Annotated in this window: 46 protein-coding genes and 1 pseudogene (1 of these 47 only partly in view); 13 read left to right on the top strand and 34 right to left on the bottom strand. The window is 73.7% G+C overall.

Translation table 11 applies throughout. The features are described 5' to 3' along the window. From GA0115242_RS03705 to GA0115242_RS03790, 18 genes are all read right to left on the bottom strand, one after another. On the bottom strand, nucleotides 1–132 hold the 5' end (the start) of the coding sequence (locus GA0115242_RS03705; RefSeq protein WP_093824446.1) for a VVA0879 family protein. 264 nt of this gene lie to the left of the window's left edge; 132 of the gene's 396 nt are visible here — the first part of the coding sequence; it begins with the start codon at nucleotides 130–132; the stop codon falls past the left edge of the window. Continuing rightward, on the bottom strand, nucleotides 129–515 hold the full coding sequence (locus GA0115242_RS40570) for a hypothetical protein (protein WP_093824449.1): 387 nt from the start codon (nucleotides 513–515) through the stop codon (nucleotides 129–131). Before GA0115242_RS40570 ends, GA0115242_RS03705 begins: the two co-directional genes overlap by 4 nt. Before the next feature lie 215 nt (nucleotides 516–730). Next, a complete protein-coding gene (locus tag GA0115242_RS40575) occupies nucleotides 731–1,027 on the bottom strand; it encodes a hypothetical protein (RefSeq protein WP_093824451.1) in 297 nt (98 codons plus the stop codon). 27 nt (nucleotides 1,028–1,054) lie between these two features. Beyond that, nucleotides 1,055–1,342 (bottom strand): hypothetical protein, encoded by a 288-nt coding sequence (locus GA0115242_RS03720; RefSeq protein WP_093824453.1) that lies wholly within the window; start codon nucleotides 1,340–1,342, stop codon nucleotides 1,055–1,057. Beyond that, nucleotides 1,339–1,803 (bottom strand): hypothetical protein, encoded by a 465-nt coding sequence (locus GA0115242_RS03725; RefSeq protein ID WP_093824455.1) that lies wholly within the window; start codon nucleotides 1,801–1,803, stop codon nucleotides 1,339–1,341. The genes GA0115242_RS03720 and GA0115242_RS03725 overlap by 4 nt, the downstream gene beginning before the upstream one ends. After that, complete coding sequence (locus GA0115242_RS03730) at nucleotides 1,800–2,039, bottom strand: hypothetical protein (protein ID WP_093824457.1); 240 nt, start codon at nucleotides 2,037–2,039, stop codon at nucleotides 1,800–1,802. Before GA0115242_RS03730 ends, GA0115242_RS03725 begins: the two co-directional genes overlap by 4 nt. Nucleotides 2,040–2,050: 11 nt before the next feature. Then, nucleotides 2,051–2,395 carry a hypothetical protein gene (locus GA0115242_RS03735; protein WP_237548758.1) on the bottom strand — a complete coding sequence of 115 codons (345 nt, stop codon included), beginning with the start codon at nucleotides 2,393–2,395 and terminating at the stop codon, nucleotides 2,051–2,053. Further along, nucleotides 2,392–2,697, bottom strand: coding sequence for a zinc finger domain-containing protein (locus GA0115242_RS40235; protein ID WP_141721490.1), 306 nt, complete (start codon nucleotides 2,695–2,697; stop codon nucleotides 2,392–2,394). Before GA0115242_RS40235 ends, GA0115242_RS03735 begins: the two co-directional genes overlap by 4 nt. Nucleotides 2,698–2,709: 12 nt before the next feature. Further along, nucleotides 2,710–3,723, bottom strand: coding sequence for a zinc finger domain-containing protein (locus GA0115242_RS03740; protein WP_093824459.1), 1,014 nt, complete (start codon nucleotides 3,721–3,723; stop codon nucleotides 2,710–2,712). Between the two features lie 76 nt (nucleotides 3,724–3,799). Continuing rightward, nucleotides 3,800–4,120: a hypothetical protein gene (locus GA0115242_RS40580; RefSeq protein WP_176729735.1), complete on the bottom strand. Its 321-nt coding sequence runs from the start codon at nucleotides 4,118–4,120 to the stop codon at nucleotides 3,800–3,802. Beyond that, nucleotides 4,117–4,425 carry a WhiB family transcriptional regulator gene (locus tag GA0115242_RS03750; RefSeq protein WP_093824461.1) on the bottom strand — a complete coding sequence of 103 codons (309 nt, stop codon included), beginning with the start codon at nucleotides 4,423–4,425 and terminating at the stop codon, nucleotides 4,117–4,119. The genes GA0115242_RS40580 and GA0115242_RS03750 overlap by 4 nt, the downstream gene beginning before the upstream one ends. After that, nucleotides 4,425–4,934 carry a hypothetical protein gene (locus tag GA0115242_RS03755; RefSeq protein WP_093824463.1) on the bottom strand — a complete coding sequence of 170 codons (510 nt, stop codon included), beginning with the start codon at nucleotides 4,932–4,934 and terminating at the stop codon, nucleotides 4,425–4,427. Before GA0115242_RS03755 ends, GA0115242_RS03750 begins: the two co-directional genes overlap by 1 nt. Nucleotides 4,935–4,939: 5 nt before the next feature. Then, on the bottom strand, nucleotides 4,940–5,176 hold the full coding sequence (locus tag GA0115242_RS03760; RefSeq protein WP_093824465.1) for a hypothetical protein: 237 nt from the start codon (nucleotides 5,174–5,176) through the stop codon (nucleotides 4,940–4,942). Nucleotides 5,177–5,809: 633 nt separating this feature from the next. Then, entirely contained in the window at nucleotides 5,810–6,196 is a 387-nt protein-coding gene (locus GA0115242_RS03770; protein WP_093824469.1) for a hypothetical protein, read from the bottom strand. Further along, complete coding sequence (locus tag GA0115242_RS03775) at nucleotides 6,193–6,798, bottom strand: hypothetical protein (protein WP_093824471.1); 606 nt, start codon at nucleotides 6,796–6,798, stop codon at nucleotides 6,193–6,195. Before GA0115242_RS03775 ends, GA0115242_RS03770 begins: the two co-directional genes overlap by 4 nt. Then, nucleotides 6,795–7,784 carry a BN159_2729 family protein gene (locus GA0115242_RS03780; RefSeq protein WP_093824473.1) on the bottom strand — a complete coding sequence of 330 codons (990 nt, stop codon included), beginning with the start codon at nucleotides 7,782–7,784 and terminating at the stop codon, nucleotides 6,795–6,797. Before GA0115242_RS03780 ends, GA0115242_RS03775 begins: the two co-directional genes overlap by 4 nt. Further along, the gene (locus GA0115242_RS03785; protein WP_093824475.1) at nucleotides 7,781–8,389 is read right to left on the bottom strand and encodes an RNA polymerase sigma factor; all 609 of its coding nucleotides are present in this window, start codon (nucleotides 8,387–8,389) and stop codon (nucleotides 7,781–7,783) included. The genes GA0115242_RS03780 and GA0115242_RS03785 overlap by 4 nt, the downstream gene beginning before the upstream one ends. A 93-nt stretch (nucleotides 8,390–8,482) precedes the next feature. Next, complete coding sequence (locus GA0115242_RS03790) at nucleotides 8,483–8,752, bottom strand: helix-turn-helix transcriptional regulator (protein ID WP_176729736.1); 270 nt, start codon at nucleotides 8,750–8,752, stop codon at nucleotides 8,483–8,485. A 254-nt stretch (nucleotides 8,753–9,006) separates the two neighbouring features. Here GA0115242_RS03790 and GA0115242_RS03795 point away from each other — a divergent pair, with 254 nt between their 5' ends. The 5 genes from GA0115242_RS03795 (at nucleotide 9,007) to GA0115242_RS03815 (ending at nucleotide 13,652) form a co-directional block, all read left to right on the top strand. Then, complete coding sequence (locus GA0115242_RS03795) at nucleotides 9,007–9,507, top strand: transcriptional regulator (RefSeq protein ID WP_093824479.1); 501 nt, start codon at nucleotides 9,007–9,009, stop codon at nucleotides 9,505–9,507. A 5-nt stretch (nucleotides 9,508–9,512) separates the two neighbouring features. Further along, a complete protein-coding gene (locus GA0115242_RS03800; protein WP_141721492.1) occupies nucleotides 9,513–10,109 on the top strand; it encodes a hypothetical protein in 597 nt (198 codons plus the stop codon). Nucleotides 10,110–10,302: 193 nt separating this feature from the next. After that, entirely contained in the window at nucleotides 10,303–11,745 is a 1,443-nt protein-coding gene (gene purB, locus GA0115242_RS03805) for an adenylosuccinate lyase (RefSeq protein WP_093824483.1), read from the top strand. Continuing rightward, complete coding sequence (gene mug, locus GA0115242_RS03810; protein ID WP_093824545.1) at nucleotides 11,742–12,281, top strand: G/U mismatch-specific DNA glycosylase; 540 nt, start codon at nucleotides 11,742–11,744, stop codon at nucleotides 12,279–12,281. The genes purB and mug overlap by 4 nt, the downstream gene beginning before the upstream one ends. A gap of 213 nt (nucleotides 12,282–12,494) precedes the next feature. Then, nucleotides 12,495–13,652, top strand: coding sequence for an ROK family transcriptional regulator (locus GA0115242_RS03815; RefSeq protein WP_093824485.1), 1,158 nt, complete (start codon nucleotides 12,495–12,497; stop codon nucleotides 13,650–13,652). A 53-nt stretch (nucleotides 13,653–13,705) separates the two neighbouring features. Here GA0115242_RS03815 and GA0115242_RS03820 read toward each other — a convergent pair whose 3' ends face one another. Further along, nucleotides 13,706–14,467 carry a GntR family transcriptional regulator gene (locus GA0115242_RS03820; RefSeq protein ID WP_093824487.1) on the bottom strand — a complete coding sequence of 254 codons (762 nt, stop codon included), beginning with the start codon at nucleotides 14,465–14,467 and terminating at the stop codon, nucleotides 13,706–13,708. Nucleotides 14,468–14,933: 466 nt separating this feature from the next. On the opposite strand from GA0115242_RS03820, the gene GA0115242_RS03825 reads away from it, so the two are divergent. After that, the gene (locus GA0115242_RS03825) at nucleotides 14,934–15,764 is read left to right on the top strand and encodes an alpha/beta fold hydrolase (protein WP_093824488.1); all 831 of its coding nucleotides are present in this window, start codon (nucleotides 14,934–14,936) and stop codon (nucleotides 15,762–15,764) included. 519 nt (nucleotides 15,765–16,283) lie between these two features. Here GA0115242_RS03825 and GA0115242_RS41455 read toward each other — a convergent pair. Further along, a pseudogene (locus tag GA0115242_RS41455) lies at nucleotides 16,284–16,694 on the bottom strand (hypothetical protein); the annotation flags it as partial. On the opposite strand from GA0115242_RS41455, the gene GA0115242_RS03835 reads away from it, so the two are divergent. Then, nucleotides 16,685–18,181, top strand: coding sequence for a MocR-like pyridoxine biosynthesis transcription factor PdxR (locus GA0115242_RS03835; RefSeq protein ID WP_093824492.1), 1,497 nt, complete (start codon nucleotides 16,685–16,687; stop codon nucleotides 18,179–18,181). The pseudogene GA0115242_RS41455 and the gene GA0115242_RS03835 overlap by 10 nt on opposite strands. 171 nt (nucleotides 18,182–18,352) lie before the next feature. On the opposite strand, the gene GA0115242_RS03840 is transcribed toward GA0115242_RS03835, so the two are convergent. Further along, nucleotides 18,353–18,730, bottom strand: a complete 378-nt coding sequence (locus GA0115242_RS03840; RefSeq protein WP_093824493.1) for a hypothetical protein — start codon at nucleotides 18,728–18,730, stop codon at nucleotides 18,353–18,355. Nucleotides 18,731–18,998: 268 nt separating this feature from the next. Here GA0115242_RS03840 and GA0115242_RS03845 point away from each other — a divergent pair, with 268 nt between their 5' ends. The 4 genes from GA0115242_RS03845 (at nucleotide 18,999) to GA0115242_RS03860 (ending at nucleotide 26,383) form a co-directional block, all read left to right on the top strand. Then, nucleotides 18,999–20,582 (top strand): alkaline phosphatase D family protein, encoded by a 1,584-nt coding sequence (locus GA0115242_RS03845; protein ID WP_093824495.1) that lies wholly within the window; start codon nucleotides 18,999–19,001, stop codon nucleotides 20,580–20,582. Between the two features lie 141 nt (nucleotides 20,583–20,723). Beyond that, entirely contained in the window at nucleotides 20,724–22,211 is a 1,488-nt protein-coding gene (locus GA0115242_RS03850; protein WP_093824497.1) for an SWIM zinc finger family protein, read from the top strand. Continuing rightward, a complete protein-coding gene (locus GA0115242_RS03855; RefSeq protein ID WP_093824499.1) occupies nucleotides 22,211–24,868 on the top strand; it encodes a DUF7824 domain-containing protein in 2,658 nt (885 codons plus the stop codon). Before GA0115242_RS03850 ends, GA0115242_RS03855 begins: the two co-directional genes overlap by 1 nt. Nucleotides 24,869–24,961: 93 nt before the next feature. Further along, a complete protein-coding gene (locus tag GA0115242_RS03860; RefSeq protein WP_176729737.1) occupies nucleotides 24,962–26,383 on the top strand; it encodes a GNAT family N-acetyltransferase in 1,422 nt (473 codons plus the stop codon). A 315-nt stretch (nucleotides 26,384–26,698) separates the two neighbouring features. Here the strand turns inward: GA0115242_RS03860 and GA0115242_RS03865 are convergent, their stop codons facing one another. After that, entirely contained in the window at nucleotides 26,699–27,889 is a 1,191-nt protein-coding gene (locus GA0115242_RS03865) for a trans-sulfuration enzyme family protein (RefSeq protein WP_093824547.1), read from the bottom strand. Nucleotides 27,890–27,949: 60 nt separating this feature from the next. Here GA0115242_RS03865 and GA0115242_RS03870 point away from each other — a divergent pair, with 60 nt between their 5' ends. Further along, on the top strand, nucleotides 27,950–28,441 hold the full coding sequence (locus tag GA0115242_RS03870; protein WP_093824503.1) for an Lrp/AsnC family transcriptional regulator: 492 nt from the start codon (nucleotides 27,950–27,952) through the stop codon (nucleotides 28,439–28,441). Nucleotides 28,442–28,473: 32 nt separating this feature from the next. Next, nucleotides 28,474–30,165 carry a DUF885 domain-containing protein gene (locus tag GA0115242_RS03875; protein ID WP_093824505.1) on the top strand — a complete coding sequence of 564 codons (1,692 nt, stop codon included), beginning with the start codon at nucleotides 28,474–28,476 and terminating at the stop codon, nucleotides 30,163–30,165. Between the two features lie 46 nt (nucleotides 30,166–30,211). Here the strand turns inward: GA0115242_RS03875 and GA0115242_RS03880 are convergent, their stop codons facing one another. The 12 genes from GA0115242_RS03880 to GA0115242_RS03935 all read right to left on the bottom strand — a co-directional run bounded on the left by GA0115242_RS03880 (nucleotide 30,212) and on the right by GA0115242_RS03935 (nucleotide 45,089). After that, a complete protein-coding gene (locus GA0115242_RS03880; protein WP_093824507.1) occupies nucleotides 30,212–30,736 on the bottom strand; it encodes an immunity 21 family protein in 525 nt (174 codons plus the stop codon). A 177-nt stretch (nucleotides 30,737–30,913) separates the two neighbouring features. Continuing rightward, nucleotides 30,914–33,907, bottom strand: a complete 2,994-nt coding sequence (locus GA0115242_RS03885; RefSeq protein WP_093824509.1) for an AAA family ATPase — start codon at nucleotides 33,905–33,907, stop codon at nucleotides 30,914–30,916. Continuing rightward, nucleotides 33,904–35,067: an exonuclease SbcCD subunit D gene (locus tag GA0115242_RS03890; protein ID WP_093824510.1), complete on the bottom strand. Its 1,164-nt coding sequence runs from the start codon at nucleotides 35,065–35,067 to the stop codon at nucleotides 33,904–33,906. Before GA0115242_RS03890 ends, GA0115242_RS03885 begins: the two co-directional genes overlap by 4 nt. A 165-nt stretch (nucleotides 35,068–35,232) precedes the next feature. After that, nucleotides 35,233–36,696, bottom strand: a complete 1,464-nt coding sequence (locus GA0115242_RS03895) for an NAD-dependent succinate-semialdehyde dehydrogenase (RefSeq protein WP_093824513.1) — start codon at nucleotides 36,694–36,696, stop codon at nucleotides 35,233–35,235. Between the two features lie 52 nt (nucleotides 36,697–36,748). Further along, nucleotides 36,749–37,990, bottom strand: coding sequence for a M24 family metallopeptidase (locus GA0115242_RS03900; RefSeq protein WP_093824515.1), 1,242 nt, complete (start codon nucleotides 37,988–37,990; stop codon nucleotides 36,749–36,751). 58 nt (nucleotides 37,991–38,048) lie between these two features. Further along, nucleotides 38,049–39,020 (bottom strand): sugar ABC transporter substrate-binding protein, encoded by a 972-nt coding sequence (locus GA0115242_RS03905; RefSeq protein WP_093824517.1) that lies wholly within the window; start codon nucleotides 39,018–39,020, stop codon nucleotides 38,049–38,051. Between the two features lie 128 nt (nucleotides 39,021–39,148). After that, nucleotides 39,149–40,159, bottom strand: a complete 1,011-nt coding sequence (locus tag GA0115242_RS03910) for an ABC transporter permease (RefSeq protein WP_093824519.1) — start codon at nucleotides 40,157–40,159, stop codon at nucleotides 39,149–39,151. After that, nucleotides 40,156–41,157, bottom strand: coding sequence for an ABC transporter permease (locus GA0115242_RS03915; RefSeq protein WP_093824521.1), 1,002 nt, complete (start codon nucleotides 41,155–41,157; stop codon nucleotides 40,156–40,158). The genes GA0115242_RS03910 and GA0115242_RS03915 overlap by 4 nt, the downstream gene beginning before the upstream one ends. Continuing rightward, the gene (locus tag GA0115242_RS03920; protein WP_093824523.1) at nucleotides 41,154–42,674 is read right to left on the bottom strand and encodes a sugar ABC transporter ATP-binding protein; all 1,521 of its coding nucleotides are present in this window, start codon (nucleotides 42,672–42,674) and stop codon (nucleotides 41,154–41,156) included. Before GA0115242_RS03920 ends, GA0115242_RS03915 begins: the two co-directional genes overlap by 4 nt. Nucleotides 42,675–42,688: 14 nt before the next feature. Continuing rightward, the gene (locus GA0115242_RS03925) at nucleotides 42,689–43,468 is read right to left on the bottom strand and encodes an SDR family NAD(P)-dependent oxidoreductase (RefSeq protein ID WP_093824525.1); all 780 of its coding nucleotides are present in this window, start codon (nucleotides 43,466–43,468) and stop codon (nucleotides 42,689–42,691) included. 166 nt (nucleotides 43,469–43,634) lie between these two features. Continuing rightward, nucleotides 43,635–44,318: a helix-turn-helix domain-containing protein gene (locus tag GA0115242_RS03930; protein WP_202554889.1), complete on the bottom strand. Its 684-nt coding sequence runs from the start codon at nucleotides 44,316–44,318 to the stop codon at nucleotides 43,635–43,637. Between the two features lie 90 nt (nucleotides 44,319–44,408). Next, nucleotides 44,409–45,089: a dihydrolipoamide acetyltransferase family protein gene (locus GA0115242_RS03935; protein WP_256089363.1), complete on the bottom strand. Its 681-nt coding sequence runs from the start codon at nucleotides 45,087–45,089 to the stop codon at nucleotides 44,409–44,411. Between the last annotated feature and the right edge of the window lie 85 nt (nucleotides 45,090–45,174).

Raw genomic sequence — 45,174 nt, forward strand, 5'->3', positions numbered from 1 at the left:
GAAGTCCGCGCCGGTGGCGACGTCGCCGCACGAGGGGCAGACGAACGCCCATGCGAGCGGGTCGGTGCCGAACCGCTCGGTGGCCTCGGCGACGAGCGCGGCCTGGCTGAGGGTGCGGTGCGCGGTGCTCATCGCTGCGCCGCCTCGTCGTGGAAGCGGACGGCGCGGTACCGGGCGGCCTCGAGGAGGCGCTGGATGGTCTTGGGGTCGCCGTCGAGGAGGCGCCGGATCGTCTTCTGCACGAGGGCGTAGCCGATCTCGTAGTCGGGTTCGCCGAGCGAGGTGGTGGGGCCGCGCTGGAGCCACACGCGGAGGGCGCGGTCCATGGAGGTGACGACGTCGACGGGGCGGTGGTCGTCCTGGTGGCAGTCGCTCATCAGGTTGCGGGCGACGGTGCGGGCTTCCCCGCCTCCGTCGGAGCGCACCTGGTTGCGGTGGGCCGGCTTGTCGGGGTAGCGGGTGGCCTCGTCCAGGGCGGCCAGGATGAGGTGCGGCTGGGTGATGCGGTCGGGCATGGGGTCGTCTTTCAGAAGAGGAGGAGGTCGTCGGGCTGCACTGCGGGTGCTTCGGTCTGCGGGGCGGGCGCGGGAGCCGGTGCGCTGGGAGCTGCGGGCGCTGAGGGCCTGGGAGGGGACTTCTTCGCGGGCGGGGGCCCGGCAGCGGGGGCCGAGCCCGTCGGGGCTCGGCCTCAGCAGGCGGTGCTTGCAGTCCGCGCACCGGAGGTCTGCAGTCACGCTGAGGTCGGTTCCGTGTGCAGGGTGTCGAGGTGCTCCAGGAACGCGACGATGGCGGCGCCGGCGGCGACGGTCTCCTCGCGGACGTTCGCGAGGCACGCGACCGGGTTGTCGGTGTCGCGGCCGGCGGTGAGCACGGCGGTCGCGATTCCGCCGGTGTGCTCGGTGAGAGCGAGCGCCCACTCCTCGAGGTTGTGGTGCTCGGCGCCGAGGCGGCCCTTCTGCGCCTCGCGCTCGGTGTGGAGGTCGAGGTAGGGGCCGGTGAGGCGCGGGGCGTCGTAGTCGGGGTACACGGTGGCTCCGTTCGTCGCGGGGGCGGGTTAGTGGAGGTGGGCGATGGTGCGGAGGGTGGAAATTCCGGTGGGGCTGGTGCGGGCGAGCTGCACGGCGGCGACCAGGCCCGGGTAACCGGTGGCGAGGGCCATCCGGTTGGCGTGATCGGCCTCGGCGACGAGAGCGGTCAACCGGCCCCGGAACGTCGCGCGCCGGTCGGGCCCGGGGGTGGAGTGTCCGAAGTGCTGGAGCACGTGGACGGCGTCGGCGGCGGTGATGCGCGCCCCGGCGGCCGGGACCGGGTGCGGTGGGACGGCACAGGAGGCGGTGCTCACGGGGTGTCTCCGTACAGGGCGGTGAGGGCGACCGCGAGGACGTCGCGGGCGTGACGGTCGAGGAGGTGCTCGCGGTCGACACACAGGCCGAGCCCGCACCACGGCAGGACGGGCCCGTGGGGCGCCCGGCCGTGCGCGAGGCGGTAGGCGGTCAGCCGGGCGGACCGCAGGTGCTTGCCGACCTGGACGTAGGGGTGGCCGTCGGCGGTGACATCGCCGACCCAGAGGAGGTGTCCGTCGGGCAGGTGCCTCACCGATCCCCAGAAGGCCTCCTCGAGCGAGCGGGGCCGGAATCCGCGGGCGAGCCGGTGGCCCACGCCGCTCTGACGGCGGACGTCCCGGATCGTGGCGGTGGTGACGCGGAGAAGCCGGCGGATGTCGTCGTCCAGGCGGCCTGCCCGGATGTGCGCGGCGACGTCGGCGCGCACCAGGACCGCCATGCGGGCGCGGGTGTCGGTCACCGGGCCCTCCGCACGGGCAGGAGGGGCTGCAGGGAGCGCAGGGCGGTCTGTGCCTGGGTGCGCTCGCGGGCGGCGCCAGCGAGCAGGTGCAGGGCGTGTGCGAGGCCTCGGTGGAGTTGACGTTCGCGCCGGTGTGACGCCTGAAGGCGGACGCGGTCGAACTCCGCTGCTACGTAGGCGCGTTGAAGTAGAGCCTCGGTGGCGCGGAGGCGCTTGGTGGTGGTGAGGCCGAGCATGGGGTTCTCCATCAGGTGCGGCGCTGGCGGTAGTCGGAGAGGCGGATCACGCCTTCGGGCAGCGGCTTCTGCCTGGGGGTAGGGCTGGCCTTGCTTGTGTCGAGGGGCAGTTGGGGCTGCTGGGCCTCGCACGTAGCCGCGTGGGGCATGTGGAGGCGCTCGTAGCCCATGAGGGGCTGCTGCTCGGTCACCCGGCGGGACACGACCGCCCCGGTCCCGTCTCGGCGCACCCCGGTGTTGCCAGCCGGGTCCGGGTCCGGGTTGACCGCGAGGCGCTTCCCGCCGGCGGTGGTCTTGCCCGGCAGGGTCCGGGTCACCAGCACGGGGAGCCCGCAGTCGGGGCAGCGGCTGGTCATCGCACGTCCCGAGAGGCTGCCTCGATGGCCTGCGCGTACGCGGCCTCGGCAGCGCGTGCCCGCCCGGTGCAGACGCCCTGGGCGACCGGGGCGCCGTTCGCCGTGCAGTAGTGCGCGGCGGGGGCGGTGCAGTCCGGGCAGGTGAAGTGCGCCCGGATCCAGGCGTCCTTGCGGCCGGGGTGCGGTCTCGGGCGTACGTCGCCGCGGCGGTTGGTGCACGGGCTGCCGGGTGCAGCGCGGCAGGGTTCCCAGTCGCACGTCTGCTCGGTCTCGGGGTGCCGTCGTTCGGCTCGTGAAGCCATCTCCGTGTCCTGTCAGGTTCCTGTGCTGGTGTGGTCGGTGGCGGTGCGCGTTCGGGCGCCGAGGGCGGCTCGCTGAGGGTGGATGCCGTGGCGCCGGGTGCCGCCCGGGCCGGTGCAGGGGTCGCCGGGCCGGGCCGGGCAACTCGGGCAGGGGACGGTGGCGGTGTCCCATACCTCGAGCCGGGCTTCGTGCACGGCGCCACGGCGACCGGCGCCGCTGACGCACGGGGCGTCGACGGAGGCCTGGCACTCGGGGCACGGCACCGCCCACTCGGCCGGGGCCGGGCCGGCTGTCGGGGGAATGGTGGCGAGGCTGTCGGCGAGCGCCTGGAGAACGGGGCCGCGTCCGTAGAGCCGCATCGCCGCGGGTACGCCCTGGGTCTCGAGCGCCTGGCGGAGGTCGGCGTCCGTCGCCGCTTGCTGTCCCGGTACGGAGAGCAGCAGGGGCGGCTGGGTCGGAGCGGACACCCTGCTCGCGCGGTCGGGGCGGCGGACCGCGGGCACGAGGGTGAGTGCCGCTCCCTCCTCCTGCTCGGACGCGGTAGGCGCGGGGCCCGCGCCGGGATCCGCGGGGGCCGGAACGGCCGGCTCGGATCCCGGCGCGGTGGCCGCTCTCGGTTCTTCGTCCAGGGCGGCCACTGCCGCCGCGATCGACTTCTCCTTGGCCGCCTTCTTCCGCCGCTCCTGCCTGGTGTCCACGTACAGGTGAAGGTGCTCCTCCCACTCCAGCCTGTCGGCGACGTCGGCGAGCACGTACACGGAGGGGAGGTTGGGGCGGCGCCGCTCCGTCAGCGCCCCGACGGCCTTCAGGACCTTCTTGGCCCGGGTGACGGTCTCGGGGTCGCTGCCGACGATCGCGGCGATCGTCGGCAGCGGGCACTCGGCGGTGCCATCAGGCCCGATGTAGGACGCGATGGCCCACCCGACGTGAACGATCTTCGAGACGTCGGGGCGGCGCATCCGCAGGGCTTCGTCCCGCATGCGGTTCATCCACGCCGTCATGGGGGCCTGCTCGCCGGTGTTCACGAGAGGACGCTCCTGGTGGCTGCGTGGGGCACGGTGGCTCCGATCTAGCGGCGGCGGGACAAGGGGGTTGGGCCGGTCACTCGCGCTGGGGGCGTTGGGCGTCGAGGGCGGCCCGGTAGACGTGCGGGCTCGAGCGGCGCTTCCCGGACCGGATAGCGGCCTCGTCGAACACCGCGGACGCGGACTGCGGCGACGGCGTCGTCCAGGCGCCGGCCGGGAGACCGGCGCCGGGCACGGGCTCGGGCGCGTTCGCCAGCTTGGCCGGGGTATGCCGGGGGCAGCGCAGGCCGCTCAGGTACTCGCGCAGATCCTGGCGGGCTAGGCAGTGGCGGCGCTCGGCGCCTATCCAGTGCCCGCACACCGGCGGCCGTGGATGCTGACTGTCCGGAGCGGTCACTCCTCTTCCTCCAGCTCCGCCTCGGCGGCCTTGCGGCGTTGTGCGGCGAGCTGCCTGCGGGCTCTCGCGCTCATCCCGCCGCGCACCCCGAACCGCTCGCGGTGGCTCTCCTCCATCCGCATGGCGTCCTCGAGGCACTCCTCCTGCACGGGACAGCGGGAGGTGCAGTACCGCTTCACCGCGGCGATGTCCGCGAGCCCCCTGGCGAAGAACGCGTCGTGCGGGACGCTGCTGCCCCGGCCGCAGGCGGCGTCGGCCGCCCATGCCTGTCCCCCGATGGTGGTCAGGACGTCCATGACCGGCATCAGCACGCCTCCAGCCGGAGGAACGCCTCGTCCAGTTGCCGTGCCGTATCCAGCGTCGGTACCTCGTCGGGCACGTCCGCTTCCTTTTCCTTCTTAGCGCGCAGGGCCTGCCGGTCCTCGGCGTCGGCCTGGCACTCGGGCGCGACGCACCACGGGTAGGCGCAGGCGGACTTGACGTTGCCGACCGGGGGGCGCCCGTTCTCCATGGCGTAGGCGATGGGCCGGACCGACAGCTTCTGCCCCCGGTAGGTGATGACCGGCGCGCAGTCCTGCGTGCGCTCGCCGGTCCACACCATGTGGCCGCCGGGCAAGAGCACGGTGTCGCGGGTGAACTTCTCCTGCGGGGTGAGGCGCGGGCGCGCGGGCGGGTACGCGTGCTCCGCGCGGATCCGGGCCGCGGTCGCCGTTCCGACGTGGAGCTGCCGCGCGATCTCCTCGTTGGTGCGCCCGTCACTGAGGGCGTGCAGGATCTGGGGTTCCTTGGGGTGGGGGCGTCGGTGCGACGTCATGGCGGTCACCTCTCGCGTCGTGGACCGGGCAGGAACACCCGCGTGCGGGGGCGGGAGGCGGGGTGGCGGTGCACGGCGGCCTCCACCTCGGCGTCGCGGTCCGCGGCCGCTCCCGGCTCGTAGCCCCGGGCGCTCTCCTCGCCGCGCATGCCGCCTGCAGCGTCGCGGGCCAGAGCGTGCAGGGCCCTGCCAACACCGACAGCGAGGGCGGCCGAGGCGAGCGCTACGTAGAGCCAGGTCACCGACCACCACCGCCCTGGGGAACGGAGACGTGCCGATACCGGCGGCACCCGGCGCCGGAGTCGTCAGGCGCCAGACGCCCCGCGCACTGAAGGTCGGCCAGGTCGTTTCGGACCGTCCTCTCGGAGAGCCCCTTCCATCCCCAGCAGAGGTAGATCCGACGGACGCCGGAGAGGCTGACGGGGCGTCCGATCTTCGCGATCCAGGTGATGAGCCGGGCCTGTCGCTCTGCCGCGGAAGGCGTCCCCGGGCTGAGCCGCTCGGCGGCGGGTGCCTTTCGGGGGGCAGCGACCGTCCCGCTCAGTCTCAGTACGGCGAGGTCGGGAAAAATCTTGGCCATCAGCGTGGTCCCTTCCCGCGCACGGGGATTGCGCGGAGTTCGGCACGGGCGTGCCCGATCGCCGCGCAGCGCCCGTCGCAGTACCAGTGAGTTCGTGCGCCGTCCCTGCTGCCCGTGACGCGGACCATGCCTTCGGCCGGGGCAGCGCCGATTGCGGGTGTCGCGCACAGCGGGTTCGCGCAGGGGGCAATGACGGTGGTGTGGGCGTCAGGGCGGCCCGGGCCGACGAGCCCCTGGGTGAAAGCCCGGTGGGCCGCCTGCTGGCCCGGGCTGCCCTCGCCGAGGCTCGGGCGGCTCACGCGGCCTCACCCTTCTCGGCGAGCAGGCGCCCGAGCGTGACCATGCCGTCCACTGGGTCAACCTGGGTGCGCGCGCACTTCGCGCAGGCCCTCACCAGCTCGAAGTAGACGCAGCCGCCCTGGCTGTGGTCGACGCGGTACTGGAGGCGGTCGTCGTCCTCGAGGAGGGCGGTCGCCTGCTCCACGGACTCCGGGAGCCGGGAGCTCGGCGTGTAGCTCCAGGTGAGCGTCGCGGCGGGCGCGCCAAGTACGTCTTCGGCGTGCTCGGCGGCGGCCTGGACGAACTCGTCGCGGGTACGGGCGAACTCGGCGGCGTCCCAGTCGGGTGTCCGGGCCTCGTGGGCGTACCAGGCAGCGCGCGCGGCCTCGACGATCCCGGTCATACCTTCACCTCGACCCTCTGGGGCTTGTACTGGGCGTCGACCCAGGAAGCGGCCTGGTCGAGCGAGGCCATGAGGTTGCGGGCCCGGGCCCAGCGCATCTCTCCGTCGAGGTGCTGGCCCTTCGGGTCCGCGACGGCGCGCGCCTGCCAGGGGCTCGTCTGCAGGGGGTCCCAGTGCCGTGTGATGGTCCCGGCGACGTCCTCCACGCAGACGGGCGGCGTGGGCGTCCGCGTGACGAACCACTCCCGCGGCTCGGACCGCATCCCCGGCAGCGTGAGCTCGCCGGGCCACAGCCACACGTCGAGGTGTCGCCGGGCCGGGTGGCCGTAGCCGTACTGAGCGGTGGTGGTGGTCTGGGTCCCGACGTTCTCGCTGGTGAAAACGTGGACGGCGCCGCATCCCCGGCACACGAACCGGATGGTGGTGCGCGGGAAGCGGGTCGCGTGGGTGCACTCCTCGCTCTCGCACCCGTGGGGCGCGTCGGAGAGGCGGCCGCGGCGCCCGAGGTCGAACCGCAGGCCCTCCTCCCACAGCCGTTCCTCGCAGGGCTCGTTGTGGGCGAGTCGTGTCCACCCCAGGTAGAGGTCCCGGACGATGTTCATTCCTCACCGCCAGCGGGCGCGGCCGGCTGCTCGGCGGCCGGTGCCGTCCGGGCCGCGTCGACGGGGGTCAGGTGGCCGTGCGCCACCACGATCGAGGTCAGGGGGTACAGCGCGCTGGCGCCGCCGCGCACCGTGAGGAGGGGCATGCCGTTCTCCTGGCGCTGGCCGAGGTAGAGCCAGGTGATGCCGCGGCTGTCGAGCTGTCCTCGGGAGAGGTCGTACATCCGGCCCCAGAGGAAGTACGGTTCGCCAGCGGCCAGTTCGGCGTCCCGCAGCAGGCGTGGGACGTCGTGCGCGACGAGCCGGGTCTCCACGCCGTCGATCGAGCCGAGAGCCATCTGGGCGTACCCGGCGGTCCAGGTCCGCAGTTCGAGCGGTGCCCCGATCGCCGTCAGCCAGTACGTCCAGTCGTCCAGCGAGGCGGCCCTGATGGCGACTCCGACGCGCTCGCGGTCCGGACTGATCTCCGTTACTCCGGCCTGCTCGCCGTGCTGCTCTCGGAGGCGGCTGGCCAGGGTGACCGCGCGCGCCTGCGCGGCCGTCCAGGCGGCGGGCCGGTCCACCGGCGTCGCTGCGACCGGGGTGATCGGGACGGCGGTGAAGGGCGGGCGGGGGCGGCCGATCTGGACGACCCGTGCGCCGCGGACCGGCGATGTGTCCGGCGAGGGGCTGGGGAACGCGTGCTGCGACTCGGGCTCGCCGTCGTCGCAGAGCAGCCTCTTGCGCTGTAGCGCGGTGACGACTCGGACGGCCGCATCGCGGGGGTAGCCGCAGTCGTCGATGATCGTGTCGACTGCGAGCTGGAACGTCGGGGGCAGGTTCTTCCGTGCCTCGACGTGGGTGCGCAGTTGCTCGAGGGCGATGGCGCCGCCGGGGCCGACGATTCGGCCCTGGGCCTCAAGGTCGGCGACGAAAGCGGCGGCCAAGGCGCCCAGGCGCTCGCGGAGTTCCTGCTCGATCAGGGCAGAGGAGGGAATGTTCGTCACGCCGCCTCCAAGTACGCGTTGCGGAGCTGGTGGTTGTGCTGGAGGGTGCGCAGCGCCCGGTACACGCAGGTCTTCACGGCACCCGGGGTCATCCCCAGCAGGGATGCGGTCTCACCGACCGACATCTCGTTGAGGTAGCGGCAGATGAGCACCTGCCGCTGGGTCTGCGTGAGGTGGGTCAGCGCAGTCCGCAAGGCCGTCGACGTCTCGGCGGCCATGAGCCCGTGGTCGAGCGGCGGGGTGTCGGCCCAGAGCGAATCCAGGTCCCGCATGTCGGCGACGAACCGGAGCTTCTGGGTGGGCCAGGCCTTGAAGTGGTCGGCGATGATCCTTCGGGCGATCGTGTAGAACCAGGACAGGATCGACTTGCCGGTCCACGTGAAGGTGTGCAGGCGCCGGAGTCCTCGCACGAACGTCTCGGCGGTGATGTCCCCGGCCCTCTGCCAGTTCTCACCGAGCAGGCGCTTGGCGAAGGCGGTGACCGCAGCGTGGTGCATCCGGTACAGCTCGCCGTACGCGTCCGCGTCGCCTTGCTGCGCCCGGGCGACAAGGGCCGGTTCTCTCGTGTCGTCGCACGGTGGCGCGACGTTAGCCTCAGTGATCAAGGCCTACTCCTGTTCATGAGCAGATGAACTGTGGGCTGGGACGAATCGGGCTGCTCCGATGGCCATGGCCCGGCCGCGGGGCAGCCCTCGTTCTCAGGCGGAGGTGCGCTGCCGCCGGGCTGCGGGGCGCTTGCGCTGGTGCGGAGCGCCGTCGGCTTCCGCGCCGGGCACGGTCGGGACTTCCAGAAGGATCGACTCAATCCGGGCTCCGAGGAGCCGTGCGATCCGCCAGACCGTCGGCAGGCTCGGCTCGTTGCCGTTGGCCAGCCGGTAGAGCGTCGGTTCGCTGAGACCGGTCTGCACGGCAAGGTCAGGAATGGTCTCGATGCCCTTTGACCTGGCCCTCTTCAAGACCTTGTCCATGTCGACGCAGAGCATTTCAGGGGTCCCCCTCCGGGACTCTCACGCATGCAACTAACTTGCATGGATGAGAGTCAAGCAACTAACTCACGCGTACGCAAGTTGCATCGCCACATTGCCTGGAGATTTTTTCGGGGCACGCATCCGGACATGCGGGCAGCCCCTGCCTGCGCAAACGAAAAACCAGCCACTGACCTGCGAACTCTCACGCGTGAGAGTGCAGTGCAAGTTGCGCACGTGCGCGCTACTCTCGCGAAATGCGGAGTATGGAAGATCCCCCCACCGGCGCCATCGGCGCCGTCGGCGGCCCAGCCGCCCGCGAGGAACGGCAGGCCCTCGCACGCCGCGTTGGCGACTACCTCACCCACGCCGCCAGCGCGGCGGGCTTCGACGTCCGGCAGAGGGCCGGCGGCCGAGCGCAACTTGCGGGGAAGCTGGGCGTCAGCATCACGACGGTCAGCCGCACCCTGGAGGGCAAAACCCTCCCTCTCCCTTCACAGCTCACAACCTGGGCATCGGTGCTCGGGCTGGATCACCAGCAGCTCCTGCGAGAATCCGGCCTCATTCCACCCGAACCGGGCGCGGAGCGATCAACGAGAGCGGTAGCCTCAACGCCACCCACCCCGGACGAGGCGATGGACGCCTGGGGGATCACTGATCCCAAAATTCGCACCATGCTCTCCGGGAGCATTGAGCAGGCACGCGGCCTACAGCGACAGGTCGACGACGCCGACCGGGGGGCCACAGCAAGGGGGTAATGATCGTGGGCTACAGACTGGCCGGGAGCTCCGTGCTCACCTGCACGGCCGGGGGGATCCTGATCGCCGACGGAGTCTTCACGCACACGTGGGAGACCGCGGCCATCGGAACCGGATTACTCGCCGTCGGCGCCACGGCCATGCTCGCTGCCGTCGTCCAGCACGCGCTCGCCCGGTTCGCGCAGCGCAACCGTAGGGAACTCGGCGAGGTCGCCGACCAGCGCCGTGAACTCGAGCTGGAGATGCAGCGCCGCGAGAGCGCCGTCGCGGGCCGCGAGCAGGCACTGAAGCGGTCACAGGTGACGCTCCGGCTCTTGATGGGCAGTCGCGACTACGCGCTCGACGAGGCACGGGAGGAGAACCGCCGGCTGCGGGAGCAGGTGGCGAGTCTGCAGGCGGAGATGGACGAGGTGAACGACGAGCGCAACCGGCTCATCGCCCAGGAGCTGACGATGGCCTCCGAACAGTTCACCGGGCGCGCCTACGGCAGCCTGCAGGCTGTGGCGGGCGGCGCCACCACAGCAGCGTGTGAGAGCGAGCAGGCTGGGCCGTCGGCCGAAGTGGCCGTTCTGTTCGCCCATCATGGCCGTGAGCACAGGTGAATCGATCCGCCAACATCGTCGGCAGCAGTGGCCTGGAGACCGTTCGTCGGGCCTCCAGGCCGTCGCCTTGAGGACGGTTGCCGCCCTCAAGGCATCTCACGAACTCTCACAGGCCCCCGGGACCGGAGGGTGCAGACCGAGGATTGAACGGGCACGTTTGGGCACGTGAGGACATGACCTAGACTCCGTCCACGTGACTTCTGCGCCCGCCAAGCCCCGCATCCCGAACGTCCTCGCCGGACGCTACGCCTCCGCCGAGCTCGCCACGCTCTGGTCGCCCGAGCAGAAGGTGAGGCTGGAGCGGCAGCTCTGGCTCGCCGTGCTGCGCGCCCAGAAGGACCTGGGCATCGAGGTGCCGGACGCGGCGATCGCCGACTACGAGCGCGTCCTGGACACCGTCGACCTGGCGTCCATCGCGGAGCGCGAGAAGGTCACCCGGCACGACGTGAAGGCGCGGATCGAGGAGTTCAACGACCTCGCCGGGCACGAGCACGTCCACAAGGGCATGACCTCGCGCGACCTCACCGAGAACGTCGAACAGCTCCAGGTCCGGCTCTCGCTCGAATTGGTGCGCGACCGCGCGGTGGCCGTCCTGGTGCGCCTGGGCAGGCTCGCGGGCGAGTACGGCGAGCTGGTCATGGCCGGACGCTCGCACAACGTCGCCGCGCAGGCCACCACCCTCGGCAAGCGCTTCGCGACCGCCGCCGACGAACTCCTCGTCGCCCACGCGCGCGTGGAGGAGCTGCTCGGCCGCTACCCGCTGCGCGGCATCAAGGGTCCGGTGGGCACCGCCCAGGACATGCTGGACCTGCTCGGCGGGGACGCGGCGAAGCTCGCCGACCTGGAGGACCGGATCGCCGGGCACCTGGGCTTCTCGCAGGCGTTCACCTCGGTCGGCCAGGTGTACCCGCGCTCGCTCGACTACGAGGTCGTCACCGCGCTGGTGCAGGTCGCGGCGGCGCCGTCCTCGCTGGCGAAGACGATCCGGCTGATGGCCGGGCACGAGCTGGTCACCGAGGGCTTCAAGCCCGGCCAGGTCGGCTCCTCGGCGATGCCGCACAAGATGAACACCCGCTCCTGCGAGCGCGTCAACGGCCTGACGGTGATCCTGCGCGGCTACGCGTCGATGACCGGCGAGCTGGCGGGCGACCAGTGGAACGAGGGCGACGTGTCCTGCTCGGTGGTGCGCCGGGTCGCGCTGCCGGACGCGTTCTTCGCCCTCGACGGCCTCCTGGAGACGTTCCTGACGGTCCTCGACGAGTTCGGCGCCTTCCCCGCCGTCGTCGCCCGCGAACTCGACCGCTACCTGCCGTTCCTGGCGACCACCAAGGTCCTCATGGGCGCGGTGCGGGCCGGGGTCGGCCGCGAGGTCGCGCACGAGGCCATCAAGGAGAACGCCGTCGCGACCGCGCTGGCCATGCGCGAGCAGGGCGCCGAGCGCAACGAACTCCTCGACAGGCTGGCCGCCGACGAGCGCATCCCGCTCGACCGCGCCCAGCTCGACGCGCTGATGGCCGACAAGCTGTCCTTCACCGGCGCCGCCGCCGACCAGGTCGGCGTGGTCGTCGCGCGGATCGCGGAGATCGCCGAGCGGCACCCGCAGGCCGCCGGGTACACCCCCGGGGCGATCCTCTGACCCGCCTCACCCGCGACGACCTGGAGGCCGCCCGCGACCGTCTCGTCCCGGACGTCGTCGCGGACGGCCTCCGCGTCCTGTTCTGCGGCATCAACCCCGGCCTCATGACGGCGGCGACGGGCCACCACTTCGCCCGCCCCGGCAACCGCTTCTGGCCGGTGCTGCACCTCTCCGGCTTCACGCCCCGGCGGCTGGCACCCGCCGAACAGGGCGAACTGCTCACGTACGGGCTCGGCATCACCAACGTCGTCGCGCGGGCCACGGCGCGCGCGGACGAGCTGACCGCCGAGGAGTACCGCGAGGGCGGGCGGCTGCTGGCCGACAAGGTGACCCGGCTGCGCCCCGACTGGCTGGCCGTCGTCGGCGTCACCGCGTACCGGGCCGCCTTCGCCGACCGCGGGGCCGCCGTCGGCCCGCAGGACCGCGTGTTCGGCACCACGCGCGTGTGGGTGCTGCCCAATCCCAGCGGCCTCAACGCCCACTGGACGGCCGCCACGATGGCCGAGGAGTACGCCCGCCTGCGCGCCCGGACCTGACCGCGGGTCGCGCAGGCGGGCGTACTCCTGGGCGTCCGGACACGGACCGAGGGGCCCGCGCGGGCCCCTCGGCAGGCCGTTCAGGACCGGTCGGCGGATCGAACGCCGTTCGGTCCGGCCGGTGGTGACGGCGGGTCCGCCCCGGCACTCGCCCGGGTCCGCCGCGCCGAGTACGATCCGCCCCACACGCGCACGAGCTGGGAGGACGGGACGTTGGGGCGGCTGACCGGCGGGGATCCCTCGCTGCTGCGAAGGATCAACTCCGCGGTGGTGCTGCACGCGCTGCGTGCCGCGGACTGCGCCACACTCACCGAGATCACCCGGCTGACGGGTCTGTCCCGGCCCACCGTCGAGGGGGTCGTCGAGGGCCTGATCGAGGCCGGTCTCGTCGTGGAGACGGCGGCGGAGGAGGGGGCCGCGCGGCGGCAGGGGCGACCGGCCCGCCGCTTCCGGTTCCGGGCCGAGGCCGGACACCTGCTGGGCCTGGAGATCGGCCCGCACCGCGTCGCCGCGCTCCTCGCCGACCTGGACGGCCGGGTGCTGGGCGCACAGGCCAAGGACGTCGACGAGACGGCGTCGGCCGACGAGCGGCTGGAGCGGCTGCGCACCACCGTCGCCGAGCTGCTGCGCCGGGCCGGGGTGGCCCGGGGCTCGCTGCGCGCGGTGGGCGTCGCGACGCCCGGGATCGTCGAGGCGGACGGCACCGTGCGGCTGGGCACCGCGCTGCCCGGGTGGACGGGGCTGCCGCTGGGCGAGCGGCTGAGCCGGTCGTTCAAGTGCCCGGTGCTGGTCGAGAACGACGCCAACGCGGCGGCCGTCGCCGAGCACTGGAAGGGGTCGGCTACCGACTCCGACGACGTGGTGTTCGTCCTGGCCGGGCTCAGTCCCGGGGCCGGTTCGCTGATCGGCGGGCGGCTGCACCGGGGCTTCGGCGGGGCGGCCGGGGAGATCGGCGCGCTGCACCTGCTGGGCCGGGGGGTGACGCCGGAGACGCTGCTGTCCACCACGAGCGAGCCGCTGCACCCGCTGGACGAACGCGCCGTCGCCGCGGTCTTCGCGCAGGCCCGCGAGGGCGACGAGGAGGCGCGGGCGGCCGTGGAGCGCTTCATCCAGCGGCTGATCCACGACGTGGCCGCGCTGGCGCTCGCCCTCGACCCCGAGCTGGTGGTGATCGGCGGCTGGGCGGCCGGGCTCGACGACGCCCTGGAGCCGCTGCGCCGCGAGCTGGCGCGCTACTGCCTGCGTCCGCCGAAGGTGACGCTGTCCCTGCTCGGCGAGGCCGCCGTGGCGACGGGCGCGCTGCGCCTGGCCCTGGACCACGTGGAGGAGCAGTTGTTCGCGGTCGAGGGCACGGTGACCGCGCGCCGCTGACGGCGACGGCGCCCCGGGGATCCCGGGGCACCGGCCTTGCTCCGTACGGGTGATCAGGAGGCGGCGCGCTCCGGGTCCTGGTGGATCTCCACGCCGCCCGCGTCGCCGAAGGTCAGCCGGCAGGTGTCGGCGCGGTAGGTCGCGACGGAGAGGGCGGCCGTGCGGCCGTCGGCGAGGAAGCGCGTGGTGACGACGAGGACGGGCGCCCCCGGCAGCCGGTCCAGCTCCTTCGCGTCGTCGGCCCGCGCCGAGCCCAGTTCGACGGCGCTGTCCTGGCTCTCCAGCTCCAGCCGCTGCAGCTCGCGCAGCACGGCACGCGCGCGGGCGGCGCCGGAGGGCGCGTCGATGCCGGACAGGTCGGCCACCGACGCCTCGGGCACGTACAGCAGCTCCGCGGCGACGGGCTGGCCGTGCGAGACCCGGGACCTGCGGACCGTCAGGACGGGCGCGTCGGCGGCGCTCTCCAGCACGGCGGCGACGGACGCGGGCGGCACCGCGAGCACGCAGTCGACGGCCTGCCAGACATCACCCGTGGCGCCCGGCCAGGCGTGCTGCTCGGTGCCGACGGCGACGCCCACCCGGGGCGGCGCCACGGTCGTCCCCACGCCGCGCCTGCGCTGGAGCCTGCCTTCCAGTTCGAGCTGTTCGAGGGCCTGCCTGAGCGTGGCGCGCGCGACGCCGAACCGGGCTGCCAGGTCACGCTCGTTGGGCAGGATCTCGCCCACGGCGAACTCGGAGTCGAGCGCCTCGGTCAGCACGGTCCTGAGATGCCAGTACTTCGGTTCCGGTACCGCTTCCAGCTGCGTGGTCCCCACCCTGTCCTCCGCGATCGCTGTGGTCCGGCGGCGTTTAAGCGCCCTTGTTTATTAAAGGTTGTTGCACTTATCTGCGACCATAGGGCGGCCCCCACCCTTGGTCAAGACCAATCCTCGATCCCTGGGACAACGCATACGCGCCGCGCCGCGCAGCGTTCACAGGGCGTTCGCGCGGTGCGGGATTCGTGACATCGCGGCAAAGCTCCCGTCGCGGAACGGGGCGCGCGACGGGCCCGGCGACTCCGGAGGATCGGGCACCGGGGCCCGGACGGCCGGAGCACCGCGGCCCGGACGATCAGGACCCGGACGATCAGGACCCCGGGGGGGCTACCCGTCGGTAGCAATTGCTGACAAGGTGTCTACTCCAGGTCCCCGGCGCGGCACGGCCCCGGCCGTCCGTCCGGCCGGGCCCGGCACCCGGTTCAGCGCGTCCCGGTTCAACGAGTCCCAGACGAGGAGCAGCCCCATGTCCGCGACCGTCACGTTCGATGTCCCCACCCCGGGCGGCCCGCGCCCCGTGACCGTCTCCTACGCGCGCGTGGGGCGCGGCGCGCCGCTGCTCCTGCTGCACGGCATCGGCCACCACCGGCAGGCCTGGGACCCGGTGGTGGACATCCTCGCCACCGAACGCGAGGTGATCAGCGTGGACCTGCCTGGCTTCGGCGCCTCCGCCGCCCTGCCGGACGGCCTCGGCCACGACCTGGCCACCACGTCCCGCGTCTTCGGCGCGCTCTGCGCGGCGCTCGGCCTCGACCGGCCGCACGCGGTCGGCAACTCCCTCGGCGGTCTGATCGCCCTGGAGCTGGGCCGCGCGCAGCTCGTACGGTCCGTCACCGTCTTCTCCCCCGCCGGGTTCTGGTCCCCGGGGGAACGCCGCTACGCCTTCGGGGTGCTGCTCACCATGCGGCACATCGCCCGCAGGCTGCCGCTGCCGCTGGTCGAGCGGCTGTCCCGCACGGCCGTCGGCCGCACCGCGCTCACCAGCACCGTCTACGCGCGCCCCGGCCGCCGTTCACCCGAGGCCGTGGTCGCCGAGACGCTCGCCCTCGCGGGCGCCCCCGGCTTCGATGACACCCTCAGGGCGGGCGCCACCGTGCGCTTCACCGACGACGTCCCGGCGGTGCCCGTCACCGTCGCCTGGGGCACCCGGGACGTGCTCCTGCCGCGCCGTCAGGGGGTGCGCGCCAAGCGGATCATCCCCCGCGCCCGGCTCGTGCGGCTCCCCGGCTGCGGGCACTGCCCGATGAACGACGACCCCGCGCTGGTCGCCCGCGTCATCCTCGACGGCAGCCGCTGACCGGCGCCGCGTCACCCCGGAGCCGACGGCGACCCCCGCGCCGACGAGGGCGCTGCCCACGGCCTGGGCGGCCCCGTAGGAGCCCGTCCCGACCAGCGGGGCGGTCGCGGCGGCGGCCACCGGGACGAGGCCGGAGAAGAGCGTCGCGCGCTCGACGCCGATGAGCCGCATCCCGGTGTACCAGCAGACGAATCCGACGACGGTGACGACGACGGACTGCCACAGCAGCGCCGCCGTCTCCACCGCGTCGGGCCGGCGCAGCCAGGCCGGTCCGTCGAGCAGCGCCCCGGCCGCCGCGGATCCGGCGGCGGCCAGCGCGCACACCGTCGCGGACAGCAGCCGGGGGCCCAGGGGCCGCAGCAGCGGCACCGCCAGGACGGCGAACCCGACCTCGCCCGCCAGCGCGCAGAGCGAGAAGGCGACGCCTGCGGCGTCGGTCCGCCCCCATCCCTGCGTGGTGAGGGCGCCCGCGGCCACCAGGGACGCGCCGTACACGACGGCCCGCCGGGGTCCGCGTCCCGCCAGGAGCGGCACGAGCACCGCCACGACGACCGGCGCGCAGCCCACCAGGACGCCGGGAACGGCCGGTTCCGCGGTGCGCTCGGCGGCGATGACCGCCAGGTTGAAGCCGACCGTGCCGACGGCCGCGAGCAGCCCGAGCCTGGCCCACTGCCGGAACGTGAGCGCGCGCAGGAGGGCGGCCGAGCCCCGTCCGGCGAGCGGGAGGAGCAGCAGGCAGGCCAGTCCGTAGCGGACGAACTGGCCCCCCGCGTACGGGTAGGCGCCGAGGACGCTGTTGGCGGTGAAGGACCCGCCGACGAGGACGCAGGCGGAACCGGCGAGCAGGGAGCCGCGGACGGTGGTGGCGTTCATGACGGCGACGCTAGGCACCCGGGCGGTCCGGTTTAAGGTCCACTTCCATGACGTCATCGGGGACCGATCGGGGCGGGGAACGGGCGGCGCGGGACGTCCCCTCACCCGCCTGGGAGCTGCTGCTGCCCGCGGTCGCCGCTCCCGCACGCGCGCGTGGCCGGTCGTTGCGGGCCGCGCTGCGGGAGGCGGTGCGGTCGGGGCGGCTCGGTCCCGGTACCCGGCTGCCCGCCAGCCGCGAGCTGGCCGCCGACCTCGGCGTGTCGCGGGGCCTGGTGACCGAGGCGTACGAGCAGTTGACGGCGGAGGGCTACCTGCGCAGCGGCCGGGGCGCGGGCACCTGGGTGGCCGGTGCCGTGCGGGCCGCGTCGGCACCCGCGCGTGACCTCGCGCCCCGGCCGCAGGGCGCGGTGGTGGACTTCGTCCCCGGCTCGCCCGACCTCGCGCTCTTCCCGCGCGCGGCCTGGACCGCCGCGCACCGCGCCGTGCTCGCCGGGCTCCCCCACCACGACCTGGGCTATCCCGACCCGCGCGGACTGCCCCGGCTGCGTTCCGCGCTGGCGGAGCTGCTGACCAGGCGGCGGGGCGTGGTCGCGGACCCGGAGCGGATCGTGGTGGTCTCCGGGGTGGCGCAGGCGATGACCCTGCTCGGGCTCGCGCTGCACGCGCGCGGGTGGTCCGCCGTCGGCGTGGAGGACCCCGGCAGCCCGCAGCACGACGCCCTGTACGCGGCGGCGGGGGTGCGCGCGGTGCCGCTGCCCCTGGACGACGAGGGGCTGTCCCTGGCCGCGCTGCGCGCGTCCGGGGTGCGCGCGGTGGTGACGACGCCCTCGCACCAGTTCCCCACCGGCATCGCGTACTCCGCGCGCCGCCGCGCCGAACTCCTCGACTGGGCGCGGGCGGTGGACGGTTACGTCGTCGAGGACGACTACGACGGCGACTTCCGCTACGACAGGGCACCGGTGGGCGCGCTGCACGGGCTCGATCCGGACCGGGTGGCCTACACCGGGTCGGTCAGCAAGTCCCTCGCGCCGGGGCTGCGTCTGGGGTGGCTGCTGGTGCCGCCCGCGCTCGCGGAGTCCGTCGTCGAGCGGAAGCGGACCCTCGACCTCGGCCATCCCGCCCTGGACCAGGCCCTGTTCGCGCGGTTCCTGGAGCGCGGCGACCACGACCGCCAGCTCCGCCGCTGCCAGCGCGCGTACCGGGAGCGCCGGGGCGTGCTGACGGAGGCCCTGGCGACGTACTTCCCCGGCGCGGAGGTGTCCGGGATCGCGGCGGGACTGCACGCCGTCGTCACCCTTCCGCGGCGGTACGGGCCCCAGGAGCGGTTCCTCGCGCGCGTGCGCGTTGCGGGCGTCGCGGTGCGCTCCCTGGCGGAGTACACGCACGCGCGTGCGGCACGGGAGCGGACGGCGGGACGGGGCGAGCCGGGAGGAGGTGAGGACGCCGGGCCCCGGCTGGTGCTGGGGTACGCGCACCTGCCGCCGACGCGGATCAGGGAGGGCGTGCGGCTGATGGCCGAGGCGGTCGGCGGCGGAACGTCCTAGGGCGTGTCTGACCATGCGCGTCGTTGCCCGGAGGGCGGCCTCGCGGGGTCAGGTGCGTGCTCTCGGCGTGCCGGGCGCAGGCCCTCGTACTGGGCGTACTCGGGTCTGCGCCCGGTGCGGCGGGAGTGCGTGCAGGGCGCCGCGAGGCAGACGGGAATGGTCAGACACGCCCTAGGAGGCCTGCGGTCCGATCTCGCCCGCGAAGACGATGATCTGGTCGATGAGGCTCCGCCGCAGGTGGACGACGTCCGTCCCGGCGAGGCGGGGGCCTCCGTCCGGTGTGGTGAAGACCCACTGGTAGCGGGCCCACTCGTCGGGCATGTCCACCGCCGAGCAGCGCACCATGGTGCCGGTGCCCGCCGGGTGGCGCCGGATGTCCAGCACGAACCGTTCGACCTCCGCGATCCCCTCGCTGCGGCCCAGCGGCCCCCAGAAGACCACGTCCGAGGTCAGCGCCTGGGAGAGCAAGGACGTCACATAGTTGTCGTCCGAGGCGTTGAACGCGGAGACGAACGTGTCGATCGCGGAGCGTGCCATCTCTTCCTGCATGCCCCAGTAATACCAGCCGTTCCGCGCACGCCCGTCCCGCGAGCCGTCCCGCTCCGCGCCCGCGGTCGGCCGGGGCGTCGGCGGTGATCGGGGCCGACGGGGCGTCAGGGAGCTTGGCCCGGAACGTGCGTCCGCGGGGGCGCCTCGCGCGCGTGCCGGTTCCCTGGACACGCCGCCCGGTTGTTCACTTGTGGTTTCCACGGGCGCTGCGGCGCACGCGTAGGTGTGGGATCGCACATCCGCCGGACCACGTCCTGGAGGCACCCCCATGTCAGACCGTCCGCTCCCCGGCCGCCGCAGTGTGCTGCGCGGCTCCCTCGCCGCGTCGGCGGCCCTGTCCCTGCCCACCGCCCTCGCCGCGGCACCGGCGTTCGCCAGGTCGGGACGGCCCGGCGCCGCCTGGGGCGTGCAGACGGGCGACGTGACCACCGACTCGGGGCTGGTCTGGGTGCGCTCCGACCGGCCCGCCCGGATGATCGTCGAGACGTCCGCGACGGATTCGTTCCGCAACCCGCGCCGTCTGCGCGGCCCGCTGCTCGGCCCCGGTACGGACTTCACCGGCACCACCCGGCTGCGCGGGCTGCCCGCGGGCGAGCAGATCCACTACCGGGTGCTGCTGGCCGACCCGGACGACCCGCGCCGCACCGGCGAGCCGGTGACCGGCACGTTCCGCACCGCGTCCGTGAAACGCCGGCAGGGCGTCAGGTTCGTCTGGTCGGGCGACCTGGCCGGGCAGGGCTGGGGCATCAACGAGGCGATCGGCGGCTACCGGATCTACGACGCCATGGCCGCGGTGGACCCGGACTTCTTCCTGTGCAGCGGCGACAACATCTACGCCGACGGCCCGATCCAGGCGACCGCCGCGCTCCCCGGCGGCGGCGTGTACCGCAGCGTCACCACCGAGGAGAAGGCGCACGTCGCCCTCACCCTGGACGACTTCCGCGGCAACTTCCGCTACAACCTGCTGGACGGACCGCTGCGGCGCTTCAACGCACGCGTGCCGAGCATCATCCAGTGGGACGACCACGAGGTCCGCAACAACTGGTACCCGGGCGAGGTCATCGACTCCGGAACCCCGTACCCGGCGGGCACCCGGCTCGACGACCTGGCGGCGCGCGCCCGGCGCGCGTTCTCCGAGTACTTCCCGATCTCCACCCTGGGCGGCCGCGCGGACGGCCGGATCCACCGGGTCGTCCACCACGGGCCGCTGCTCGACGTGTTCGTGCTCGACATGCGCACGTACCGCAACGCGAACTCCACCGACGACCAGACGACGGACCCGCAGGGCATCCTCGGCCGCGCCCAACTGGAGTGGCTCAAGCGGGAGCTGTCCCGGTCGCGCGCGGTGTGGAAGGTCATCGCCGCGGACATGCCGCTGGGGCTCGTGGTGCCCGACGGGGTCGAGGGCGAGCCCCACTTCGAGGCCGTCGCGCAGGGCGACCCGGGGGCGCCGCTCGGCCGCGAGCTGCAGATCGCGGAGCTGCTGCGGTACATCAAGCACCGGCGGATCACCGGCACGGTGTGGCTGACCGCCGACGTGCACCACACCTCGGCCCAGCACTACGACCCGTCGCGGGCCGCGTTCAAGGACTTCGCGCCGTTCTGGGAGTTCGTCTCCGGGCCGCTGAACGCCGGGGCGTTCCCGGCCAGCGAACTGGACGGCACCTTCGGCCCCGACCGGGTCTTCGTGAAGGCGCCGACGGTCGCGAACGTCTCGCCCGCCGAGGGCTACCAGTTCTTCGGCGAGGTCGAGATCGACGGCCACAGCGGGGAGTTGACGGTCCGTCTGCGCGAGTACGACGGCACCGTCCTGTTCACGAAGGTGCTCGTGCCGGGCCGCGTCGGCCAGTGACTCCCGTACCCTGGGACCCGTGCCGCGCATCGGCGTCATCCCCCGGTGCGCGGCCGGGTCGCGCCCACCGGAACTCCGCGCCGGACAGGGCGTCTTCGCAGGTCAGGGCGGATTGTCAGTGGTCGCCTCTACGGTTTTCCCATGACGCGATCCTTGCAGGCCGTGGCCTACCGCCGACCCTCCGTGCTCGAAACCGCCGCGGGCGGACAGCGGCTGGGCCTTGAGACCTCACGGGGTGCGACACCCTCGGGCGTCGCGGACCATCCCCGGTTCTTCAGCGGCTTCCTGACGTCTCCTCAGGTGGCGGCGGCCGGTCTGCTGGCCGTCGCCGACGTGGCCGCGGCCCGGTACTACCAGCCGCAGCTGCGCGCCTCGCTCGACCCGGTGGTGACGGGCAACGGCGACCGGCTGCGGTTCGAGTCCTTCTCCGGCTGCGGCGGGGTGTACGCCCGTCTCGACGTGCTGGCGGGCGGCCTCGACGGCGACGAGGTGGGACGCGGCACGACGAACGTCGACGTCAACAACCCGCTGCGGGAGGCGCTGTCCCGGATCGGCTCGGACGACCCGCTGCACCTGCGGGTGGGGCCCGAGGAGATGGCGGTGACGACGCTGGACGGACCGGTGGTGGAGAAGAAGGTGCCCCTGCCGGACCGCTGGCTGCGCGGATTCGCGGAGGCCCAGGTGGTCGCCGCCGGGTTCGACCTGCGGGCGGAGCTGCCCGCGGCCGAGGCCGTACGGTTCCTGCGCTCGCTGCCGCGCTCCGGCGGCCGGGGCGCGGCGGCACCCCGCTGGGTGGTTCCGGCGGGCCGGGTGCTGCGCCCGACGACCCGGCCGGTGCCGGGCGCGGTCTGCCTGCCGGGCCCCGAGCGGCTGATCGCTCTCCAGCGGGTGCTGCGGCACGCGACGGCGCTGCGGGTCTACGGTCCCTCGGTCGGCGCCGACGGCGCCGCCGCGGCCGGCGCGTGGGAGGCGGTGCTGCCCGGCATGCGGCTCACCCTCACCCTGTCGCCCGACGCCTCGCGCGGCTTCTCCGGCGAGGGCGGAGTCCTGGAGGCGCTGGCCACCGGTGGACACGGCGCGGGCGAGGAGGAGTCCGCGGACGACGGGAGCACGGCGCCCGCCGACGACACCGAGCTGGTCTCGATGCTGCTCGCCTGGGAGCCCCGGATCGACGTCGCCGACCTCGCGCTGTCCTCGGGGCTGCCGCCCGAGCGGGTCCGGGCCGCCCTGGTGCGCCTCGGCACCTCGGGGCGGGTCGGGTACGACACCGCGGAGGCCGCCTACTTCCACCGCGAACTCCCCTACGACGCCGAGCGCGTGGAGCGCCACAACCCCCGGCTGCGGTCGGCGCGGGCGCTGGTGGCGGCGGGCGCGGTCCGGCTCGACGGCGCTCTCGGGACGGTCACCGCGGAGGACGGCCACGTGCACCGCGTGCGGGACGACGCCGGGGTGCTCAGTTGCAGCTGCCTGTGGTGGGCGAGGTACCGGGGCGGCCGGGGGCCCTGCAAGCACGCGCTGGCGGTGCGGATGGTGCGCCGGGGGGCGGCGCCGCAGGCGGGCCGGGCGGAGCACGGCGCTCCGGTCGGCGGGGCGGACCTGAACACGGCACGGATCGACGGGGACCTGTGATGAGCGAACTGATGGACACGGTACGGGCGGGGCACAAGGGGCAGACGGTCAGGCTCCTCGACACCATGACGGACGCCGAACGGCGCGCCCACATGCCCGAGTTGAAGGCGCTGCGCAAGGAGCTGCGGGCGACCCGCTGGGACGCGCCGGGCCGCAGGGCGTACCCCTCGCTCTACGTGGCCGGGATCGTCTGCCAGACGGGCGCGTCGGCGGTCGCCGCGTGGATCGCCGCGAGCGACATGCGGTGGCCCTCCACCTCACCGGCGCTGCTGCTGCGGCTGCTGGGCGACCGCCCCGCCGAGTGGCTGGGCGACCTCGCGCAGCGGCTCGCCCAGCGTCCGGTCTCCAGCGGCGTCTCCTACCCGCTGATGTCCGGGCTGGTGCGGCTCGCGGGCTGCCCGGTGCCGACGACCGAGGCGTACGTGCGGGGGTGGGTGGACGACCTGGAGGTCAACCGGGAGCGCGGCGGCACGCTGCTCGACCGGCTGCGCTCCGATCCCCATCTGGAGCCGATGGTGGGGGCGCTGTTCGAGACGAACGACATCGGCGGTCGGCTGATCTGGAGCGCCGACAAGGGGCCCGACGGCTGGATCGGCGCGCTGGCCCTGGTCTGCGCCGAGGGGCGGCTCGACCGCAAGGTGGTCGTCGACGCGTGTGTGGCACGGCTGCTGCGGGGCGGCACCACGGCCGACAGCCGGGCCTTCCTGAGCCTGCTCACCGCCCTCGACCTCACGCGGGAGGAACGGCGCGAGCGGGTCGGGGACTGGCAGGGGCTCGCCTCGGACGCGCCGTCGACGGTGGCCGCTCACGCCCAGTCCGTCCTCGGTGAACTGGCCCTGGCGGGCGAGCTGCCGCCGCGGCAGCTCGCGGAGATGTCGGAGGCGGTGCTGTTCAGGGCCGAGAAGAAGCTGGTCCGGGCCCAGTTGGTGCTGCTCGGCAAGGCGCTCGCACGGGACGGCTCGGCGGCGGACACGCTGCTCCCGGCCGTCGCCCACGGCTTCGGCCACCAGGACCCGGACGTCCAGGAGCGGTCCCTGAAGCTCGCCGAACGCCATCTGCGCAAGGTGACGGACCCCGGGGTGCGGGCCGACCTGGTCCTCGCGTCCGAGCAGTTGCACACCGGTCTGCGCTCCCGCGCGGCCGACCTCCTGGGCAGCGCACCGGCCGCACCGGAACCCGAGGCCCACGAGGAGATCCTCCCGCCGTTCCCCGAGCCGACGCGCCTGGCTCCCCCGCCCGCCACGGCGGCGGAGGCCGCCGAGGAGATCGGCGCGGCCCTGGCCGCCCAGCCGTCCGTCGCGGAGTTCGAGCGGGCCCTCGACGGCCTGGTGCGGCTCGCGCACCAGGACAGGGAAGGCTTGTCGCAGGCGCTGGAACCGGTCTTCGCGCGCTGCTGGTGGGACGGAGCCGGGCAGGGGGACGCCCGTTCGGCGGAGAGCCGGTTCCTGCGCAGCGGCGGCGGGGTGTACCGGGCGTCGGACGGGCTGGAGATCCCGCTCGCCGCGCTGCGCGGCAGCATCCGCACCGGGCACCTGCTGAAGGCGGTCCGCGAGAGCGGCACGCACCGCGGCTGCCAGCACCGCCCTCTGGCCGAGGTGTTCGAGGCCCGGCTCTGGGAGGTGGCGTACCGGATACGGACCGAGCCGCTGCCGTTCCTGCTCTCCACGCCGAGCTGGAGCACGGGGCTGCTGGAGCCGGACGAGCTGGTGGACCGGCTGGACGCCTACCGGAGGCTGGGCGCGCGGGTCGCGGAGACCGACTTCGCGCAGGCGCTGCTGCGGGTGCGGCGCGCCGACCCGGTGCGCGCGGCGGCCGCCGCCGAGCGTGCCGCAGCGCTGGGAACCGCCGAGGGGGCCCGCCTCGCGGCGTGGCTCACCGCGGAGACACCGTGGCCGACGTCGAAGCGGCGGACCCACGCCACGCGGCTGCTCATCGACCACGGCGAGGTCGCGGACCTCCGGGACGACTCCTTCCCGGCGGCCTTCCGGCTGCTCGGCGAGCCCATGGACGCCGGGCGGGACTGGTACTGCTACCACGACACGGGGCTCCTGCGGCAGTGGCCCGCGCTGATGCCCGAGCGGCGCGAGCTGACGGCGGCCCGGATGGTGCGGGACATGGCCGCCCTCGCCCTGCACGACGTCCGGGGCACCGGCGCCGTCCTGCCGCAGCTCGCCGAGTGCGGGGGCGAGGCCGGTGAGGCGACGCACCTGTGCCTGGCCTACGGGCTCGGCGCCCGGCACCCGGAGGACCGGCTCGCGGCGGTGGACGCGCTGCTGACGCTCGCGGCCGACGACCGGCTGTCCGCCGAGCGGCTCGGCACGGAGATACGGCTGCTGACCAGGACCGGAGCGCTGAAGCCCGCACGGCTGGCGGAGTCGCTGCGCACGGCGGCGGCCACGGGCGCGTACCGCACCGTCTGGGAGGTGCTCGGGCACGCCCTGCCGCCGCTGCTGGCGGGCCTGGCCTTCGCCGGGACGCCGATGCGCGGGCTCGGGGATCTGGTGGGGGTGGCGGCCGAGTGCGCGGAGCGGTGCGGCGCGCGGGGCGAACTGCCCCATCTGGACCAGGCGGCGGACCGGCGCGGTTCCTCGCTGCTGGTCACCCAGGCGCGTCGGCTGCGGGACACCCTCGCGCTGCCCGGGACACCGTCACAGTGAAAAGTGAAAACGACAAAGGGGGCATAGACCCGCTTTACCCATCGGTCACAGATCGTTCGTGATCACGCAACACCGTTCCTTCACAGTGGGTCCATGACGAGAAACCTGTCCGACGTGACACGAACGAGGAACGGCCGCCCCGTGCACCACTGGCGGCGGGACGTGGTCGAGCTGGCCGCGCTGTTCACGGCGGTCGCCGCGGCCGACGGCGTCGCCAACCTGATCGGGCACGGACCCGGGGGCACCACGCTGCTGCTGGTCTCGGCGGTCGTGCTGGCCGCGACGGCGGGGTTCCACATCTGGTGGTCACGCCGCCACGGTCACGCGCCGCCGGTGACCGATACCGGTGCCCGGCCGCCGTCCGAGGGACAGCAGGCCGGGCCGGGCGCGGCGGGCACGGGGTCCGGGGCGAGCACCCTGTGGCGGATGCGGACCACCGTGAAGGACGAACCCGGTTCGCTGGCCGAGCTGTGCACCGCGCTCGCCGGGTGCCGGGTCGACATCCTGAGCCTCCAGACGCACCCGCTGGCGGACGGCACGGTGGACGAGTTCCTGCTGCGGACCCCCGCCGGGCTCGCGGCCTCGGAGCTGTCCCGGGCGGTGGCGGCCGCGGGCGGCGGCGACACCTGGATCGAGCGGGCCGACGCCCACGACCTGGTGGACGCGCCGACCCGGATCCTCGGTCTGGCCACGAGGACCGCGCTGGACGCGGCCGAACTCCCGCTGGCGCTGCGCCAGTTGCTGGGCCGCTGCACCATCCGCCAGTCGCCCGCCGGGGCGTCGGGCGCCGGGGGCCCGGAGGGGGCACCGGTCGAGGGGGCGCTGGAGGACACCGTGCTGCGGCTGCGGGCGCCGGAGGGCGGAGTGATCACCGTCGAGCGGCCGTATCTGCCGTTCACGCCGACCGAGTTCGCGCGGGCACGGGCCCTCGTCGACCTCGACGCCCAGCTCGGCCCCCGGCTGCCGCACGGTGAGGACGTGCTGACCCTGCCCGAGGGCAACGAGATCACCGTCCGGCGGGCGGACGCGCGGGACCTGGAGGCCGCCCGGGAGATGCACGAGCGCTGCTCGGCACGGTCGCTGTCCCTGCGCTACCACGGGCCGGTCGGGGACGCGGACCGCTATCTGAACCACCTGCTCAGCCCGCGCTACGGCCGCACGCTCGCGGTCCAGACCGCCTCCGGGCGGATCGTCGGCCTGGGGCACCTGCTCTGGGACGGCGACGAGACGGAGGTGGCGCTGCTCGTCGAGGACGCCTGGCAGCGGCGCGGTGTCGGCGGCGAACTGCTGAACCGACTGGTGGCGATGGCCGCCGAGGCGGGCTGCGAGAGCGTGTACGCGGTGACACAGGCGGCCAACACCGGCATGGTCGCCGCGATGCGCGGCCTCGACCTGCCCCTCGACTACCAGATCGAGGAGGGAACCCTGGTGGTCACGGCCCGCCTGGAGTCCGCACGGGCAGCGGCGTCGACGACGACGGAGGAGCAGCACGGGGACCGGCTCCCGAAGGACTGACGACGCGGCAAGGCCCGGCGGGGAGGATGGAACCGCGGGGGGCGAAAGCCACAAGGCTCCAAGCCCCCGATGCTCCAAGGCCGCAAGGCCGCAAGGCCGCAAGGCCGCAAGGCCGCAAGGCGATGGTGAGGTGGCAGGGCCCGGCGTGCTCCACGCCGGGCCCTGCCTTCTGAACAGCCCCCGTCCCAGCTCCCCTCCAGCCCCCGTCCCAGCTCCCCTCCAGCCCCCGTCCCAGCTCCCTCCAGTCGCCTCCCAGCCCCGTCCCGGCGCCCGCCCCGCGACCCCGTCAGCGCCGGACAGACCTCGACACCCCCCTCAAGACAGCCGTACCGCGCCCTGCAACGCCGTGGTGTCCGTCGTCGGCCGGGAGGGGACGCCGAGGGCCTGGTCCAGGTCGGCCCAGAGGTTGTCGACGTCCTCCAGGCCCACCGAGAGGCGCAGCAGGCGGTCGCTGACGCCCGCGCCGCGGCGGTCGGCCGCGTCGACCACCCGGTGGCTGATGGACGCGGGGTGCTGGATGAGGGTGTCGACGCTGCCGAGGCTCACCGCGGGCGTGATCAGCCGGACGCCCGCGATGACGTCGTGCGGGTCGCCCGCGGTCTCGAAGGCGATCATCGCGCCGCCGACGCGCGGGTAGTGGACGCGGGTGACCCGCGGGTCGGCCCCCAGCCGCCGGACCAGTTCGGCGGCGTTGGCGGAGGCGGCGCGGACCCGGACCGGCAGCGTGGACAGGCCGCGCAGCAGCAGGTACCCGGCCAGCGGATGCAGCACCCCGCCGGTGGCGAACCGTATCTGCCGGAGCTGTCCCGCGAGTTCCTCGTCGCAGGCCACCACGCCCGCGAGGACGTCCCCGTGGCCGCCGAGGTACTTGGTGGCGCTGTGCAGCACCAGCCGCGCCCCCTGTTCCGCGGGCCGTTGCAGGACGGGCGTCGCGAAGGTGTTGTCGACGAGCAGCGGCACCGAGCCGCAGGAGTGCGCGACGGCCCGCAGGTCGATCTCCGCGAGGGTCGGGTTGGCCGGGGACTCGACCAGCACCAGGCCGGTCTCCGGGCGCAGCGCGTCGGCGATGCCGGCCGGGTCGGTCCAGGTCACCTCGGTGCCGAGCAGCCCGGCGGTCAGCAGGTGGTCGCTGCACCCGTACAGCGGGCGGACGGCCACCACGTGCCGCAGCCCGGCCGCGGCCCTGACCAGCAGGACGGCGGTGAGCGCGGCCATGCCGCTGGCGAAGGCGACCGCGGCGGGGGTGCCTTCGAGGCGGGCGAGGGCGGTCTCGAAGCGGGCGACGGTCGGATTGCCGAGGCGTCCGTAGACGGGCGGGCCGTCGGGTTCGGCGCCGGTGGCGGCGAAGGCGTCGATGCGGGCGGCCTCGCCCCTGCTGTCGTGCGAGGGGTAGGTGGTCGACAGGTCGATGGGCGGGGCGTGCAGTCCCTGCCGGGCGAGGTCGTCGCGGCCGGCGTGCACGGCCTCGGTCGCCAGAGCCCTCGGTGCGGTACGCGGGGAGTCCATGGGCAGCAGGGTGAACACCGGCCGGTCCCGGTGGGGGAACGCCCGTGCTACGTTCGGCCGATGACCGAGTCCGTCGTACTGGATCCGGTGGATCTGCGTCTGCTGGTGCTGCTTCAGAACGACGCCCGGACCACCTATCGGGACCTCGCCGCGCAGGTCGGGGTCGCGCCGTCGACCTGTCTCGACCGGGTGACCCGGCTGCGGCGCTCGGGGGTGATCCTCGGGCATCAGCTGCGGCTCGATCCGGCCAGGCTCGGCCGGGGTCTGGAGGCGCTGCTGTCCGTGCAGGTCAGGCCGCACCGGCGGGAGCTGGTGGGGCCGTTCGTGGACCGGATCAGGGCGCTGCCCGAGTCGCGGACGGTCTTCCATCTGACCGGTCCCGACGACTATCTGGTCCATGTGGCGGTCGCCGACATGGCCGACCTCCAGCGGCTGGTCCTCGACGGGTTCACGGCCCATCGCGAGGTGGCCCGGGTGGAGACCCGGTTGATCTTCCAGCAGTGGGAGTGCGGGCCGCTGCTGCCGCCTACGCCCTCGGCGCAATCCGGGTGACGCGCGGCGCGGGTCCGTACGAGGATGGCGGTATGTCTGACACCAACAGCCCGCTGCCCCGTGAGGTCGCCGACGCGTACGTCGACGACCTCGTCGCCCTCGACCCGATCACCGGCACCTACCTGGGTGTGAAGGAGAGTTCGAGCCGTCTGCCGGACACCTCCCCGGCGGGCCAGGAGGCGCTGGCCGCGCTCCAGCGGGCGACGCTCGCCCGGCTGGACGAGGCGGAGCGGCGGCCGGGCGCGGAGAACGACATCGAGCGCCGGTGCGGACGGCTGCTGCGCGAGCGGCTCACCGCGGAGATCGCGGTGCACGAGGCGGACGAGGGGCTGCGTTCGGTCGGCAACATGGGGACGGCCGCGCACGCGGTCCGCGAGGTCTTCACGGTCACGCCCAGCCAGACCGTGGAGGACTGGACGGCGATCGTCGAGCGGCTGCGGGCGGTCCCGAAGGCGTTCGCGGGGTTCCGGGAGTCGCTGGCGCTGGGCCTCGAACGGAAGCTGTACGCGTCGCCGCGTCCCACGGCCACCTTCGTGACCCAGCTCGGCGAGTGGGCGGACACCGACGGCTCGGGCCGCGGCTGGTTCGAGGACTTCGCGGCGGCGGGCCCCGAGGAGCTGCGGGGCGCGCTGGACGAGGCGGCGGGCGCGGCGACGGCTGCGGTGGCCGAGCTGCGGGACTGGATGCGGGACGTGTACGCGCCCGCGATCGAGGGCGCGCCGGACACGGTGGGCCGTGAGCGGTACGCGCGCTGGTCGCGCTACTTCAACGGCACGGACCTGGATCTGGACGAGGCGTACGCGTACGGCTGGTCGGAGTACCACCGGCTGCTCGCCGAGATGGAGCGCGAGGCGGAGAAGATCCTGCCCGGCGCGGCGACCCCGTGGACGGCGCTCGCCCACCTGGACGAGCACGGCCGTCACATCGAGGGCGTCGACGAGGTCAGGGACTGGCTCCAGGGCCTGATGGACGAGGCGATCGAGAAGCTGGACGGCACCCACTTCGAACTCGCCGGGCGGGTGCGGGAGGTGGAGTCGCGGATCGCGCCGCCGGGCAGCGCGGCCGCTCCGTACTACACGCCGCCGTCGGAGGACTTCTCGCGTCCCGGCCGCACCTGGCTGCCGACGATGGGGCAGACCAGGTTCCCGGTCTACGACCTGGTGTCGACGTGGTACCACGAGGGGGTGCCCGGCCATCACCTCCAGCTCGCGCAGTGGGTGCACGTCGCCGGGAACCTCTCCCGCTACCAGGCGGCCGTCGGCATGGTCAGCGCCAACGCCGAGGGCTGGGCGCTGTACGCGGAGCGGCTGATGGACGAGCTGGGCTTCCTCACCGACGCCGAGCAGCGGCTCGGGTACCTGGACGCGCAGATGATGCGGGCCGCGCGGGTCATCGTCGACATCGGCATGCACCTGGAGCTGGAGATCCCGGCGGAGTCGCCGTTTCACCCGGGTGAGCGCTGGACGCCCCGACTGGCGCAGGAGTTCTTCGGCGCGCACAGCAGCCGTCCGGCGGACTTCGTGGAGAGCGAGCTGACCCGCTATCTGACGATCCCGGGGCAGGCGATCGGCTACAAGCTGGGCGAGCGGGCGTGGCTGCTGGGCCGGGAGAAGGCGCGTGAGCGGCACGGCGACGCGTTCGACCTGAAGGCGTGGCACATGGCGGCCCTCTCCCAGGGTTCGCTGGGTCTCGACGACCTGGTGGACGAGCTGTCCCAGCTCTGACCGGCCCCGGGGGGCGTGGCACGGCGTCGGCCGGTCGCGTCCCCCGTCAGGTCCGGGGACCGTCCAGCGCGCGGAGTTGGACGAGGGCGAGCCAGGTCTCGGGGCCGGGTCTGACGGTCGCGGAGCGGACCGCGTACGGGCCGGGTTCCAGGGTGACGCGGAGGCTGTCGGCGCGGTCGGTGTGGGGGCCGGGCCAGGCCGAGTCGAAGAGGACGACCGGGCCGGGGACGTCCCAGCGGACGTCGTCGGTCCAGTCCGCGGTGGCGAGCGCGTCCGGTACCGCGGCGAGGAGTTCGTCCTCGGTCTCCGCAGCGCACCAGCGGACGAAGGTGCCGTGCTCCGGCAGGTAGCAGGTGGCGGCGGGCTCGTCGCCGAGGACGAGGGCGGTGCGGTCGCCGACCGGGAGCAGGCCGAACGTCCCGTCGATCTCGCAGGCCCGGTCGTAGTCGGAGGCGAGGTCGTCGCCGTCGGCCCCGGCCCAGAACGGCAGGACCGTCTCGGGGACCGCGACGAGGGGTCCGCCGTCCGACTCGACCCACTCCACCGTTCCGGGTTCCGCGTATCGCACCATGGCGCCAAACCGTACACGCAGCGGCCCGGGAGCGGGTCAACTGGGTTGCGCTATAAGGGTGTTGCGGTGCCTGGCAGTCATGGGGCGCGCTCGTCACCGGTGTTCGGGAACGGACCGGGGGCGTGTCGTCGTCCACGCCCCGCCGCTCCCCCGCCCCGTCACTCGCCGACCGAGCGGCTAGCCGCCGCCGCGCTGCCGCAGCGTGGAGCCCGACCGGCCCTTCACGACCTCCAGGCGCGCGTGGACGCGGCGGCGCAGGTCGGCGACGTGGCTGACGATGCCGACGCTGCGGTCGCGTTCGCGCAGCGAGTCGAGGACGTCGAGGACCTCGTCCAGGGTCTGCTCGTCGAGGGAGCCGAAGCCCTCGTCGATGAAGAGGGTGTCGAGGCCGACGCCGCCCGCCTCATCGGTGACGACGTCCGCGAGGCCGAGGGCGAGGGCCAGGGAGGCGAAGAAGGTCTCGCCGCCGGAGAGCGTCGCGGTGTCCCGCTCGCGGCCGGTCCACGCGTCGACCACGTGCAGGCCGAGGCCGCTGCGTCCGCGCCCTGACCGGTCGTCGGAGTGGACGAGGGTGTAGCGGCCGGACGACATGCGCAGCAGCCGCACGGTCGCGGCGGCGGCCACCTGTTCCAGGCGCGCGGCGAGGACGTACGACTCCAGGCGCATCCGGCGTTCGTTGCGCGCGGAGGTGCCCGCGGCGAGTCCGGCGAGGCCCGCGACCCGGTCGTACTCCTCGCGCAGCGGGGCCAGTCGGCGGACGGCGGCGGCGGACCGGGCGGAGAGCCGGTCGAGTTCGGCGCGGCGACGGTCGGCGGCGTCGCGCGCGGAGGACGCGGCACGGACCCGCGTGGCGGCCGCCGCGGCTTCGCGTTCGGCGGCGTCGAGGTCGGCGGCGGGGCGCCGGGCCGCCTCGGCGGTGTCGGTCTCGGCGAGGACCGCGCGGACGGCGGCCTCCTCGGACTGCCAGGCGTCCAGGCGCCGTTGGAGCTCCCGGTGGGCGGTGTCGTCGAGGAGGGCGTCCGCCGCTCCCTGCGGGGTGTCGAACCCGGCGCGGAAGGCGGCGTCGGCGAGCCTGGCGTCCGCGTCCTTGAGCCGCTGCGCGGTCTGCTCGGCGGTGCGCACGGCGTCGGCGGCGTCGGTGAGCAGGGCGACCTGCCGTTCCAGTTGCCCGGCCCGGGTCGCGACGCTGTCGGCCCCACCGCGCGCCTGCGTCAACTCCTCCTCCAGGGCACGGCGTTCGCGGTCGAGGGCGTCCCGGGCGGCGACCCGGGACGCGGCGCCGACGGCGGCCTGCTGCTGGGCGGCGACCCGCCGCTCGCGCTCGCGCTCGGCCGCGTCCCACCGTTCTCTGGCGGGCAGGAGCTGCGCCGCGGCGTCGTGGGCGCGACCGTACTGCTCCTCCAGCTCGGCTGCCTCGCGGGCGAGTTGTCCGACGGGCGCGTCCCCGGCCTCGCCCTCGGCGGTGGCCAGGGCGCGCTGCGCCTCCCCCAGCCGCCGTTCGGTGAGGGCGCGGCGTTCGTCGGCCGTCCGGTAGATGCTCTGGGCGCGTTCCTCGGTCTCCCGGTCGACGTGTCCGGCGTCCTTGCGGGCCGGTGCCGGGTGCGCGGTCGCTCCGCAGACCGCGCAGGGCTCGCCGTCGGTCAGCCGGGCGGCGAGTTCGGCGGCGATGCCGTTCAGCCGCTGCTCCCTGACGTCGAGCCAGGCGGTGCGCGCGGCCGCGGCGTCGTCGGTGGCGGCGCGGACCGCCTGCTCCTCCTCGCGGGCCTCCCCGGCCAGCCGGTCGCGCTGGCGGGCCGCCGCGAGCCGGGACCGCGCGGGGTCGCGCCGCACGGCGAGCCGCTCGGCCAGGGTGGCGGCCTGCTGCGCGGACTCGACGGCGGACTCCAGCGCGGCCCGCCGCTCCTCCCATCCGGCCAGCCAGGCGTCGGCGTCCTGGAGCGCCTCCTCGTCGGCCCGCTCCTGACGGTCCAACCGGGCTCGCTCGGAGCCGAGTTCGGCGAGGCGCTGTTCGGCGCGGCGGGCGGAGTCGAGGCCGCCGAGTTCCTCGGCGGCGCGCCGGGCGGCCGCGGCGAGCCCGGCCGCCCCGGAGTCGGCGAAGCGGGGCGGGAGTTGAGCGCGCGCCTGCTCCTGCGCGCCGTCAGCGGCGCGGTGTTCGGCGTCGGCCGCGTCCCGCAGCTCCAGGGCGGGGGCCACCGCCTCCGCCTTGCGGGCCCGCTCCATGCGGGCCTGCGCCTCCCGGTGGGCGGGGGCGCGCTCGGCCAGCAGCGCGGACCGCTCGTGGGCCTGGGCGAACCGCTGTTGCAGGCGGCCGAGTTCGCGGGTGTCGGCGAGTGTACGGTCGGCGGCGGCCTGCGCGGACTCGGCGGCGCGCAGCCCGCAGGACGCGATCGTGAGCTGTTCGCGCGCGGTGCTGCGGGCGAGGGCGGCGGCGCTCAGCACGGCGTCGGCGAGGCCCGGTTCGCCCGGCCGCAGCTCGGGCAGGTCCATCGCGTCGCCCGCGGCCTGCTGCATGCGGTGCGCGTCGGCGAGGAGCGCCTCGTCGCCCTCCCGTACCCGTGCCTCGGTGAGGCGGCGCCGGTCGGCGAGGCGTTTCTCGACGTCGGCGAAGCGCTGGGTGTCGAAGAGGCGTCCGAGCAGGCGGCCGCGTGCCTCGGCGTCGGCGCGCAGGAAGCGGGCGAACTCGCCCTGGGGCAACAGGACGACCTGGCAGAACTGTTCGCGGCTCATGCCGAGCAGTTGGGTGATCTCCTCGCCGATCTCCTGGTGGGAGCGGCTGAGGTCCTTCCAGGTGCCGGTGGTCGCGTCGTGCTCGCGCAGCCAGCTCTGGGCCTTCTCCAGGGTGGTGCCGGTGCCGCGCTTCTTGGGGCGGGCCCAGGGCGGCTGCCGGGTGACCTCCAACCGGCGTCCGGAGACGGTCAGTTCGAGGGTGACGCCGGTGCGGGTGCCGGGCTCGGCGTGGTCGCTGCGCAGGTGCTGGCCCTGGCCGCTCTGCCGGGCACCGGGGACCGAGCCGTAGAGGGCGTAGCAGACGGCGTCCAGGACGGAGGTCTTGCCCGCGCCGGTGGGGCCGTGCAGGAGGAAGAGACCGGCGGCCGACAGCTCGTCGAAGTCGACGCTCTGGGAGCCGCCGAACGGGCCGAACGCCGTGATGTCGAGCCGGTGCAGCCTCACCTGGCCACCTCCCGTTCGGTGTCGTCCACCCGCACGGCGTCGAACGCGTCGCGCAGCACGCCCTGTTCGCGGGCGTCGGGTCCGGCGCCGCGCACATGGGCGACGAAGTCCTCGGCGATCTCCTGGTCGCTGCGGCCCGCGAGCCGGGTGGCGTAGGACACCTCGGGGCCGTCCGGGGCGCGCTCGGGGTCGAAGACGAGGCTGAGGGTGTGCGGGAACCGTCCGGTGAGCCGGGCCATGGGGTCGGCGGGGCGGACGGCGTCGGTGAGGGTGGCCTCGACCCACGCCTCCTCGTGCGGGGTCAGCGCGGGGTCGGCGAGCAGGTCGTCCAGGGTGCCGCGGAGGCGGGCGAGGGCGCGCGGGACCGGGCAGTCGAGGCGTTCCGCGGTGACGGATCCCCCGGCGTCGAGGTCGACGAGCCACATCGTCTTGCGGTGGTGGGCCTCGGAGAAGGAGTACGGCAGCGGGGAGCCCGAGTAGCGGACGCGCTCGGTGAGGGTCTGGCAGCCGTGCAGATGGCCGAGGGCCACGTAGTCGACGCCGTCGAAGACCCCGGCGGGCACGGCGGCGACCCCGCCGACGGTGATGTCCCGCTCGCTGTCGCTGGCCTCGCCGCCGGTGACGAAGGCGTGGGCGAGGACGACGGAGCGGGTGCCGGGCGGGCGGGTGGCGAGGTCGGCGCGGACCCGTTCCATGGCCGCCGCAAGGACGCTCTCGTGACCGGCCTTGGCGACCTCGAACTCGCCCTTGACCAGGGCCGGTTCGAGGTACGGGAGGCCGTAGAGGGCGACGTCCCCGAAGGCGTCGGCGAGGACCACGGGGGTGCCGCACGCCGACGGCTCGGTGCGCAGGTGGATGCCGGCCCGCCCGATGAGTCCGGCGCCGACGCCGAGCCGCCGGGCCGAGTCGTGGTTGCCGGAGATCATCACGGTGGGGACACCGAGGTCGGCGAGCCGGTGCAGGGCGTCGTCGAAGAGTTCGACGGCGGCGAGCGGGGGCACCGCCCGGTCGTAGACGTCACCGGAGACGACCACCGCGTCCACGGCGTGCTCGCGGGCGGTCGTGACGAGGTGCGCGACGAAGGCGGCCTGCGCGCCGAGCATGTCGACGCGGTGGAAGGAGCGGCCGAGATGCCAGTCCGAGGTGTGCAGAAGCCTCATGACACCGACCTGACCTGCACGCCCACCTCTAACGCCGCTCTGGAACCAGGACACACCGACACGGGCCTCGCCACGGACACACCCGTCACGCTAACGCATGTCGCCCCCGGGCCCCCCATCCGGCCCGGATCCCGCGCGCGGTCGCCGGGCGGCGGGGGCGGCCGGTCAGCTCCAGTCCAGGGCCAGGTACTTGCACTCGGTGTATTCGAGCATGCCGTCGTGGCCACCCTCGCGGCCCAGTCCCGACTGCTTCACCCCGCCGAAGGGCGCGGCCGGGTCGGAGACCACCGCGCGGTTGACGCCGACCATGCCGGTCTCCAGCCGCTCGCCGACCCGCACGGCGTTGCGCAGGTCCCGCGTGTAGACGTAGGAGACGAGCCCGTACTCGGTGTCGTTGGCGAGGTCGACGGCGTCGTCGAGGTCGTCGAAGGCCACGACGGGGGCGACCGGGCCGAAGATCTCCTCGCGGAGGATGGGGTCGTCGCGGTCGACGCCCGCGAGGACGGTCGGCGGGTAGAAGTAGCCGGGTCCGTCCAGGGGGCGTCCGCCGGTGAGGGCGCGGGAGCCGTGCGCGAGCGAGGACTCCACGAGGGAGGAGACCTTGTCCAGGGTGGCGCGGTTGACCAGCGGGCCGATGCGGACGCCGTCGGCGAGCCCGGGGCCCACGGTCAGCGCGGCCATCGCCGCGGCCAGCCGCCCGCTGAACTCCTCGGCGACGGAGGAGTGCACGAGCATCCGGTTGGCGGCGGTGCAGGCCGAGCCCCCGTTGCGGAGTTTCGCGACGAGCGCGCCCTCGACGGCCTCGTCCAGGTCGGCGTCGGCCAGGACCAGGAACGGCGCGTTCCCGCCGAGTTCCATGGAGGAGCTGACCACGGTGCGGGCGGCCTCCGCGAGCAGCAGCCGCCCGACCCGCGTCGAGCCGGTGAAGGAGAGTTTGCGCAGCCGCGGGTCGGCGAGCAGGGCCGTGGTCAGGGCGCCGGGCTCCTGGGTGCACAGCACGCCGACGACGCCTTCGGGGACCCCGGCGCGGGTGAGCAGCGCCGCGATGGCCAGCGCGGTGAGCGGGGTCTCGGCGGCGGGCTTGAGGAGGACGGCGCACCCCGCGGCCAGCGCCGGGCCGATCTTGCGGGTCGCCATCGCGGCGGGGAAGTTCCACGGGGTGATCAGCAGGGCCACGCCGATGGGCTGGCGCAGCACCATGATGGTGTTCTGGCCGGAGGGCGCGGTCTGGACGGTCCCGGCGAGCCGTACCGCCTCCTCGGAGTACCAGCGGAAGAACTCGGCCGCGTACCGCACCTCGGCGCGCGCGTCGGGCAGCGCCTTGCCGTTCTCCAGCACGATCAGCCGGGCGACGGCCTCGGCGTTCTCGGTCAGCAGGTCGAAGGCGCGGCGCAGGACGTCGCTGCGTTCGCGGGGCGAGGTGCGGGCCCAGCGGCGCTGGGCGGCGTCCGCGGTGCCGAGGGCGGTCAGCGCCTCGTCCACGGTGACCGAGGCGACCCGGGCGAGGGGCTCCTCGGTGGCGGGGTCGAGCACCTCGACGGGCGGTGCGCCGCCCGTGACCCCGTCGCCCGCGAGGGGCCCGCGCGGTATCGGACCGAGCACCCCCTCGATCTCTTCCAGTGTGTTCATGTCACTCCTTGCGGGGCCGCGGTCCGGTGGGAGCCGACGGCCGGTCCCGTGGCTAGTACGCGTTGGCGACGAAGAGTTCGTCGGCCGGGAAGCGGGTGAGGATCTGCGGGCCGTCGTCGGTGACCACGACCTCCTCCTCGATCCGGGCCGCCGACACGCCGTCGGCCGCCGGGCAGTAGGTCTCCAGGGCGAAGACCATGCCCGCCTGGAGTTCGACGGGCTCCTTCATGCTGTTGAGCCGGGAGATGATGGGCCGCTCGTGCAGTCCGAGGCCCAGCCCGTGCCCGAACTGGAGGCCGAAGGCGGCCATCTCGTTGTCGAAGCCGAACTCCGTGGCCCGGGGCCACACGGCGGCGACCTGGTCGGTGGTGACCCCGGGTCTGACCATCGCTATGGAGGCGTCCATCCACTCCCGGGCGCGGGTGTACGCGTCCCGCTGGACCGCCGTCGCGCTGCCCACTCCGAAGGTGCGGTAGTAGCAGGTCCGGTAGCCGTTGAAGCTGTGGATGATGTCGAAGAACGCCTGGTCGCCGGGGCGCACCAGGCGGTCGGTGAAGTTGTGCGGATGCGGGTTGCAGCGCTCGCCCGAGACGGCGTTGACCGCTTCGACCTGGTCGGACCCCATCTCGTAGAGCCGCTTGTTGGCGAGCGCCACGATCTCGTTCTCGCGGACGCCGGGCTTGAGGGCCTCCACGATGTCCTGGTAGACGCCGTCGACCATGGCGGCGGCCTGGGACAGCAGCATGATCTCGTCGGGGGACTTGATCTGCCGGGCGTCGAGCATGTGCTGCTGGGCGTCGACCACGCGCAGCCCCTGCCGTTCCATCTCGAACAGGTAGGGCGGCTCGACGATGTCCACGCCGACCGGCAGGTTCGCGACCCCGGCGTCCTCGAGGAGTCCCTTGATCTGCCGGACGGAGTCCGCCATCAGACCGGCGCTGGGCGCGATGGCCCCGCGCAGCCCGAGCATGCCGGGGTGGCAGTTCTCGGGCCTGAGCCACGGCGCGAACAGCTGGTGGTGGCGGGTCGCCGAGCCGAAGTCCCAGAGCATGGGCTCGCCCGAGCGGGTCAGCAGGGTGTAGCGGGTCATCTTGTCGCCGAGCGCGCCGCCGATCCAGGTCTGCGTCGTGTAGCGGATGTTGTAGAAGTCGAAGAGGAGGAAGGCTCCGCAGTCGCTCGCCTCCAGCGCCGCGCGCGCCCGGTCGAGGCGGTAGCGGCGGAGCCGGTCGAAGTCGACCCGCTGTTCGAAGTCGACGGCGGCGTGGCCGGGTGCGGCCGTGAATGCGTGGGTCATGAGGGGGGAGGTCCTTCCGCTACGGGCTGTGCGCCTGCCGGGAGCCGTGGCGGCCCGGTCACCACTCCGCCGGGTACTTGGAGACGTTGGCCTTGGTCACCTCGGGCATCGGCATGAAGGTGTCGGCCTCGACCTTCTTGCCGTCGATGACGTCCGCGGCGAGGTCGACCGCGTGCCGTCCGTCCCAGACCGGGGACTGGAAGAGGGTTCCGTACTGGTCACCGGACTTGACGTTGGCCTGGCCGAGCTTGGTGTTGCCGCAGCCGACGATGATCTTCGAGGCGGGATCGACCCCGCGGTTCTTCAGGGCCTCGACGACACCGGCGGCCATGGTGTCGTCCTGGGCGTAGACGCCGTCGATCCGGGTGCCGAAGCGGGTGACCAGCTCCGAGGTGGCGGTGATGGCCTGCGCCTTGTCCCAGTTGGCGGGCTGGCTGCCGAGGATCTTGATGCCCGGGTGCTTCTTCGCGAGCTGGTCCTTGAAGCCGTTGAAGCGGTCGATCGCGGTGGAGTTGCCCGGCTGTCCGAGGACCACGATGATGTTGCCCTTGCCGTTCATGCCCTTGCTGAGCAGGTCGGCGTCGAGCCGTCCGACCTGGTCGTTCGAGGGGCCGGAGTAGGCGTGGACCAGCGACTTGTCGGCGGCCAGGACGTCGGAGTTGCTGGAGTCGACGGGGATGTTCGCGGCTTTCGCCTTGAGCAGGCAGGGGCGCACGGCGCGGGCGTCGGCGGGCCACAGGATGATCGCGGACGGCTTCTTGGCGACCGCGACGTCGCACTGCGAGGACTGGGTGGCCGCGTCGTACTTCGAGTTGGTCAGCTCCAGCTTGATGCCCAGCTCCTTGGCGCGCGCCTGCATCGTCTTCACGTAGACGGCGCCGTACGGCTGGTCGTTGCCCTGCGGCAGCAGCGCGATGACGCTCTTGGAGCCGCCGCCCCCCGCGGTGGAGCCGCCGCAGCCGGCGAGGGCGGAGCCCAGGAGGGCGGTCGCCACCAGTGTGGTGGCCGTGGTGATGAGGTGTCGTCTCATGGCTGTTCCTGTTCCGTGCTGTCGTGTCGCTGGGTTCCTGGAGCTGTCTCGGGGTGTGTCCGACCGCCGGAGGACCCTGGGGCGGGCGGGTTCCACCGGGAGAGGAGGGGGTGCGGGAGGGGGCGGCGCTAGTTCTGGCGCTGCGGCGCGGCGCGGCCGAGCAGCCGTCCGAGCAGTTCCTTCAGCCGGTCGCGCACGATCCGCAGCGAGGACGGGTCGGTGGCGACGGCGACGAACAGCACGGCGCCGACGAGGATGTTCTTGATCTCCGGGTTGTAGCCGCCGAAGTCGAGGCTGATCTGGAGGATGCCGAGTGCGGCGGCGCCGATGAGGGCGCCGACGATGGTGCCCCGGCCGCCGTTGAGGAGCACGCCGCCCACCACGGCGGAGGCGATGCTGACGAGCATCACGGTGGAACCGGCGGTCGGGTCGGCCGACGTCAGCTCCAGGGTGTTGATGATCCCGGCGCAGGAGGCGAGGACCGCGCACATCACGAACGAGGTGGCGAGCCTGCGCCGCACGGGCAGTCCCGCGTCGATCGCGGCCTGGCGGTTGCCGCCCACGGCGTAGAACTCGCGGCCCGCCCTGGTGCGGGTGAGGAAGACGTGCAGGGCGAGGAAGACCACGACGAAGAACAGCACCCGCGGGGTGAGCGGGCCGAGCAGCGCCTGGCCGAAGGCGATCCCGGACTCGATGTCCTTGATGGGGACGGGCTGTCCGCCGGTGAGCACGAAGGCCAGGCCCCTGACCGCGAACATCGTGCCCAGGGTGGCGATGAACGAGTTGACCTTGAGGACGACGACCAGCACCGCGTTCAGGGCGCCGACCGCGACCCCGAGGGCGAGGGCGAGCACGATCCCCAGGGCCAGATCGGGGGTGAGGGCGAGGACCGCGCCGGACGCGGCCAGGACGCTGCCGACGCTGAGGTCGAGTTCGCCCTGGAGGATGACGAGGGTCAGGCCCAGGGCGACGAGTCCGTCGAGGGCGATCCGGGCGAGGGTGACGTCGTAGCGCTGGAGCACGTCCGGCTGCCACACGGCGGCGTAGACGAGGACCAGCACCAGGAACACCACGGCGCGGATCTCGGTGCGTCGCGACAGGAAGGTCCTCAGCCGCGCCGCCGGGAGTGACGTGTTCATCGGATGCCTGCCTTGCGTGACAACGAGTCGAGCGCGACCGCCGCGACGATGATCGATCCGGTGACCAGTTGCTGCCAGGCGAAGGGCAGCCCCACCAGGACCAGGATGTTGGCGACGACGGAGACGAAGATGACGCCGATCATCGTGCGCTGCACGCTTCCCCGGCCGCCGAAGAGGCTGTTGCCGCCGACGATGACGGCCGCGAGGGCGGAGAAGTCGTATCCGTTGGACATGGTGGCGACGGCGGTGCTGGAGATGCTCGCCAGGACGAACCCGGCGGCGGCGCAGCACAGGGAGGAGACCACGAACGCGCCGGTCACCGTCCAGCCGCCGCGCACCCCGGCCAGCCGGGCGGCCGCGCGGTTGGCGCCGAGGGACTTCAGGGAGAAGCCGAAGACCGTCCGGGAGAGCAGGAACCAGCCGGCCACCGCCACCACCACCAGCGAGACGGCGACCAGCGGGAAGGGTCCCAGCCTGGTGTGGCCGAAGCGGTCGACCAGGCCGCCCGAGCTGCCGTAGTAGATCGTTCCGCTGGTGACGAGGGACAGCACCCCGAGCGAGGCGCCGCCGGTGGCGAGGGTGACGACGACCGCGTTGGCCCGCAGCACCCCGACGGCCAGGCCGTTGGTGAGGCCGACCAGGACGCACAGGGCGATCCCGCAGAGGATGCCGAGCGGCAGGTCGTCCGCGCCCAGGCTGAGCATCGTGACGCCGGCGATCGCCACCTGGGAGACCACGGACAGGTCGATGTAGTTGGCGCTGATGACCACGAAGGTCATGCCCACGGCGACGATGCCGACGGGGGCGGCGCGGTGGAAGATGTCCACCACGTTGGCCGTCGAGGCGAAGCCGTTCACGGCGACGGCGGCGAGGACGATCGTCGCCGCGGTGACGATGAAGATGCCGTACTCGCTGAGCACCGTGAGGGCGGCGGGCGGGGCGGTGCGGGCCTGGGCCACGGGGGGTGGCGGGGCCGGTGTCAGATGCTGCGTGCTCATACGATCTGTTCCTCCTTTCCTGCGGCGAGTCTCATGACCGCGCTCTCGGTGGCGTCCTGGGAGCCGAGGGTGCCCACCACCCGCCCGTCCCGGACGACGTGCACGGTGTCCGACAGGTCGAGCAGTTCGGGCAGGTCCGAGCTGACCAGCAGCACGGCGGCGCCGTCGTCGGCGAGTTCGCGGACGAGTTGGTGGATCTCCGCCTTGGCGCCGACGTCGACACCGCGGGTGGGTTCGTCCAGCACGACCAGCCGGGGCGATCCGGCCAGCCACTTGCCGATGACGATCTTCTGCTGGTTGCCGCCGCTGAACTGTCCGGCCTCGTGGCGCGGCCGGGGCGGCTGGAGGCCGACCCGCCCAATCACGTCCTGGGCGAGGGAGGCCATCGCGGCGTGCCGCATGACGCCGAGCCGGTTGAGGCGGCCGCGGGACGGCAGGGCGATGTTGTCGGCGACGGTCATGCCGAGGGCCAGGCCCTCCGCGCGCCGTTCCTCGGGGACGTACGCGACGCCGAGGCGTACCGCGCGGGCGTACGAGCGCAGGGGCGTCCACTCCTGGTCGCCGGTGCGCAGTTCGACCGTGCCCGAGGTGCGGGGGTCGGCGCCGACGACCGCGCGGACGATCTCCGAGCGTCCGGAGCCGACCAGGCCGCCGAGCCCGACGATCTGTCCGGCGCGCACCTCCAGGTCCACGTGGCGGACCTTGGCCGCCGACACGTCCCGGGCGCGCAGGACCACCTCTCCCGGTGCGCGCTCGCGGCGCTCGGTGCGCAGGTCCTTGGCGAGTTCCCGGCCGACCATCAGGTCGACGAGTTCGTCGCCGGTGATGTCGGCGAGGTCGGGCCGGGCGACGAGGTGTCCGTCGCGCAGCACGGTCGCGCTCTCGCACAGCTCGAAGATCTCCGGGATCCGGTGCGAGATGTAGAGGATGGCGATGCCCTGGTCGGAGAGGCGGCCGAGGAGTCCGAGGAGGTGGCTGGTCTCGCTCGGGGTGAGGGTCGCGGTCGGTTCGTCGAGGATGAGGACCCGGGGGCGGCGGGCGACCGCGCGGGCGATCTCCACGAACTGGCGGGCGGCGACGGACAGTCGGCCGACCGGTTCGGAGAGGTCGAGGTCCACGCCGATCTCGGCGAGGGCGGCGCGGGCGTGCTCGCGCTGTTCGCGCCTGCGCACGAACCCGTACCGGGTGGGGCAGTTGCCGAGGTCGATGTTCTCGGCGACGCTGAGTTCGGGCACCAGGCTCAGTTCCTGATGGACCAGGGCGATGCCCGCGTCGAGTGCGGCGGTGGCGCCGCGCCCGACCGGCTGCCCGTCGATGAGCACCTCGCCGCTGTCGGGGGCGAGGATCCCGGCGACGATCCGCATGAGGGTGGACTTGCCGGCGCCGTTCTCCCCGACGACCGCGTGCCGCTCGCCGGGGCGCAGCGCGAGGGCGACGTCGTGGAGGGCGACGACACCCCCGAACCGCTTCTGCACTCCTCTGACGTCGAGGATGTGCCCTGTCGTGTCGACAGTCATCGCTCCAGCTCCGTTCAGTGCAGCAGTTGCCCACCGGTGACGTTCAACGTCGCACCGGTGATGTTGCGCGCCGCGTCGGAGAGCAGGAAGGCGACGGCGTTGCCGATGTCCTCCGGCTCCTGCGGCCGGCCCAGCGGGATCGGGGCCACGGCGTCCCGCCAGGCCTCTTCCCGGGTGATGCCGAGGTCCTCGGCGGTGCGGGCGAGCATCGGCTCCCACAGCGGGGTGCGGACGACGCCGGGCAGAACGGCGTTGACGGTGATCCCGGCGGACGCGAACTCGACGGCCAGCGACTGGGTCAGGCCGATCACGCCGAACTTGCTCGCGCAGTAGTGGCTGAAGAGGGGGATGCCCTGCACCCCGACGAAGGACGAGGTGGAGACGATCCGGCCGGAGCCGCGCTCCAGCATGTGGTCGATGACGGCCTTGATGCTGTGGAAGACGCCGGTGAGGTTGACCGAGAGCATCGTGTTCCACTGCTCCGGTTCCATGTCCTGGAAGCGGACCCGGCCGGAGATCCCGGCGTTGTTCACCAGGCCGTCGATGCCGCCCATGTCGGCGACGACCGCCTGGGCGACGGCGTTGCTGGACTCGGCGCTGGTCACGTCGTGCTGGTAGCCGGTGGCCCGGCCGCCCGCCTCGGTGATGGCCGCGGCCACCTGCCGGGCGTTGTCGGGGTTCAGGTCCGTCACCGCGACCCGTGCGCCGAGGGCGCCGACGGTCTGGGCGATTCCGGCCCCGATTCCGGAACCGCCTCCGGTGACCATGACGACCTTGTTGTCCAGGTTGAGCATCGGGATCCTCCTTGATCCGGTGTGAACCGTTCACACGGTGCCCCAGCACCGCAGGTTTGTAAAGTGTCAGTTAACAATCGACGGAATTCGTGATGTGAAAGGGAACGTCCCTGGTGGAACGGCCGTGATGGAACGGCCCTTCACACCGCCCCGCACGGTCCTGCGGTCAGTGCGGACCGTGGCCGCGCTCGGAGTGCGGCCCGGTGTTCCCGGCGCCGTCGGCCCGGTCCCTGACGAACCAGACGGCCCGCACGACCGAGCCGGTGTCGTTGGAGAACCGGTGCGGGGTGCTCGAATCGAAATTGATTGCGTCCCCGGGCTTGAGCAGGGATTTCTCAAATCCGACCTCGACGGTGAGCGATCCCTCGATGATCACTCCGTACTCCCAGCCCTGATGCCGGATGAAACTCCCGTCGTCGCTCGAATTCGCGCCCGGCGGATAGCGGACCTCCAGGAATTCGCAGTCCTCCGACGGCCTGGCGGTCAGCCGGTGCCACTGGAGGCCGCTGCCCATGGTGATGACGGGCCGCTGGCTCCGCCGCTGCACGATCCCCGAGGCGACCAGCGGCTCCGCACCGTCTAAGGCCGCCTCGGAGAGGTCGGTGACCGTGTCCTGCGGCCCGTCGAAGACGCTGTCCATCGGGACCCCCAGCTCGGCCGCCACGGTGTACAGCACCGGGACGCTGAACGAGGAGAGGCCGCGCTCGACCTGCGAGATGTGGCTCGCCGACACGTTCACCCGGCGGGCCAGCTCGCGCACGCTCAGCCCCGCCGCGCGGCGGGCCTCGCGTATCCGCGGCCCGATCCCGCCGCCGGAGGTCCTGTCCTCGTACGGTTCGGCTTCGCTCACCGTTCACTCCTCGCACTCAAGAACGTTCACTGTCACTGAACAGCTTGAGTGTCAGTCAGCGACCGGGCGAGGTCAAGACCCGTGACACGTTCAGGCGAGCAGGCGCAGGGGTTCCTCCACCGCCGCCACCAGCGCGGCCATCCAGCGGGCCGCGAGCAGTCCGTCCACGGCCCGGTGGTCGGCCGAGAGCACCAGCGTCATCCGGGTGCGGACGCGCACCTCGCCGTCCTCGACGACGGGCTCCTGACGCCCGGCGCCGACGGCGAGGATCGCGGACTGCGGCGGGTTGATGATGGCGCTGAACTCCTCCACCCCGTGCATGCCCAGATTGCTGACGGTGATCGTGCCGCCCTCCAGGTCGCGCTGGGCCAGCCGCCCGCTGTCGGCCGCGTCGGCGAACCCGCGCACGGCGGCGGCGACCGTCCCGGGCGAGCTGCGCCCCACGTCGCGGACGACCGGCGTCACCAGGCCCCGTTCGGCGGCGATGGCGACCCCGACATCGATCGTCCCGAAGCGGCGCATGCCGTCCTCGGTCCAGACGACGTTGGCCTCCGGCACCTGCTGGTAGGCGACCGCCACCGCCTTGATCAGCAGGTCGTTGACGGACACCCGGTGCGGCGCGACCTCGTTGAGCCGGGCCCGCAGGTCGAGGAGCGCGTCCAGGGTCGCGGTCCTGCGCAGGTAGAAGTGCGGGACCGTCTGCTTGCTGGCGGTGAGCCGGGAGGCGATGGCCCGGCGGATCCGCGAGTGCGGAACCAGCTCGGGATCCACAGCCCCGCCCCCGACCGGCCCCGCGGGTACGGGCACGGCGGGCGCAGGTGCCGGCGCGGGGGCGGGTGTCGGCGTGGGGGCGGCG

The sequence above is a fragment of the Streptomyces sp. SolWspMP-5a-2 genome (assembly GCF_900091845.1).
GTDB lineage: Bacteria > Actinomycetota > Actinomycetes > Streptomycetales > Streptomycetaceae > Streptomyces > Streptomyces doudnae.

Bases quoted from the DNA above. Each gene is read 5' to 3' on its own strand.
- GA0115242_RS03910 (WP_093824519.1), bottom strand. From the start codon at position 40,159: ATGAACACGTCACTCCCGGCGGCGCGGCTGAGGACCTTCCTGTCGCGA.
- GA0115242_RS40235 (WP_141721490.1), bottom strand. From the start codon at position 2,697: ATGGCTTCACGAGCCGAACGACGGCACCCCGAGACCGAGCAGACGTGC.
- GA0115242_RS03850 (WP_093824497.1), top strand. From the start codon at position 20,724: ATGACGCGATCCTTGCAGGCCGTGGCCTACCGCCGACCCTCCGTGCTC.
- GA0115242_RS03770 (WP_093824469.1), bottom strand. From the start codon at position 6,196: ATGACCGGGATCGTCGAGGCCGCGCGCGCTGCCTGGTACGCCCACGAG.
- GA0115242_RS03855 (WP_093824499.1), top strand. From the start codon at position 22,211: ATGAGCGAACTGATGGACACGGTACGGGCGGGGCACAAGGGGCAGACG.
- GA0115242_RS03865 (WP_093824547.1), bottom strand. From the start codon at position 27,889: ATGGACTCCCCGCGTACCGCACCGAGGGCTCTGGCGACCGAGGCCGTG.
- GA0115242_RS03835 (WP_093824492.1), top strand. From the start codon at position 16,685: ATGACGTCATCGGGGACCGATCGGGGCGGGGAACGGGCGGCGCGGGAC.
- GA0115242_RS03860 (WP_176729737.1), top strand. From the start codon at position 24,962: ATGACGAGAAACCTGTCCGACGTGACACGAACGAGGAACGGCCGCCCC.
- GA0115242_RS03795 (WP_093824479.1), top strand. From the start codon at position 9,007: ATGCGGAGTATGGAAGATCCCCCCACCGGCGCCATCGGCGCCGTCGGC.
- GA0115242_RS03825 (WP_093824488.1), top strand. From the start codon at position 14,934: ATGTCCGCGACCGTCACGTTCGATGTCCCCACCCCGGGCGGCCCGCGC.
- GA0115242_RS03875 (WP_093824505.1), top strand. From the start codon at position 28,474: ATGTCTGACACCAACAGCCCGCTGCCCCGTGAGGTCGCCGACGCGTAC.
- GA0115242_RS03750 (WP_093824461.1), bottom strand. From the start codon at position 4,425: ATGCCGGTCATGGACGTCCTGACCACCATCGGGGGACAGGCATGGGCG.
- GA0115242_RS03730 (WP_093824457.1), bottom strand. From the start codon at position 2,039: ATGCTCGGCCTCACCACCACCAAGCGCCTCCGCGCCACCGAGGCTCTA.
- GA0115242_RS03775 (WP_093824471.1), bottom strand. From the start codon at position 6,798: ATGAACATCGTCCGGGACCTCTACCTGGGGTGGACACGACTCGCCCAC.
- GA0115242_RS03925 (WP_093824525.1), bottom strand. From the start codon at position 43,468: ATGCTCAACCTGGACAACAAGGTCGTCATGGTCACCGGAGGCGGTTCC.
- GA0115242_RS03900 (WP_093824515.1), bottom strand. From the start codon at position 37,990: ATGACCCACGCATTCACGGCCGCACCCGGCCACGCCGCCGTCGACTTC.
- GA0115242_RS03840 (WP_093824493.1), bottom strand. From the start codon at position 18,730: ATGCAGGAAGAGATGGCACGCTCCGCGATCGACACGTTCGTCTCCGCG.
- GA0115242_RS03735 (WP_237548758.1), bottom strand. From the start codon at position 2,395: ATGACCAGCCGCTGCCCCGACTGCGGGCTCCCCGTGCTGGTGACCCGG.
- GA0115242_RS40570 (WP_093824449.1), bottom strand. From the start codon at position 515: ATGCCCGACCGCATCACCCAGCCGCACCTCATCCTGGCCGCCCTGGAC.
- GA0115242_RS03915 (WP_093824521.1), bottom strand. From the start codon at position 41,157: ATGAGCACGCAGCATCTGACACCGGCCCCGCCACCCCCCGTGGCCCAG.
- GA0115242_RS03845 (WP_093824495.1), top strand. From the start codon at position 18,999: ATGTCAGACCGTCCGCTCCCCGGCCGCCGCAGTGTGCTGCGCGGCTCC.
- GA0115242_RS03890 (WP_093824510.1), bottom strand. From the start codon at position 35,067: ATGAGGCTTCTGCACACCTCGGACTGGCATCTCGGCCGCTCCTTCCAC.
- GA0115242_RS03920 (WP_093824523.1), bottom strand. From the start codon at position 42,674: ATGACTGTCGACACGACAGGGCACATCCTCGACGTCAGAGGAGTGCAG.
- GA0115242_RS03755 (WP_093824463.1), bottom strand. From the start codon at position 4,934: ATGACGTCGCACCGACGCCCCCACCCCAAGGAACCCCAGATCCTGCAC.
- GA0115242_RS03870 (WP_093824503.1), top strand. From the start codon at position 27,950: ATGACCGAGTCCGTCGTACTGGATCCGGTGGATCTGCGTCTGCTGGTG.
- GA0115242_RS03905 (WP_093824517.1), bottom strand. From the start codon at position 39,020: ATGAGACGACACCTCATCACCACGGCCACCACACTGGTGGCGACCGCC.
- GA0115242_RS03790 (WP_176729736.1), bottom strand. From the start codon at position 8,752: ATGGACAAGGTCTTGAAGAGGGCCAGGTCAAAGGGCATCGAGACCATT.
- GA0115242_RS03880 (WP_093824507.1), bottom strand. From the start codon at position 30,736: ATGGTGCGATACGCGGAACCCGGAACGGTGGAGTGGGTCGAGTCGGAC.
- GA0115242_RS03895 (WP_093824513.1), bottom strand. From the start codon at position 36,696: ATGAACACACTGGAAGAGATCGAGGGGGTGCTCGGTCCGATACCGCGC.